Raw genomic sequence first — 55,620 nt, forward strand, 5'->3', positions numbered from 1 at the left:
CGCACGGCGCGGGCGGCGTCGACGTCGGGGATGACGAGCGCGAACTCCTCGCCGCCGTAGCGGGCGCAGAACGCCTCGGGTGGAAGTCCTTGCTGCAAAAGCTCGGCCACCTCGCGGAGCACCCGGTCGCCGACCAGATGCCCGAACGTGTCATTGACGTCCTTGAACAGGTCCAAGTCCACCAAAGCGATGGCCACACCGGGCGGGCCGCGGTGGTCGACGGCCGGGCCGTGCAGCCACTGATCGAGGTAGCGGCGGTTGTAACTGGACGTCAAAGTGTCGCGCAGGCTGCCCGCCCTGGCGAGATCCAAAGCGGAACTGAGGTGGTGGTACGCGCGGCGCCAATCACCCTGCGTGGCAAGGACTCGCGCGATCGACTCATGCAAGGTGAGCAGATCGGTGGTCGGCGCGCCCGGTGGGAGCGCGGCCTCGTCGTCGGCTGCCACGCTCACCTCCGCCACGAATTGGTTTTCGTCGTATAGGAGGGATGTCTTGAGGTATGAGTACGGGCCAAAGCGAATATCGCTCAAGAGGACGACGGTTCGGCGCCATTGTCACGCACCGGAGTTCCGTTCTGTAAGGACGAAAAGGGCTCGGCGTCTTTGAGCTGCGAAAACTGATCTTTCGCCCAGTAACTCACGTCAGTCACATCGTCATTCAGCAACAGTGCGTAATCATTCCAGCTCAGCCAGCGCCAGTCGCCGACCTCGTCCGGATGCGGTTCCGGATCTTCGTCGACCCAGGCGACGAACACCGGGCAGAACTCGTTCTCGACCACGCCTTCGAACGGCGGCGTCGAGTAGCGATACGCCGGAAGGACGCACCTGAGCCCGTTCAGCCGGGGCAAGCCGAGCTCGAAGGCGGCCCGGCGCCGGACGGCCTCCTCGATCGGTTCACCCGGTGCGGGATGCCCGCAGACACTGTTGGTCCACACCCGGGGCCACACCTTCTTGGTGGCGGCGCGGCTGGTGATCAGGAGGGCCTGGTCGCTGCTGCGCAGCAGATAGCAGGAGAACGCCAGATGCAGGCGGGTGTGCTCGTGGTGGGCGGCCAGCTTGGGCGCGGTTTCACCGGTCGGCTCGCCGTCCTCGGTGACGTAGACGATGCGTTCGGTGTCCACTTCGGTCATGTTGTTCATCCGCCCCACTGAACCAGCAGGCTCGCTGTAACCGGTACCGCGACCAGAGTTACCCCTGTTAGTGGGATGAAAGGTGCTCCACGAGCAAAGAAGTGACGGCCTCGGGCGCCTCCTCCACCACCCAGTGGGAGACGTCCTCGATCATCTCGAAGCGGTACGAGCCGGTGACCCGGTTCGCGGTGTCGAGCGCGGCCGTCGAGCCGAAGGCGGCGTCCTCGGTGCTCCAGATGTAGAGCGTCGGCACCTCGATCGGGCCGATCTTCCCGCCGGGGCGGCCGGCGCGGTACCAGTTGAGCGCGGCGGTCAGCGCGCCCGGCTCGGACAGGCGCTGGACGTACTCGTCGACCTTGCTCGGCGGCACCTTCCAGTCGAACATACGGCGCAGGGCGTCGGCGTTGTTCTCGAGCATCCGCCGCTCGGTGACCCGGGTCTGCCGCCATTCGGTCATGTACGCCGACCGGAGATGCTGGTCCTCGTCGGTCTTCATGGCCTCCGCCAGCGCCGCCGGATGCGGCGTCGAAATCACCGCGAGACTGCGGAGCCTGCCGGGATGCGCGTCGGCCGTCCACCACGCGACAGCGCCGCCCCAATCGTGTCCGACGAGGTCGAATTCGTTCCACCCCAAGCGATCCGCGATCGCGATGACGTCGCCGACGAGGTCGTCGATCCCGTACTCGGACGCCTGTTCCGGCCGGACGTCCGGCGAGTAACCGCGCTGATCCGGGGCCACCGCGCGATAGCCGAGCACGCCGAGCGTTGCGACCTGGTGCTCCCATTCGACCGCGGCCTCGGGAAAGCCGTGCAGCAGCAGGACAGGGCGGCCGTCTTCGGGGCCGGCCGCGATGGCGTCGAAGGAACCGGCCGCGGTGGGGATGCTCAGCTGCTCGATCACGACGCCGACTTTACGGGTCTCCGGTTTCCGGCAGGCGGCAAGGGATTGACGACGAGTGTTCCTTGATCGTCTAATGGGCGCGCTGCCGATCTTCGGCCGCACTGGGGAAACTGGGGTGTCACATGTCGAACAGTTGGAGGCGCCGGCTCGCTGTCGGCGCCGCTTCCGTCGCGCTCGTGGGCGGAATCGGTATCACCGCGGCGAATGTCGCGGTCGCGCAGGAGGCACCGGTTTCGGTGCTCGGGGTCTGCGACGGCAACCCGGGTTGTCATCTCGGGCCGTACCCGACCTACGAGGCGTGTCTCGTCGAGCAGAGCAACATGGCCCGGTATTACACGATCACCATGCGGTGCTTCGAGGTCGACCACGACCAGTGGAAGTTCGCCTACAAGACCAGGGGAACCTGAGTCGTGAACGAGACGCTCCCGCCGCCCGGCGGGAGCGTTTTCGTTTCAGCCGCCCGAATGCATGTCCTCGGTCTCGGGGACGCAGTCGTCGTCCGGGTCGTCGAGCCAGCCGTGCGGCAGCGTGACCTTGCCCGGCGAGCCCTGCCGCCCGCGCGGACCGGTGGCGGCGCTGGGGAACGGGGCGTCGTGGTCGAGCTTGGCGATGAGATCGTCGAGCTCGTCCATGCTGGACAGCATCGCGAAACCGCGTCGCAGCTCGGAACCGACCGGGAACCCCATGAAGTACCACGCCATGTGCTTGCGGATGTCGCGCATGGCCTTGTCGTGGCCGTCGTGCTCGACGAGCAGTTCGGTGTGGCGGCGCAGCACCTTCGCGACCTCGCCGAGATTCGGCGGCGTCGGCTGTGGGCGCCCGGCGAAGGCCGCTTCGAGCTCGCCGAACAGCCAGGGCCTGCCCAGGCAACCGCGCCCGACCACGACACCGTCGCAGCCGGTCTCGTCGACCATGCGCAACGCGTCCTCGGCGGAGAAGATGTCGCCGTTGCCGAGCACCGGAATGCTGGTGACCGCTTCCTTGAGGGCCGCGATCTTCGTCCAGTCGGCCTGGCCGGAGTAGCGCTGCGCGGCCGTGCGCGCGTGCAGGCTGACCGCCGCCGCGCCCTCCGCCTCGGCGATCCGCCCGGCGTCGAGGTACGTGAGGTGGTCGTCGTCGATACCCACCCGGAACTTGACCGTGAACGGCACCCCCGCCTCGGCCGCGGCCTTCGCCGACTCGCGCACGATGTCGGCGAAGAGCTTGCGCTTGAACGGCAACGCCGCGCCGCCGCCCTTACGGGTCACCTTCGCCACCGGACAGCCGAAGTTGCTGTCGATGTGGTCGGCGAGCCCTTCTCCGGTGATGATGCGGACGGCCTCGGCCATGGTTTTGGGGTCGACCCCGTAAAGCTGCATGGACCTGGGCTTTTCGTTCTCGCCGAAGGTCATCATGTGCATGGTGCCGGGGTGGCGTTCGACCACCGCGCGGGCGGTGATCATCTCGCAGACGTAGATGCCGGCGCCGTACTCCTGGCACAGCTGCCGGAAGGCGACGTTGGTGATGCCCGCCATGGGAGCGAGCACGACCGGCGGATCGACCTCGTAGGGGCCGATCTTCAGGCTGGGCTTGCTCAGGGTGGCTGTCACGTCCTCCATTGTCGCCTGTGGTGTCTGTCACGTGCAGGTGGGCTGGGTTCCGCCGCCGATCTCCTCGCCGGGAGGGGCGATCACCGTCCATCTCATCTGCCCGTCGGGGTAGGTCCCGTCGATGTAGGTCAAGCGGCTGGCCACGACCGCACCCGTGTGTTTCGGTGATCTCAGCTCGATCCGCAGGCGGTGGAAGCGGGCCGTGTCGCTCTCGACGGTCACGTCTTCGTCCCTCCATACGGTCAGTTCGGGAAAAGTGAGGTCGTCGAACCGCATCGATCGAACGCCTTCGAAGTAGAGCTCGACAGGCTCGTTCTCTGGCCTGAACCCGGATCGGAGGAACAACTCCGAGTGTCCGACTCCGTATCGCCACAGTTGGAAGGTGCGCGACGTGCTGAGGAGCGTTTCGCCGGGGTTCATCCGGCCAGTATGGAGAAACTTCCGGTACCCCGTGGCCGACATTCGGCTCCCTGCGTGGACCGTGTGGATTTTGGGACGTCAGATGTCCCGAAATCCACACAGTGGTCGACTATCCGCAAGGCCATGCGTAAGGCCGGGTCCCGGTATTCCTCGGGTGCACCTGGCCTTGCGACTCGCGCGGCGCCCGCGGCGTTATGAGTGATCCGTGGGGACCATCGGCCGACCAGCGACACCGCGTCTTGTCAGGACGACTTCGCCAACTGGCTGACTCGCTGGAAGGACATGCCGAGCACCTCACCCGCTTCGCGTTGTGAAACGCCAAGGGCGAGCAGTTCTTGAACCGCCGCACGGTGTTCTGCGGCCGCTTCGGCTTGCTTGCGTTGAGCCTCTTCGCGCAGGACCTCGGCGCGGGCTTGATGGTCCTTCACCGAACTCGGCAGGTGCACGTCAAGATGCAGGTCGTACTCGTCGTCCTTGACGCCGTCCATGATTTCGATGAGCTCGTTGGCCATCGTCACGACGTCCTTGTAACGGAGAGCCTGGGTGGAGCGGTCGATCTCGCGGACGCGGATGAGCCAGAACTTGCCATCGCGAGTGACTTCTGCGTGATAGGTCTTCACTTCTTCCACCATCCCTTCCCGAGGACGCCCTCGCACTCCTTGAAGATGTCGATGGCGAAGATCTCGCCCAGTTCGGTATGGCGCGGAATGGGCACCACCACGCCGTTCAAGGTGTAGATGGTGTGGTTGGCGCCTTCCCGTTCCAAGATCCATGCCGCGCGTTGCCGCCTGGCGGCGACAGCGATCTTCTTGATGACCTCTCGTCTTCTCGCAGCGTATGTCTAGGCAGGGGTAGACGCAAGCGTCAAGGGCGGGCTAGACATCTCCCGAGATGGGATGGAAAAGGGTGTCTCTTTGCGGCCGCGCATCGCGGTAGGCCTATGGAGGCGGGCTGGTTCCTTGTGAGAACGCCGACCGCCTGCGGGGCGCTCCGCGTGTGGGCCCGATCGCGATGATCTTGCAGGTCGCGACCACATCGTCATCACGATTGAGTAGTGCTACGGATCCCCCAGGGGCGTGCAGGCCGCATGCTGATCGCCATGACCACCGATGGGGATGTGCTCCTCAGGCTCGCCGGGGAGATCGACGACCTTGGGGCCCGCCTCGCGCGGGTCGGCACGGAGCTGCGGACCGTCCAGTCCGCGGCGGAACCGAAGCACGAAGAGGCGCCTGACCAGGCCGAGCAGCAGGCACCGAAGACCGAACAGGCCCAGGCTCAACCGCAGGTGCCCGAGCAGCCGCAAGCCGAGCAGCCCGCACCCCAGGTGCCGCCTCAGGCCCAGCAGCCCCCGCAACCGCAGGTCCCGCAGCAGCCGTACCCCCACCCCCAATATCAGCACCCCCAGCACGCCCACTACCAGCAGCAATACCAGCAGGCCCAGTACGCGCAGTGGCAGCAACAGCAGCAGTACCGCCAGCAGTATCAGCAGCCGTACCGCCCGTACCAGCCCGCCCCGAAGGTGTCCCTCGCCGAGAAGCTCGGCAAGGAAGGCGCGGGCAGCAGGCTGCTGGCCTGGATCGGCGGCGCGGTCACGCTGCTCGGCATCGTGCTGTTCCTCGTGCTCGCGATCCAGCGTGGCTGGTTCGGCCCGTTGCCGCGAGTGATCGGCGGCGCCGTGCTCGGCGCCGCGCTGGTCGGCATCGGCCTGAGGCTGCACCGCACGCCGGCGGGCCGCACGGGTGCGTTCGCGCTCGCCGCCACCGGTATCGGCGCGCTGTACCTCGACGCCATCGCCGCGACGACGATGTACGAGTACCTCCCGGCCTACGCCGGTCTCGCGCTCGGGCTGCTGATCGCGGTCGGCGGGTTGCTGCTGGCCGTGCGGTGGAAGTCGTCGCTGCTCGCGACGGCCGTCGTGCTCGGCTGTGTGGTCTGCGCGCCGATCATCACGCAGGGTTTCACCGCGCAACTGGTCGCGTTCCTGCTCGTCGTCCAGGTCGCTTCGACGCCGGTGCAGCTACGCCAGTCGTGGCCGTCGGTCGCGGTCGCGGCGGGGATCCCGCCGCTGGTCGCGTCGGTCTTCAGCACGGCGTTCACCGGTTTCGGCGGCAGCACGGCCAACACCGCCGCCGCGCTGGCCGTGGGAGGCGTGGGACTCGCGCTTGCCTTGATCGTCACCGCCAAGCGGCCGGGTGACGCCGCCGCGCTCGTCCTGCTCGCCTTCGCCCCCGCGCCTTCGCTGCTCGCCGCCTTGTTCCTGCCGAAGACCCCGGCCGTACTGGTCACGGCGTCGGTCGCGCTGGTGCTGCTCGCGGTGTGGGCCGTCGGGAAGTGGCTCGACGGCTGGACGGGTGAGCTCGCCGGCGCCGCCGGGCTCGTCGCGGCCTTGCAGACGACGATGACGCTGTTCGACGGCAGTGCCCAGTCGGCGATCCTCATCGGCGAAGGGGTCCTGCTGGCGCTTGTGGCGCTGTGGACGAAGAAGCACGTCGCCCTCTTCGGCGGCCTCGGCTTCGCCGTCATCGGCGGCATGATCGCGCTGGTCTTCGACGTCCCGCCGACGCTCTTCTTCCTGATCCGCAACCGCCCGGACGCCGACCTCGCCGCCGCCCTGCTGGTGGCCCTCGCCATCCTGGCCGTCTCGATCACGCTTCCGTGGGTCGCGCACCGGCTCGGGCTGTTCAAGGCCGCGGCGGAGAACGTGGTGCCGTGGCTCTTCGCCGGGGTCTGCGGGCTCTACGGCGCGGGCGCGCTGGTGCTGTGCGGCGCGATGCTGGCCGTCCCCGGCCGCTCGGGTTTCCTGGTCGGCCACGTGGTGATCACGGTGTCCTGGACGGTCGCCGCCCTGGTGCTGCTGGTCCGCGGCATCTCCGCGGTCAACCTGCGGGTGATCGGCTTCGTGCTGGTCGGCGCGGCGGTGCTGAAGCTGGTGCTGTTCGACCTCGCCGCGCTGGACGGCCTGGCCAGGGTCGCCGCCTTCCTCATCGCCGGGCTGGTGCTGCTCGGCGCCGGGACGCGGTACGCGAAACTCGTCGCCTCCCGCTGAGCGGACGAGGAAGAAATGCCGCCGGGTCGTGGTTGGTCGGTTCATGACCTACCAACCCGACCCACGGCTCGCCGAGCGGGCGAAGGAGAACGTCGCCTGGCTGACCACGATCAGCCCCAAGGGCCGCCCTTCGCCCCGCCCGGTGTGGTTCGTGCTCGACGGTGACGACATCATCGTCTTCAGCCAGCCGGACACGGCGAAGACCCGCCACATCGAAGGCAACCCGGAGGTCAGCCTCCACTTCAACAGCGACGAGCACGGGGGCTCGATCCTGGTGATCGGCGGCAAGGCCGAGATCCTGCCGGACGGTCTCGCGTCGGAGCAGCCCGGCTTCCTCGACAAGTACGAGAAGCACTACCCGGCGATCGACTACGACGTCCCGAAATTCGACCGGGAGTACAACGTCCGGATCAGGATCCGGCCCGAACGCACCTGGGGCTTCTAGAAACCGACGGTCACGCAGGCCAGCCGGGCCCCCGCGGTCCCGGCGTGGCCGGGGTGGGTGTGGGTATGCGTTTCGTGGATCACGATGGAGTTCGCGCGCCGGTCGGTGAACGTCCAGTCCACTTTGGACACGGCGGCGCCGCGGCCGGTGGCGTCGGTGGTGAGGTCGAGCCAGATCTCGTTGCGGGGGTTGGCGTAGGCCGGGTCCACTGACGGCTTCACCGGGTCTTCGACGTTCTGGTAGTGCGGCCCGGCGAGGTCGCCGGTGGCGCCGCACGGCTTCGTGTGGGCGTGGGCGCCGTATTCACGGTTGGGCAGCAGGCCGGTCACCAGGATCGCGGTCGAGGTGCCGTGGGCCTTGGACGTCAACCCGAAGACGTGCGCGCGGGCGCCGGGCGGCACCAGTTCGGGTTTGTAACTCGTGAGACCGCTCTTGGCGGTGATCACGTGGACCCGGGAGCCGGGGACGGCGGTGGCCGGCCCGGCGCCGGCGGTCAGGGCCAGTGCGGCCGCGGACAGGACGAGCGAGAGTGCGGGGACGGGGCGCATGCCCCTTGCCTAGTCCGCACGAATCGGACACGCCAGGGTGGTCACTCGGTCGGGCGATCATTCTCGAACTATGGGCAGGAAATGTGAGTAGCAACCCTCCGGATCGCACCTGGCTGGTCGCGGTCGCCGCCGCCCTTTGGGGCACCGACGGCCTTTTGCGCCTCCCACTCGCCGAGGCGCTCCCGGCGGCGACGGTCGTTTTCTGGGAGCACCTGCTGGTCGTGCTCGTGCTGAGCCCCCTCATCCCCGGCGCCATCCGGGCGCTGCGCCGGACCGGCCCGCGGGAATGGCTGGCCGTGCTCGCCATCGGCGGCGGGTCCTCCGCGCTCGCGACGGCGATGTTCACCGCCGCCTTCAAGCTGGGCGACCCCGTGACGCCGTTGGTGCTGCAGAAGCTCCAGCCGGTGTTCGCCGTGCTGGCGGCGTATTTCGTGCTCCGCGAGCGGGTCCGCCCGGGGTACGCCTTGTTCGCGATCCCGGCGCTGCTCGGTGCCTGGCTGCTGGCCTTCAAGGATCCGCTGAACATCCAGGTCGCCGCGGCGAAGGCGGCCTTGCTGGCGATCGGCGCGGCCGCGTTGTGGGCGGCGGGCACGGTGCTCGGACGGTTGCTGTCCACCGAGCTGGCGCCGAAGGAGGTCACCACGCTGCGCTTCACGGTCGGGCTGCCGGTCTCGGCGGGAATCGTGGCGTACCAGGGCGGCCAGTTCGCCGTGGGCTGGGACAACGCGCTTGGGCTCGGCCTGCTGGCGCTGGTCCCGGGCCTGCTCGCGCTGAGCCTGTACTACCTGGGCCTGCGGTCGACCCCGGCCGCCAGGGCGACGCTCGCGGAGCTGGCGTTCCCCGTCACGGCGGCCGTTATCGGCGTATTGTGCTTGAACGCCGATTTGTCGGGTACTCAGTGGCTGGGCCTCGCCGTGGTGGTGGTGTCAGTGACTTCGCTCGGCTGGCATGAAAAGGTCAGGCGTCAACCGATGGTCTTGGAGCCGCTGAATGGTCGAGCACACCGGCGAGACGAAGAACGAACGCCTGACCCGCAACGTCAGTGAGCTCCTGCAGGAGCTGCGGGTCGCGCAGGCCGGTGTCCAGATCCTCTTCGGTTTCCTGCTCACGGTGGTGTTCACCGACGAGTTCCACCAGGCGAGCGGGTTCGAGAAATCCGTCCATCTGACGGCGGTCCTGCTCACGGTCTGCTCGACGGTCCTGCTGACTGCGCCCGCCGCGTGGCACCGGCTGCTGTTCCGCACCGGGAACCGTGAGCGGATCCTCACCGTCGGCAACCGTTCCGTTCTGGTCGGGCTCGCCTGCCTCGCGGCCGCCATCACCACGACCGTCGCGCTCATCGCGAAGGTCGTCTTCGGCCCGATCGCGATGACGATCCTCGGCGTGGTGTCGGGGGTGCTGTTCGTCGTCATGTGGTTCGTCGTGCCGAAGCAGATCGACCGCAACGGCGACTGATCAGCGGCCGGTCCGCACCGGGGTGCTTCCGGGCAGGCCGAACGCGGCGGCCGAAACGCTCCGAGGGTCGTCCGGGCTCGCGCCGTCGAGCACCCGGCGGGCCCCGACCCACGAGAACATCTCCTTGACCGAAGGCGAGTAGCCCGCCCCGTCCACCGCGACCTTCCGGTCGAGCACCCGGTACCCGCCGGGAGTGCGTTCGACGCGGTAGACCATCGGCTGACGGCGGAATCCGCCGCGCGTGACGAGCCCGTCGCCTTCTTTCGCGACCTCGTCGCAGCTCGCGACCAGGCCGATCTTGACCCGTTCGCCGTCCGGCCGGGTCTCGATCACCTTCTGCGTGCACACCCAGCGGATTCCCGCCTCCCGGGCGCCGGCGAGCGAGCGCAGATGTTCGTCGATCGGCGGCAGTGCCTCGCGGGCGACGGCGTCGTCCACCGACGGCATCTCGTCCACGATCCACCAGCCTGCCGCGGCCACCACCACACCGACCCCGGCGAGCACGGGCCAGCGTTTGACGTTCCCCATGGGACGAAGCTACCGAGCGGGGCAAGTGTTCATCCGCGGTTCGGGACGCGTTGCCTCCGCGACCGTAGGTTGCGGCCGTGAACGACTCATCCAGACGGACCTTCCTGCGCGGCGCGGGCCTGCTCGGCGCCGGTGCGGCGGTCTCCGCGTTACCCGCGCTAGGTGCTCCCGCGGCTTCGGCGACCTTCGGCCATCACGGCCCGGATTTCGAAGACGGCCGCTTCACCCTCGCGGTGCTGCCCGACACCCAGTACCTCTTCGACGCCGACCGCGGTGACCCCGCGCCGTTGGACGCCACGCTGCGGTACGTCACCGGCGGCGACGAGAACATCGTCTTCCTGGCGCACCTCGGTGACCTCACCGAGAACGGGCAGCCCGGCGAGTTCGAGCAGATCAGCCGCTCGTTCCAGCACCTGGACCGGCGGCGGTTCCCGTACAGCACGCTGGCGGGCAACCACGACGTCAAGTCCTCGACCGACGACCAGCGCGGCCGCACGCCGTACCTGGACGCGTTCGGGCCGCACCGGCAGCGCGGTTCGCGGACCTTCCGCGGCGCGAGCCCGGACGGCTACAACAGCCACCACGTCTTCCGCGCCGGTGGCCGCGAGTGGCTGCTGCTCGCGCTCGACTGGCGGCCGTCGGCGGGCGGGCTGGAGTGGGCGCGGTCGGTGCTCGCGCGGAATCCGCGGCTCCCGGCCATTCTGACCATCCATGAATTGGTATGGGCCGACGAGGCGGGACAGGCCCAATTCTCGGAGTTCGGGCAGAAGGTGTGGGACGAACTGGTCGCCGGGAACGACCAGATCTTCCTGACGCTCAACGGGCACTACTGGCCACCCGGGCGCATGGTGAAGCAGAACAACGCGGGCCACGACGTCCATCTGCACATCACGAACTACCAGGACCGCTACTACGGCGGCAGCGCGATGATCCGGCTCTACCGCTTCGACCTCGCGCGGAACGTGATCGACGTCCGCACCGTCTCGCCGTGGCTCGCGGACCAGGCGCCGCGGCTGAACGAGCTGCAACGGCAGGAGATCGAACGCACCGGCCCGGCCGACTACTTCAGCCTGGAGATCGACTTCGAGTCGAGGTTCGCCGGGTTCGCGCCGGTCCCGGTCCCGCCCGCGCGGCCGGCCGAACGGCAGCTGATCCGCGGAACCGTGGCCTACTGGCGGTTCGAAGGCCGTGACGGGGCGCCCGTGGATGGTGTCCGTGATCTTTCCGGCCGGGGCAACGACCTGGTCCGGGTGACCCTGCCCGGCAGCGCGCCCGAGGCGCTGCGGTTCTCCGGCGAGTTCTCCGGGCGGCAGCCGTCGAGGTCGAGCCTCCGGTTCGACGGCGGCAAGAAACCGGCTCGCGGCGGCTATCTGCGCACCGCGGACTCCGCGCCGATGAACGCGGAGACGTTCGCGCGCGGCTACACCGTCGAGGCGTTCGTCAAGCTGCCCGCGGATTTCAAGGACGGGAAGCACGCCTGGGCCGCGATCTTCGGCAGGCAGGGTTCCGGTGGCAAGGCGGGTAAGACCGGCGACGATCCCGGCGAGCCCTCGGCCACACTGTCCCTTTCGGACGGTGCGGCGTTCCAGTGGGCGGTGTTCCCGGTGAACCAGAACGGGATCTCCACCTGCTGGGGGCACGAGCTGAAGCTGGAGGAGTGGATCCACGTCGCGGCGGTCAACGACGGCAGGCGGACGACGCTCTACGTCGACGGCTGCCCGGTGCTGCGGAACCCGAAGACGCCGGCCGCGGGGATCGCGAACCCCGGTGGCTCGTGGCTGATCGGCGCCTACGCCTACGACTCGATCGTCGAGCAGGCGTTCCACGGCTGGCTCGGCGACGTCCGGGTGGTGGGGCGCGCGCTGGACCCCCGCGAGTTCATGCTCGGCTGAGTGGATCGTGCGCGGTAATGGCGGATGTTCGTTCCCATTATCGCGCACGATCGTTCACCCGGGAATGCCGGGGTCTCTTGACAAGCGGTGGACAATAAAAAATCGACGCCCGAATCAAATGCTTGATTCGATGCGCCGAATGTGTCGACAGTCTATCCGCTGTGAGGGGAACTTGTCAAATCAGGGGTACGACGAGGAATTGCGATCCGAACGGCAGTACGTGGCGTCGCTCTACCGGCGACTGGACGCCGAACGCGCACGAGTGAAGGAGGCGTACGCCGGTGCGCTGAGGGGAGAAGGCTTCGCCCTTGCCGACCGTGAGGTCTCGGTCGGGGCCAAGGCGCGCGAGATGGCCAGGCTGAAGATCGCCGACGAGGGTCTTTGTTTCGGCCGGTTGGACGCCCTTTCGGGAGAACGGTCGTACGTCGGCCGGATCGGTCTTTTCGACGAAGAGAACGACTACGAACCTTTGGTGCTCGATTGGCGGGCGCCGGCGTCGCGCGCGTTTTACTGCGCGACGGGCGCGTCACCGGAAGGAATGGCGCGGCGCCGTCAATTCCGCACCCTCGGCCGCGACGTCCGCGACTTCGCCGACGAGGTCTTCGGCCGTCTGGAATCGGCGGGTGAACGCGGCGACGCGGCGCTGCTGGCCGCGGTCAACGCGCCGCGCGGCGAGGGGATGCGGGACATCGTCGCGACGATCCAGGCCGAACAGGACGAGATCATCCGGCTGGCGCACCCGGGCGTCGTCGTCGTGGAGGGCGGTCCGGGCACGGGGAAGACGGCGGTGGCGCTGCACCGGGTGGCGTACCTGCTGTACACGAAACGGGAACGCATGGAACGGCGCGGCGTGCTCGTGGTCGGGCCCAGCAGCGGATTCCTCGACCACATCGGCCGTGTCCTGCCGTCGCTCGGCGAGACCAGCGTGGTCTTCGCGACGCCGGGTGACCTCGTGGCCGGTCTGCGCACCGAACGCGAGGATCCGCCCGCGGTCCAGCGGCTCAAGGGCTCGCTGGCGATCCTGGACGTGCTCGCGGCGGCGGTGGCGGACCGGCAGGAGCTGCCCTCCGACGCCGAACCGATCGAGCTCGACGACGTCACCGTGCCGCTGGACGCCGGGGTCGCGGCCGCGGCGCGCGAGCTGGCCAGGGAAAGCGGCCTGCTGCACAACGAGGCGAAGGCCGTCTTCGAGCAAGAGGTGATCACCGCGCTCGCCACCCGCGCGGTCGACCGGCTCGGCGCGGGGTGGCTGCCGTCGGACGACGAGCACACGCGCCCGGAGATGCTGAAGAACGCCCGGCGTGATCTCGAAGCCAGCGAGCAGCTCCGCGCGGTGCTCGACCGCCTTTGGCCGTCGCTGACGCCGCAACGGCTGCTCGCCGACCTCTACGCCTCGCCGGAGCGGTTGCGGGCGGCCGGCGCCGACCCGGCGCTGTTCCGTGCGGACGCGGACGCGTGGACGGTCTCCGACGTGCCGTTGCTGGACGAGGCCGTCGAATTGCTCGGCCGGGACCGCACGGCCGAGCGCCGGGCGGAGGAACGGCGGCGGCGGGCACGGAAGGAGTACGCCGAGCGGGTGCTGGAGATCGTCGAGGTCGAGGAGGACCACGACGACTACGAGTTCGCGCTGCGGCCGACGGACGTGCTGATGGCCGAGGAACTGGCCGACCGGTTCGCCGAGCGCGACGAGCGGGATCTGGCCGAACGCGCCGCCGCCGACCGGGAATGGACCTACGGCCACGTCGTGGTCGACGAAGCACAGGAACTGTCCGAAATGGACTGGCGGGTGCTGATGCGGCGCTGTCCCAGCCGGTCGTTCACCGTCGTCGGGGATCTCGCGCAACGGCGGTCGCCGTCGGGTGCCCGGTCCTGGGACTCGATGCTCTCCCGGTACGTCGCCGATCGCTGGGTGTACCGGAAGCTGACCGTCAACTACCGGACGCCGTCGGAGATCATGGCGGTGGCCGCTTCGCTGCTGGCGAGTTTCGCGCCGGGCGCCGTTCCGCCGGAATCGGTGCGTTCGTGCGGTGTCCGGCCGTGGGCGCGTCGAGTGTCCGAAGTGGACATGGAGGACGCCATCGCCGCGTTCACCCGCGAAGAGTCGGGTCGCGAGGGAACCTCGGTCGTCATCGGGCCGCCCGGAGTGCCCGGCGCGATCGCCCCGTCGGCGACCAAGGGGCTGGAGTACGACGCCGTGCTGGTGGTGGAACCGGAGCGGATCCTCGCGGACGGCCCGAGCGGCGAGGCGGAACTGTACGTCGCGCTGACGCGGGCGACGCAGCGGCTCGGGGTCCTGTACACCGGGACGCTGCCGAAAGTCCTCCGCGGTCTCGATTCCGGGCGGCGGACTCCCGACGTGTTCCTGCGCTGCGTCTGACCCATGCCATGAAAGGTCCCTTCCCAGCGTGATCCGTGAGGAAGGGACCTTTCATGGCGCGGGACGTGCCGTCATCGGGTCAGGTTGCCCCAGGCGTATGTCTGTTTCGCGAGTTTCAGGTAGACCAAGGTCTCCGTGCTGACGACACCCGGGATGGGCCGGATGTCGTCGTTCAGCACACTCAAGAGGTGTTCGTCGTCCCGGCAGGCGACCTCGGCGAGCAGGTCGTAGCCTCCTGCGGTCAGCACGACGTAGTGGACGTCCGGCAATCCGGAGAGCTGGTCGGAGACCGCCCGCGGATCGCCTTGGACCCTGATCCCGACCATCGCCTGACGGCCGAGCCCGACGTTCGCCGGATCCGTGACCGCGACGATCTGCATCGTCTCGTCCCGCAGCAGCCGCTGGACGCGCTGCCGCACGGCGCCCTCCGACAGCCCGACGGCCTTGGCCAAGGCCGTGAACGAGGCCCGCCCGTCGACTTGCAGTAGAGCGATCAGAGTGCGATCGGTATTGTCCAAACCTCTAGGCGTGCGCTGCTCCATCTGCGCGCGTGGTTCGTCACCCATGCCGTCCCTCCCTTTGTTTCGGCATGCGATTCTTGTCGCGCAGCGTATCGATCAATGTCCAGAATGCTACCGCCGTTAAGTTGTTTGTCGCGATTCTCTTTCTCTGCCCCTTCGGGCAAAGGATTCTGTCGCGTGACAGGCCGGGTGCCGAGGATTTCGGACGGCGCCTCAGCCGAGATCGCGTTCGAGCAGGTCCTCCTCGGTTTCCCGGCGGACGAGCAGCGTCGCCCTACCTCGGGAAACGCCGACCACCGGTGGCCTGCCGACGAGGTTGTAATTCGACGCGAGCGAGTGGTGGTACGCCCCGGTGCAGGGGACGGCGAGCAGATCGCCGGGGTGGACGTCGTCGGGGAGCGAGAGCCCGTCGGCGAGGACGTCACCCGATTCGCAGTGCCGTCCGACCACCGTCATCGGCCGCCTGGCCGCACGGCTGCGCCTGCCGATCAGGCGAGCGGTGTACGTCGCGCCGTAGAGCGCGGGCCGGGCGTTGTCGCTCATCCCGCCGTCGACGGCGACGAAGGTGCGCGAGCCGCGTTTCACCGCGCAGACCCGGTACACGGTGATGCCAGCCGGGCCCACGATGGCGCGGCCCGGTTCGATCGTCAGTTTCGGCAGGGGGAAGCCGTGCGAGGAGCATTCGTAGGCGAGCGCGACCCGCAGACGGCGCACGTAACCGTCGATGTCGAAACCCGGGTCGCCGGGCAGATAACGCACGGCGTGCCCGCCGCCGAGATCCAGTTCGCGCAGGGTGACACCGTGGGTCTCGCGGAGCGCGACGAGCACGCCGATCATCTTGCGGGCGGCCAGTTCGTAGAAATCCACCCGCGACACCTGGGAGCCGATGTGGCAGTGCAGCCCGGCCAGCCGGAGCCCCGGCTGCGCGAGCACCGCGGAGACGGCCCGGCCGAGGTTGTCGCGGACCCCTTCGCGCAACGAGAAGCCGAACTTCTGTCCTTCGGTGCCGGTGGTGATCGCCGCGTGCGTGCCCGCCGCGACGTCGGGGGTCACGCGGATCAGCACCTGCTGCGCGCCGGTGGCCAGCGCGCCGAGCTGCTCGATCTCGTCGAGCGAGTCCACCACGATCCGGCGGACGCCGTAGGACAACGCCGCCTTGAGGTCTTCGGGGGTTTTCGCGTTGCCGTGCAACAGGATCCGCTCGGCGGGGAAGCCGATCGCCCGCGCAACCGCGATCTCGCCCGCCGAGCAGGTGTCGAGGGAAAGCCCTTCCTCGGCGACCCAGCGCAGGACCGCGCGGGTGCACAGCGCCTTGCTCGCGTACGCCACCTCGGCGTCCGGCAGGGCCTTGCGGTAGGCGCGGGCGTTCTGGCGGACTTCGTCCTCGTCGAGCAGATACGCCGGTGTCCCGAACCTCGCGGCGAGGTGGGACACCGGCGCGCCGGCGAACAGCAGTTCCCCGCCGGGCCCGAGCCGGGTGCTCCGTGGCCACACCCCGGGTTCGAGGTGGTCGGCGGCCTCGCAGCCGAGGCTGGGCAGGAGCTCGGTGAGCGTCACGGTTACCTCCGCGTCGATCGGTCAGTGCCTTGTCAGCACAACTCCGATCGACCCGGCCGGGCCGTTCCGGCAACGTCTCCCTGACGCTTCGCGAGACCTCGCTGACGCCTTGTTAACGCGCGGGTAACCCCGGTCACGCTCCGGCTGCGAGCTAGCGGACCGGCTCCGGCACGGTGTCGAGCGCCCGCACCATGTGCACGGCCAGCGCGAACGCCTTCTCGTTGTCGAGGTCGGTGTGTTCGTTGACGATCTTCTTCACGGTGTCCACCCGGATCTCGTAGCGGGAGACGGGGACGGTGTCGGCGTTCATGGTGATCCTCTATTCGGTTGTTTCGGGTTTCGTGGCGCAGGTGCAGCCGCGGCTGAAGCCGCCGGCCGCGGTCGCGGTGCAGAAGCGGCGGGCGATCGCGTCGTGCGCGGACATCGGATGCGGGCAGCTCGGGCACCGGTCGCCGGCGGCGGGCTCGGTCACGACCTCGCCGAGGGAACGGACGGAGGAGGTCATCGCGCACCCACCGGTCGAGCACGCAGCGGCGCCCCGACCTCGTGCAGATGCCGGAGCACGTAGCCGTACGACGCCGCCCAGCCGCACTGCGCGTAGTCGATGCCGTGCTTCGCGCAGAACTCCCGCACGATCACCTGCGCGTGCTTGAGGTTCGGCCGCGCCATGCTCGGGAAGAGGTGGTGCTCGATCTGATAGTTGAGCCCGCCGAGCGCGAAGTCCACCACCGGGCCGCCGCGCACGTTGCGCGAGGTGAGCACCTGCTTGCGCAGGAAGTCGAGCTTGTGCCCGGCCGACAGCGTCGGCATGCCCTTGTGGTTCGGGGCGAACGAGCAGCCCATGTACACGCCCCAAAGGCACTGGTGCACGGCGATGAAGACGAAACCGACACCGGGCGAGAGGACGACGAACACCGCGGTCAGGTACGCGGCGACGTGGGCCAGCATCAGCGCCGCTTCGAGCTTCCGCCGCTTGAACCCGCGCTGGAACATCGCCGTCACGCTCGAAACGTGCAGGTTCAGGCCTTCCAGCAAGAGCAGCGGGAAGAACAGGAACGCCTGGTATTTCGCCATCCAGCGCAGGAAACCACGCCGTTCGGCGCCCTGTGCCTTGGTGAAGATGAGCGCGGCGAGGTTGACGTCCGGGTCCTCGTCCTCGTGGTTGGGGTTGGCGTGGTGGCGGGTGTGCGTGCCGATCCACCAGCCGTAGCTCAGCCCGGTCAGTCCACCGTGGACGAAACCGGTGACGTCGTTCGCCCTGCGGCCGCGGAAGATCTGCTTGTGTCCGGCGTCGTGGCCGATGAAGGACAGCTGCGTGAACATCATCGCGAAGAACGCGGCGAGGAACAGCTGCCACCAAGAATCCCCGAGGTGTGCGAAGGCGACCCAGCCGCCCGCGAAAGCGAGCAGGTTCAAGGAGATCTTCACCGCGTAGAACTTTCGGCGCCGGTCGAGGAGGCCGGCGTCTTTGACCAATTTGGACAGTTCGGCGAAATCGCTGCCCTGCCGCGTCTGGGTGGAGGTCATGGTGGATCACACCGTTCCGGTTCTCGTGAAAGTGGGCAATCCAGCAACGGGGTTCACAACACCGAAGGGGGCTGGTGCGGCCGAGAAGAGGCACTGGTACCACAACACGCCACGGACGCTCCGTGGTCTTCCTTCAGCGTCGCACGACGGCGGTCCGGAAGCAATTCACCAAAGCCGCACGATCTGGCGTACAGTCGAAGACATCGAGGGAAATTTCCCCCGGTTCCGTCCGGTCGCGAGAATCGATCGGAGACAGGAGCACCGGCCAGACATCGTTCTTCGCGCTCATGGTCCCACCGGCCTCGCCGGTGAGCAGCCGCCCGCCGCGCAACAGCGCGCCCCGAGGCGCCCATCCGGGCCACGCCGCGATCGTCGATGGCCACGACCTCTGACCTGTCACCGTGTCCGCACCCGCCCCAGTGGGTGCGGACACGGTCAGAAAAACGTCAGCGCCGCGCGGACCCGCTCTCGTTCCGCGCCGGTCAGCGCGCGGCTCGGCGGGCGGACGTCGGCGCGGCACAAACCCAGCTGTGCCAACGCTTCCTTCACCACGCTCACGTTGTTGGCGTTGCCGTCCGCGGCCCGTAACTCCTCGAACGGCCGGACGCGTTCCCAGCAGGCCATCGCGCCGCGGAAGTCGCCGTCGCGCAGCGCGCGGAACATCTCCAGCGAGAGCGACGGCGCGACGTTCACCAAACCCGACGTGAACCCCGTCGCGCCGACGGCGAAATAGCCCGGCGCCGACAGCTCCGCCAGCCCGGCGATCCATGTGAAGCGATCGATCCCCGCGTCCCGCGCCACCGACGCGAACCGCACCGGATCCGGCACCGCGTACTTCACCCCGATGACGTTCTCCGCCGCGTCGGCGAGCCTCGCCAGCCGCTCGCCGTCGATTCGTGCGTCGCGCACGTACGGCACGACACCCAGCTCCGGGACCGCTGCCGCGATGGCGCGGTGGTACTCGACCCAGCCCTCCGCCGAGACGTACGGATGCACCGGCTGATGGATCATGACCAGATCCGCGCCCGCCTCACCGGCGTGCCGCGCCGCGGCGATCGCCGTCCGGACGTCGTGCCCCACTCCGGCGACCACGCTCGCCCGGCCCGCCGCGGCCTTGACCGTCAGCTCGAGGCAGAGCCGGGTCTCGGCCTCGTCCAGCGCGTAGAACTCGCCGGTGTTCCCGTTGGGTGTCACGACGCCGGCCCCGCCGTCGATCACCCTGTCCACCAGTTTCGCGTAGGCGCCCGGATCGACGGCGCCGTCGGCGTCGAACGGCGTCACCGGGATGGCCACGACCCCGGACAGCCGCCGTTTCCGCTCGTCGAAGCGCGAAGAGGAGATCACTGGCATGCCCTATCTGATATATGATGTGACACTCGACGGTACCACGGGTGACGCCTCGGACGGTTGTCCCGGAGATCGGGACAACCGTCCGAGGCAACCGGGAGGGCCGGTTTGCACGTGCTTCAGGTATGCGAAGACGGCGGCTCTGGGGGACCCCGGCGAAACTGGTGCTGTTCGGCCTGGTGCTCGTGTTCCTGAACGCCTCGTGGGGCCCGCCGGCGTTGGGCGACGCGTTCACGTTCCGCCTCGGCGCCTGGACGGTGCTGCCGGACGAAGATCTGCGCCTCGCCTATCTGGCGGTGCTGGACGAGCGGTGCCCGCACGGGGAGAGGTGTGTTTCACCGGGGCGCGCGATCGTGACGATGTCCTACGCCCGGCCGTCGGCCGGCCCGGCGGTGTCTTTCACGATGGACGCGGATCAAGGCCGAGGGGGTCACTTTCGGCGGCTACCGGGTCGACTACGCGGATCTCTCGCCCAGCGCCCAATTTCTCACCTTGCGCCTCGGCCGATAGTCCGTTCAGGACCGTTCGGCGAGGAAGGTTTCCAGCTGCTCGACGACGAACGCGTGGTCCTCGGCCTGCGGCAGGCCCGAGACGCCGACGGTGCCGACCGGGCCCACGCCCTCGACGATCACCGGGAACACGCCGCCGTGCGCGGCGTAGAGATCCGGGTCGAGCCGGGAATCGGCTTCGAACGTCGTGCCCTTCGCGCGGAACCGCTCGCCGACGAGGAACGAGCTGTGCCCGTACCGGTCGACGACGCGGCTCTTGCGGTCGATCCACGCGTCGTTGTCGGCCGAGGTGCCCGGCAGCGCCGCGTGGAACAGCCGCTGCCCGCCGCGGCGCACGGAGACCGTCACCGGGAGGGCGCGGTCCCGTGCCGCCGCGAGCAGGTGGGTGCCCAGCTCCAGCGCGGTCTCGTTGTCGAACCGGCGGAAGACCAGGCGCTCCTCCTGCGTGGCCAGGACGGCCAGGGTGTCATCGCTCATGGCACCCATTAAATCAACGCTGTTGTGTAATGGCTAGCGAAGGGCGTCCAGCGCGAAAGCGGCGTACATCGCGACGCCGTTGGCCATCGCGTCCTCGTCGAAGACCACGCGGTTCGAGTGGTTCGCCTCGACCGTGGCCAGGTCGGCGTCGGGCGGGCAGGCGCCGAGGAACGCGAAGGCGCCCGGAACCCGCTGCAGGACGTAGGAGAAGTCCTCCGCGCCCATCACCGGGTTCTCCATGACCTCGGAGTTGCGGGCGCCGAGGACCTCGGCCGCCAGGTCCAGCACGCGCGCCGCGACCTGCGGGTCGTTCACCGTGACCGGGTAGCCGGGGAGGACTTCGGCGCTCACACGGACGCCGTGGGCCGCGCCGACCGCCTCGCACACCTTCGGCAGCTCCTCGCGGACGAACGCCTGCGTCCGCTCGGACAGCGTGCGGATCGTGCCCTCCAGGAACGCCGTCTCGGGGATGATGTTCGTCGTCGTCCCGGCCTCGATCCGGGTGACCGAGACCACCGCGGGCTCGAACACGCTGACCTTGCGGGTCACCATCGTCTGCAGCGCGCTCACCATCGCGGCCGCCGCCGGCACCGGGTCGATCGCCTGGTGCGGCGCCGAGCCGTGCCCGCCCCGGCCGGTGACGGTGACGTGGAAGCTGTTCGCCGACGCCATGATCGGCCCCGGCCGGGTCTGCACGATGCCCGACGCGACCTGGGTGAAGATGTGCAGGCCGAACGCCTTCTCGACGCGTTCGCCCGAGGCGTCGAGCACGCCCTCGTGGATCATGTGGCGCGCGCCGTGCTCGCCCTCCTCACCGGGCTGGAACATGAACACCACCGACCCGGCCAGCTCGTCGACGTGCTCGGACAGCAGCCGCGCGGCCGACGCCAGCATCGCGACGTGGGTGTCGTGCCCGCAGGCGTGCATCGCGCCGTCGTCCTCGGAGGCGAAGTCGAGGCCGGTGTCCTCGTGCAGCGGCAGCGCGTCCATGTCGCCGCGCAGCAGGATCGCCGGGCCCGGCTTCCCGCCGCGGAGGACGGCGGTCAGCGAGGTGGTCGATTTGCCCTCGATGATCTCGAGCGGCAGGCCGTCGAGGGCCGCCTTGATCGAGGCCTGGGTTTTCGGCAGGTGGAGCCCGATCTCCGGATTCCGGTGGATCTCCCGGCGGAGCTCTACGGTTTTCGTCTGGAGCGCGCGGGCTTCCTCTAGCAATCCGGCGAAGCGGGCGTCGGGGAGGGTGGGCAGGTCGGTGGGTCCGGTCATGTCTCGATAGTGGCGCATGCGGCGCTTCGGGCGCACCGTGCGTGCGTTCCGAATGCGGGCGGAATACGGTGTGCGCATGGCGGTGCAAGAGCCGATCACGGGGTTCGCGGTGGCCGTGGTGCGGGAGGACGGTCGGTGGCGGTGCAGTTCCCTTGATCCGGGGGCGCTCGGCGAGCTCGACGCTGCAATCACCGAGCTCGGCAAACTGCGTTCGACAGGGGCCGCGTTCGGGCTGCTGGCGGTCGACGACGAGTTCTTCGTGATCGTCCGGCCGAGCCCGAGAGGCCCCTCCCTGCTGCTGTCCGACGCCGCCGCGGCGCTCGACTACGACATCGCCGCGGACGTCCTCGACGTGCTGAGAGTCGACCCGCCGGACGAGGACGACGACGCGGTCTGGCCGGAAGGCGACCTGGAGATCCTGTCCGACCTCGGACTCCCCGGGGCCGAACTGCAGGTGATCGTCGGCGAGGTCGACCTCTATCCGGACGAACAACTCCAGATGGTCGCGCAGCGGTGCGGATTCGCCGCCGAGTTCACGAAGATCCTGGACGAGATCTGAGCCCCGCAGCCTCCGCCGCCGACATCGCCGCCGTCCGGGCGGCGATCGTCGCGGCGCGAGGTGCTGGCGACGACGTGCCGATCGGCGCCGTCGTGCTGTCGCCGGACGGGACCCCGCTCGCCTCCGCGCGCAACGCCCGCGAAGAACTCGGGGACCCGACGGCGCACGCGGAGATCCTCGCCCTGCGGGCCGCGTCCGAGATCTACGGCGACGGCTGGCGGCTGGAGGGCTGCACGCTCGCCGTGACGCTGGAGCCGTGCACGATGTGCGCCGGCGCGCTGGTGATGGCCCGGGTCGCGAAGGTCGTCTTCGGCGCTTGGGAGCCCAAGACCGGGGCCGTGGGTTCGCTGTGGGACGTCGTCCGCGACCGGCGGCTCAGCCACCGCGCGGAGGTCGTCGGCGGCGTGCTGGAGGCCGAATGCGCGGCCCTGCTCGAAGAGTTCTTCCACGGGCAACGGGGTAACCGCACCGGGTGACAGATGTGTCGGATCCCGTGGCCCGGGTAACCCGGAGACAGGCGGTCGCAAACGGCGGCCGCAGTCGAAGGAGGAACATCCGCCATGAGCGTTTTCGACAAGGCGAAGGACAAGGCCGAGCAGGCCATCGGCGCCGCCAAGGAGAAGCTCGGCGAGAAGACCGGCAACTCCGACCTCGCGAACTCCGGCCGGGCCGACCAGACCGAAGGCCAGGTCAAGGAGACCGGGCACGACCTGCGTGACCGCGCGGAAGGCGGCGTGCAGGACCTCAAGGACAAGTTCAACAAGTAGTCCCGGACGCAGAAGAGCCGGTCTCCGTGGAGACCGGCTCTTCGCTGCGGTGGCGGTGGGATTTGAACCCACGGACGGGTATTAACCGTCACACGATTTCGAGTCGTGCTCCTTCGGCCGCTCGGACACGCCACCGCCGAGAACAATACCGGAGGGCGTTGGAGGGCCTTCAGGGGGTCAGGGAAGCTGTGCGGTGATCTCGTCGATCGCGGCCGTCTGGTTCTCCACGATCTCCTGTGCCAGCGCTTTCGTCTCGGCGTGCTCGCCCGAAGACAGCACGGTCTTGGCCATCGCGACGCCGTTGCGCAGGTGTTCGGCCATCAGCGGGAGCCACACCTTGTCGAACTCGGCGCCGGACAGGTTCTGCAGCGAGGCGACCTGCCCTTCGGTGATCATCCCCGGCATCGCGTGCCCGGCGTGCCCCGCCGCGGGCAGGACGGCCGCGTTCCAGGACTGCAGCCAGCCGGTCATCGTCCGGACCTCCGCCGACTCGGCCTTGACGATCTTGGCGGCGGTGGCCTTCACGAACTCCGAGGCCGACCGGTCCGAGGCCAGGTTCGCGACCTGGATCGACTGCTGGTGGTGCGGGACCATCTGCTGGGAGAAGGTGACGTCGGCCTGGTTGGCGCCCGGTGTCGCCGGTGCGGCGCCCGTGGCCGTCGAACAGCCCGCGAGCACCCACACGACCAGGCCGAACAGTGCCATCGGCAGTCGCCGTCGCATCGATACCTCCGTAGTCAGGGGAAAACCGGCCCCTCCGCCCGGTGATACGGCTGTGACCTTCCGGCGGTTCAAAATCGGATTAGCCTTGGCCGGCATGACGGATCCGAAGACAGTGGTGACCGGTTTCCTTCAGGCACTCGAAGAGTTCGACATCGATCGGGCGCTCGGCTTCGTGGCGATCGACATCGTCTATCAGAACGTCCCGCTGCCTCCCGCCCGCGGCCTTTCCGCGGTGGAGAAGCAGTTGCGCACCATGGCCCGTTACGGCAGCGGGTTCGAGGCGCGCACCCACCACATCGCCGCCGACGGGCCGATCGTGCTGACCGAGCGCACCGACGTCCTGCGGCGTGGTTCGTGGGAGGCCGAGTTCTGGGTGTGCGGCACGTTCGAAGTGCGTGACGGCCGGATCGTGCTGTGGCGCGACTACTTCGACTGGACGACGTTCCTGGCCGCGAGCGCGAAGGGCGCCGGGAAGGCCGCGGTCGCCGGCGCGAAGTCGCTCATCGGGAAGTACAAGACGCGGCAGAACCTCGAACGCTGATCACGCGAGTTACGCCTCTGGTCACGCGAGTTACGCCTCTGGTCACGCGAGTGCGGAAATGACACACCGCCGGTGTACGGGCCCCGTCCTCCCCCGACGGGTCCCGTGCACCGGCGGTGCGCCCCCAGTTCCCCCTGCTCACCCTCCCCGGTGAGCGTCGAGAAGCCGTTCGCTCAGATCAGCCTCGCGTAGTACGGCGTCGAGCCGCGCGCCGCCGAAATGGGCCACCGGCCGTCCGCCGCGTTCCCGGTCGCGCAGATCGACGGCCAGTGCGATGCTCAGCAGCAGAACCAGTGCCGTACCGACGATGAGCCAGTTCATCGGACACCTCCTCCGGCGACGTGAGCCGAGAATTGTGTCCTCGCTCACGTCGCCAAAGGTAACTCCGGGAATGCCGGCTTGTACCCGGACTTGAGGTTCATTTAAGGCAGCGGAACCCCAATGGGCTATTTGCGCGGGGTTCCCGCGACATAAATGTCACCGTCGGCCACGGAGACGTCACGGGCACTGGAGGCGCCGGTCGCCAGAATGCGGGCCGGGTCCCGGAAACCGGTGATCACTTCGACACGCTGGACCGGTTTCGGTGTGGTGATCAAGGTTTCCGGCTTCCAGCCGCGGCCGTTCTCGAGCAAGAACGTTTCGATGCCCGGCTTTCCGTCGCGCGTTCCGTAAACGCGCCAGGTGCCGCCATTGAGCTGTTCGATCTCGCGCATTCGGAGCCCGTTCGCGACTTCGCGCACTTCCCAGTTCCGGCCGTTCCACGCGCCCGCGAAATCGCGCGGCGAGCCCGCGGCGTCGAACTGGAACCAGGTGACGAACGGTTTGCCGTCGCGCTGGGTGCCGACCTGCAGGATGTAGTCCGGCGACTTGAGCCCGCCGGGGAGTTCGAGCGGCGTTTCGACGACCTTGAGATACCGCTCCTGTTCGGCGTCGTCGACCTGCGTGCCGAGGTCGTGGCCCGCGGCGGAGAAGAAACGCAGGGTGCGGACGTCGAACGACAGGTAGTAGACGTTCCGGTGGTAGACGTCGTGCTTGTGCTGGCCGGGCCCACCGCCCGCGAGCGTGTAGACGAACTGGATCCGCCCGGACGACGGCAGGTACCGAAGCTGCCCCACGTAGATCTCGTCCATGTGGTCGGCCCGGCCCAGCGAGCCGAACGCCCACGGCTTCCCGGTCAGCCGCACGGAGTTCTTCCACGTCTTCCCGTGGTCACGGGAAACGAGGTACTTCATCGGGCGGAAGTCGGAGTCCGCCGCCGGATCCAGTTCCTTCGTGGTCTCCCGGTAGAACAGGAACAGCGTGCCGTCGACGGTCTTCACCGGCATCGGGTAGCTCGCCGCGGCACCCTCGGGGACCTCGACGTCGGTCCAGGTGCCGTCGAGGGAATGCGCGAGCGGCGCGCGGCTGAGCACGGTCCGCTTGTTGTGCATCCCGCGGAAGATCAGCAGATGCCCGTCGCCGGCCAGCAGCATCGTGGGGTAGTTGTGCGGATCGGACTCGCCGTCGGCGATCTTCCTCGGCGCCGTCCAGACGCCGGTCCGATGGTCGTAGGCCTGGACGTAGGTGTCCGCGGCCTTGCCGGACCACGAGATGAAGGTCTTGCGCGCGACCGGATCGAAGATCCCGCCCGCGTTCGGCCGCCGGTCGGTGCGCGATGCGACCGTGCTCGCCGGGGTCATCACTTCGAACGCTGCCTTTTCCGGTGGCTTGGCGGCCGCCGGGGGAACGGGGATCACGAGACTGGCCGCGACGATCGCGCAAAGCAGTCTGCGCATGAAGACGCCTCCTGGTGCGTAACAGGCGGCGGAGCTCGATCTTCGCACGCGAGGGTCCGAACGGGCTAGCGGTGACGAATCGTTGTCTTGTCGTCTTCCTCATTTCACTTGTTCGGGGGAGTATGCCTCGACCGATCTTGTGAAAAGGGGACTCAGCGTGACCATTTCCCGTCGTGCCGCCCGGAGACGGGCCCTGACCGTGGCCCTTGCCTCCGGCCTGGTCGTGAGCGGCATCACCGCTCCGGCCGCGCTCGCCGCGCCCAGCGCCGACGCCGTGATCGCCGAGGTCTACGGCGGTGGCGGCAACTCGGGCGCCACGCTGACCAACGACTTCGTCGAACTCGCCAACCGCGGCGCGGCCGCCGTGAGCCTCGACGGCTTCAGCGTCCAGTACGCGCCCGCGTCGGGGAACAGCTGGCAGGTCACGCCGCTGACCGGCAGTGTCGCCGCGGGCGCGCGGTATCTCATCGCGCAGGCGAAGGGCTCGGGCGGCACCGTCGCGCTGCCGACGCCGGACGCCACCGGTTCGCTGGCGTTGTCCGCGACCGCGGGCACCATCGCGCTCGTCCAGGGCACCACGGCGCTGACCTGCAAGACGGCCGCCGACTGCGCGGCCGACACCCGGATCAAGGACCTGGTCGGCTTCGGCGCGGCCGCCGTCATCCGCGAGGGATCCACGGCGCCGGCACCGTCCAACACCGCCTCCGTCGCCAGGGGGACGACGCTCGCGGACACCGACGACAACGCCGCCGACTTCACCTCCGGCGCGCCCACCCCGACCAACGCCAAGGGTGAGACGCCGGGCGAGACCGGCCCGCCGCCGGTCGACGCGAAGATCCACGAAATCCAGGGCACCACCCGGATCTCGCCGTTCAAGGACCGGAAGGTCGCCGGGGTCACCGGCGTCGTGACCGCGATCCGGAGCTTCGGTTCGGCGCGCGGGTTCTGGCTCACCGACACCGCTCCCGACGCCGACCCGCGCACCAGCGAGGGCCTGTTCGTCTTCACCGGCTCGACGACGCCCGCCGTGGCCGTCGGCGACGCGGTGACCGCGGGCGGCACCGTGCGCGAGTTCTACCCGGACGCCTCCGCGACCTCGCCGTACCAGTCGCTCACCGAGCTGACGAGTGCACAGTGGACGGTCCAGTCGAGCGGGAACGCTTTGCCCGCACCGACCGTCGTCTCACCGGACACGGTCCCGGACACCGTCGCCCCCGCGCCGGGCGGCAGCATCGAACCGTTGCCGCTGGAGCCGGCGAAGTACTCGCTGGACTTCTGGGAGACGCACGAGAGCGAGATCGTCAGCGTCTCCGACGCCCGCGTCGTCGGCCCGACGTCGTCGTACAACGAGCTTTACGTGACCACCAAGCCGAAGCAGAACCCGAGCGTCCGTGGCGGCGCGGTGTACCTGGACTACGACCGGCTCAACACCGGCGTGCTCAAGGTCGCGTCGCTGATCCCGTTCGCCCAGCAGCCGTTCCCGAAGGTCAACACCGGCGACGTGCTCACCGGCGAGACGTCCGGCCCGGTCGAATACAGCAACTTCGGCGGCTACACGCTGTTCGCGACGAAGCTCGGCGCCGCCAAGGACAACGGGTTGCAGCGCGAGAGCACCCGCGCGCAGCGCAGCGGCGAGCTCGCCGTGGCGACCTACAACGTCGAGAACCTGTCCGCTTTGGACAGTGCGGAGAAGTTCGGCGAGCTGGCCAAGGCCGTCGTCGGCAACCTGGCGAAGCCGGACATCCTGAACCTGGAGGAGATCCAGGACAACAACGGGCCGGCGAACGACGGCACCGTGGCGGCCGACCAGACGTTGCAGAAGTTCGTCGACGCGATCGTCGCCGTCGGCGGCCCGCGTTACGAGTGGCGCCAGATCGACCCGGAGAACGGCAAGGACGGCGGCCAGCCCGGCGGCAACATCCGCGTCGGCTTCCTGTTCAACCCGGCGCGGGTGTCCTTTGTGGACCGGCCGGGTGGTACCGCGACCACGCCCGTCGACGTGGTCAAGGAACGCGGCAAGACCCACCTGACCGTCTCGCCCGGACGGGTCGAGCCCGGGAACGAGGCGTGGGAAGCCAGCCGCAAACCCCTGGTCGGCGAGTTCGTCTTCAAGGGCCGCACCGTGTTCGTCATCGCGAACCACTTCAACTCCAAGGGCGGCGATCAGCCGACCCACGGCCGCAACCAGCCGCCGGTCCGGAGTTCCGAGGTGCAGCGGGCCAAGCAGGCGACCGTGCTCCGTGGCTTCATCGACAAGCTGCTCGCGTCGGACAAGAACGCGAACATCGTCGTGGCGGGCGACCTGAACGACTACCCGTTCTCGCCCGCCGTCGAGACGCTGACCGCCGGTGGCGCGCTGAAGGACCTCATCGCGACGCTGCCCGAGAACGAGCGGTACAGCTACGTTTTCGAGGGCCAGTCGCAGGTGCTGGACCACATCCTGGCGTCGAGGGCGCCGCGCGGTCTCGACTACGACGTCGTCCACCTGAACGCCGAGTTCGCGAAGCAGGCGAGCGACCACGACCCGCAGGTGCTCCGGTTCCGGCCGAGCGCGGGCAACCCCGTCCAGGACGCCTTCCACGATCTGGCGGACTACCTGGAGAAGGTGCTCGGTCCCTACCTGCCGAAGCCGTAACTTTCCCGCGTGAAGGCCCCCTTCCCTCGGCTCAGCCGAGGGAAGGGGGCCTTCACGCGTGTTACGCCCCCACCCACGCGAGTTGCGCCCTCAATCACGCGAGTTCCGCCCTCAATCACGCGTGTTACGTCCCCGATCACGCGAGTTACGTCCCCGATCACGCGAGTTCCGCCCTCGAACACCCGTGTCGTCCGCCCAATCACGCGTGTCGTCCCTCCAAACACGTGTGTCGTCCGTTGGATCACGTGTGTCGTCCATCCAGTCACGAGTCCCTCCAACGAGTACGCGTGGTTGGAGGTGCAATTCTCGTGATTGAAGGCGTAACTCGCGTGATTGGAGGCGTAACTCACGTGATCAGGCGGCGCACACGCGTGATTGGAGGGCGAACTCGCGTGATTGGAGGGACGACACGCGGGAGGTCAGGAGCGTTTGGCGCGCCACCCAAGGGAAAGCACCGCCTGCACCAGCTCCTGGTAACTGGGCTTGACCTCTTCCAGGTACTTCTCCAGGTAGCCGGGCCGCGCGGTCGGCACCGGGCGCGGGGCCTCGTCGTCGGGCAGCCACGAGAGGCCTTCGACGTTGTGCTGCGCCATCTTCCACCAGCGCGTGCACCGGTCGACGGCGCGCTGCTCGCGTTCGGCGGCGTCCGCGACGGCCTGGTGCGCCTCGGCGAGGCGTGCCTCCAGCTCGTCCGCGCGGCCGATCTCCCAGTTGCGCAGGTTCTCCGCCGAAGCGCGCGCGAGGCCGACGATCTCCTTGTACCGCATGGCCGCGGTGATGCCGTCATCCATCGAGAAGCCCTTCCGGACGCTGGAACGGGATGATCACCTCAGGGGCACCGTGGGTGGTGCGGTCGAAGAACAGCGCCCGCCCCGGCCGTGGTGACCAGTGCACGACCTGGCCGGCGGCGAACGGCGACAATTCGTTGCCCTGGACGTCCAACGCCGCCCAGGTCCCGATGTCGTCCGTGCCCGCGAAACCGAGCGTGTCCTTCAGCCGCGCGATGCTGCGCCACCAGCCGATGGTGTGGACGCCGTGCGTCGGGCCCTGCTTCAGCAAGACCCGCAGCTGATCCAGGCCGCTCTTGAGCTGTCCGGGCGCCTTCGCCTCCAGCGCGGGGATCGACGCGTCGACGCCGTACAGCAGCAGCACCCGCGCTTTGTCCAAAGAGGACAGATTCTCCGCGATATCGATTACCCGGGCGGGCAGATCGTCGACAAGGGTGGCCTCGTGTCCGTCCGCGCGCAAGCGTTCGACCAGTTCCGCTACGGCGGGGACGGACGCCTCGATGGGGCACGAGAGCACGAACTCCACCGACCCGCAGTGATACTGGCGGGCGAGCGAGCGGGCGGCGGAGTCCATGATGGACAGTGCTTCCGCGGTCGCCGCGCCGAGGACGGCGACGTTACGTCCCGGCGCCTTCGGCAGCTCGACCCCGCAGGCGGCCTCGTCGACGTCGATGGACTGGCCGAGCAGTGCCCGCGGCCGGTCCGTCGGCTTCAGATCCGCGAACGCCGGAAACTGTTCCAGCACCGGGGAATGTGCCCCGTCGAACAGCCGTGGCCGCTTGAAAGACTCCGAGTATCGCTCCCAGAGCCGGTGCTGCAGCTTGTTGAAGACGTCCTTGGTGCTCGCGTCCGGCACGTGGGCGAGCTGGTTTCCGTGCGCCACCCCGGAATCGTGGTTGATCACCGCGTGCCACTTGGGCGCCGAGACCGCCGCGTTGTTGGTCTCGGCCAGCACGCGCCGCGCCTTCGGCATCGCGATCCGCAGCGTGCACTGCTCGAACACCGCCGGTTTGCCCCAGAAGGCCTCGATCCCGGCGACGTCCTGGCTCGCCAGCACCAGGTGGATGCCCTGAGACCGGCCCCGCCGGGCGATGTCCTCCAGCAGCTGGGTCGCGGTCGCGGTCACGCCGTCGCGGCCGGCGAACAGGTACTGGAATTCGTCGATCACCGCGACGATCCGCGGCCAGTGCCCGCCGGGATCCTGTTCGCGCAGGTCCGAGAGGTTGGTGACCTCGTGCAGTTTCGCCGCGGCGGACCGGCGGCGCAGCTCGTCGGCGAGGAACCGCAGCAGGGCCAGGCCGAACTCGCGGTCGGTGTTGACGTTGACCCCGATGAGTTTGGCGTGCGGCAGCCAGCTGGCGTCCCGCCGCCCCGGCGCGAGCCCGGCGAACGACACGCCCTCCTTGAAGTCCAGCAGGTACAGCGCGAGCTCGTCCGGCGAGTACCGCGCCGCGAGGCTGCCGAGCAGCGAGTACAGGAAGTTCGTCTTCCCCGAACCGCTCGGCCCGCCGATGAGCACGTGCGGGCTGGCGTCGCCGATGACGACCTCCACCGGCTCGCCCTCGAAGAACCCGACCGGCGCCCGCAGTTCGCGCGCCGAGCTCTCCTTGCCCAGTTCGGTCGGCAGGAGGTCGGCGAACGCGCGCGGCCCGCCCTGTTTGGCGATCAGCGCCTCGGCGATCCGCCCGGCGGCGCGGATGACCTGCCCGGACGGCATCGGCGGATCGAGATCGACGACGAGGTCCGGGCCGGTCATGCTGCTCTTCGCGTGCCGTTCGTCGTACAGGCTCAGCGATTCGACCGAAGTCGACAGCATGGTCGGCACGTCGATCAGGATCAGGCAGATCCCGGCCGCGAGTGCCCCGGTGGCGACCCGTTTCAGTTCGCGGGCGCGCTCCGGTTCGAGGGTCTCGCCGTTGCCGTAGAGCACCGCGACGCGGAACGGTTCGACTCGCTGGCCGCTCGCCCGTCGGATCTCCCGCAGCGACGTGTGTCCGGCCTGCATCCCGGTCGCGTGGATGCGGCGGATGTGGCCCGCCAGCTCGTCGAGGAGGTCTTCGAGCCGCCCCGGGTCGTACAACGTGAGCGCGCTCGTGCGGCTCAACGGATACAGGTCGGGCAGGATCGCGGTCAGCTGGCCGACGTCCCACAGGTGGACGCGCACCGCGCCGGGCTCGAACGTGCTCAGGATCCGCATCAGCAGGTTCTGCACGATGCCGTCCACCGCGGCCCTGGTCTTGGGCGCCGACGTGATGGACAGATGCGACTCGTCGAGCAGGGGTACCGCGACGTCGAACGTGCGCGGGACGTCCTTGCCCGAAACGGTCGCCGAACCGACGCGCCACAGCCCCGGCGCGGTGATGCCGGGATTCCCGCCGACGCGGCCGAGCCAGTTGCCCGGCGGCTGGCTCGCGGGCCCCGGCGCGTTGTGCGCGACGAGCTCGCGCAACGCGTTCGGGCCCGCTTCCCAGTCCGCGTAGAACTGGCCGCGCACGCTGCCGAGCAGGCCGAACACCTCGTTCGCGGCGGGATGCCGGGACCATTCGGCGTACTGGTCCGAGGTGGAGTTGTTCATCCCCACCCGGACTATGTGCTGCTCCAGTTCGAGTTTGGCCAGCTCCGCCTCGGCGGACTGGCGGGCGCCGGCGGCGGCGCCGAGGACGAGGCCGATCTGGTGCCGGACCCGCTCGAGCGCCGTAACGACGCGATTGCGCTGTTCACTCGCTTTGCTGCCCATACCGGCTCGCCGATCTCAGAGGCGGGATTGGTAACCGCTGACCAGGTCGTCAGCGGCGGAAAGGCGCGTCAGGAGGTTTTCCATTCCCTCGTCGGCCTGCGCCAGCTGCGGCGGCACCCATGGCACGGCTTGGGCCTGGGGTTCCACGATGGCGCGCCGGGACTCTTCGAGCAGGCTCCTGGCCCGCTCCGCGTGAGCGCGTCCGTCGGCGAGGCCGGTTTGGACGGCCGTCAGCAGCTGGTGCAGCTCCTCGAGGTACATGTCAGAGACGGGTCGAGTACGACTCGGCCGACGAGATGCCCGCCTGGATGGTGCTCTGCATGCCGGTGATGCCCTGCAGGGCCTCGGCGAGAAGCCCGTGCGCCTGGCTCACCTCGTGCTGGGTGCTGCCCTGGGTGGCCTGGGAAAGCGAAAGCTGGGCTTCTTCGAGAGACTGCGCTGCCTGCTGAAGTGCGGCGATACTCGCGGATGCCTTCTCGTTCGCGAGCGCGATACCAGCGCGGATCTCTTCGACTCCGGCCATTTTGGCGGACTCCTTGGGACGTCGGGGGCTGGAACGACCACTATTAAACTTAGCGTGATCAACTGACTCTGTTAAGTGAAGGTCCTGCTAAGTAATCAACAAGGCCCCGGACGTCGGAACGTCCGGGGCCTTGCTGACGGCGGAGGATACAGGATTCGAACCTGCGAGGGCGTGAACCCAACACGCTTTCCAAGCGTGCGCCTTAGGCCGCTCGGCCAATCCTCCGTGGGGAACGATACCGGATGCCCTTTCGTCCCCTCGAAGGCGGGTCTGACCTGCGGCCGCGGCTTCGAGGACTCAGGCCGGAGCAGGTGCGAGAACGTCGGCCACGACGCAGGTGATGTTGTCCGGTCCGCCGCCCTCGTTGGCCAGGTCGATCAGCCTCGGGACGGTCTCCGCGGGATCTTGGAAGGCCCCCAGGACGTCTTTGATAACGGTTTCGACAACCGTTGCCGTTAACCCGTCCGAGCACAGCAGGAGACGGTCTCCGGGCGCGGCGTCGAAGGTCCAGATGTCCGCTTCGCCGCTGCCGGTGCTCAACAGCGCCTTCATCAACAGCGAGCCGCGAGGGTGTCCCTCGACCTCCGAAGGGTCGATGCGCCCGTCGTCCGCGAGGGCCTGCGCGAGCGTGTGGTCGCGGGTGAAGCGCTGAAGCGTGCCGCCGCGCAGCAGGTAGCCCTTCGAGTCGCCGATGTGGGCGGCCGTGAAGTGGGAGCCGTCGAACAGCAGCATGGTCAGGGTGGTGCCCATGCCTCGCGTCTCGGGCTCCTGCTCGGCCGTCGCGGCGAGCCGGTCGTCGATGGCGCGAAGGCCGCCGGAGAGCACCTCGACCAGGTCGACGTCCGCGAGGTCGAAACCGTGGAGGTCCTTGTCGAGCCGGGACAGGACGCCCACAGCCTCGGCGCTGGCCACCTCGCCGTGCGGCTGGCCGCCGATACCGTCGGCGACGGCCAGCATCCTGGCGCTGGCGTAGACCGAGTCCTGGTTGACCTGGCGGCGCCGCCCGACGTCCGAGCCGGCGGCGTACCGAAGGGTGTACCTCATGGGACCCAGTAAAGCAGTTGTGTACTGAGTTCACAAACAAAGGGCTGGAATAGTCCGCTGTCGGTTACGATGCGGCGATGGAGGAGCAAGCCACCGTCACCGCGGCGGACATCGCGCGCATCGCCGGCGTCGGCCGCGCCGCCGTCAGCAACTGGCGCCGACGTTACGGCGATTTTCCGCCACCCGTCGGCGGGACGGCGTCGAGCCCCTTCTTTTCCCTGGTCGCCGTCGAAAAGTGGCTGCGTGAGCGGGGGAAACCGGTCGAGATCTCGCTCGGCGACCGGATCTGGCAGCGGCTGCGGAACCTCGGCGACGATCTGGCGCTCGGCGACCGGGTCGGCCGGGTGGGGTCGTACCTGTCGCGGCGGCACACGTGGACCTTGTCGCCGCGGTACGACGACGCCGAACTGCTCGAACTGCTGGACCGCTTCGCCGCCGAGCGGGGCGCGCGCGATGCCTTCGAGTTCCTGTGCGAGCGCTACGTCGAGGCGCACTCACGCCAGCTGTCCGTCACACCGGAACCGGTGGCGGCGTTGGTGTCCCGGCTCATCGGCCCCGCGCCCGGCGTGGTGCTCGACCCGGCGTGCGGGCTCGGGACACTGCTGCTCGCCTCCGGCGGGACCCGGCTGCTCGGCCAGACCGGCGATCCGGCGACCTCGTGCATCGCGGCGCACCGGCTGCTGCTCGCGGGCGCGGACATGGAGATGTACGGGGCGGACGCCCTGTCGATGGACTCCTTCGAGGGGGTTCTCGCGGACGCCGTCGTCTGTGACCCGCCGTTCAACGAACGGGAATGGGGCTACGACGAACTCGTCGGCGACCCGCGCTGGGTGTACGGCCAGCCGCCGCGCGGCGAACCGGAACTGGCCTGGGTGCAGCACTGTCTCGCGCACGTGAAACCCGGCGGGCTGGTCGCGATCCGCATGCCGCCCGCCGCCGCCGGACGCCGCACCGGGCGGCGGATCCGCGGGAACCTGTTGCGGGCCGGGGCCTTGCGCGCCGTGGTCACGGTCGGCGGCGCGGATCTGTGGCTGCTGCGGCGGCCGGAACCCGGGGAGCGGCCACCGTCCCGGCTGCTGCTGGCGACCGATCCGTCCACAGTGGAGGAACATCTGCGTGGTGCCGACGTGCCTGGCACCGTCCGGATCATCGATCTGCTCGACGAGGAGATCGACCTTTCCCCCGCGCGGTACCAGGATCGGGACGAACACGCGGGTGAGGCCTTTCTCGAAGTCCGCAGGTATTTCGAGGGGATCCGGCCGGAACTGCCGTCGCTGGCGGTGTCCGACGAGAAGCCCTCGTTCGTCACGATCGGCGAGCTGCTGAAGTCCGGCGTGCTGACCGTGCCGGAATCGGTGGCGGAGGGGGACGTGGTCGCTTCGCCCTCCGTTCCCGCTTATGTCCACAGTGGAGAGATGGTCGAGACCGAGCCGACGATGTCGAAGTACCGCACCGATCCCGAACGCCTGGACGCCGCCTTCCTCGCCGGATGCCTGCGCGCGGCGGGGCAGATCGCGCCGACCTCTTCGACCAGGATCGACCTCAAGCGCACCCGGATCCCGCGCCTGCCGATCGAGGCGCAGCGCGCACACGGCGAGGCGTTCACCCGGCTCGCCGCCTTCGAGGCCGCGCTCCGTGAGGCGGCGGAATCGGGCCTGGAGCTGGTGAGGCTAGGCTTGACGGGACTGACGGAAGGTCAACTGAGGCCGGGGAACTAGGTGCTGATCGCGGACCGTTACGAACTCGACGAGCTGCCGCTCGGCCGGGGTGGGATGGGCGCGGTCTACGCCGGCCACGACCGGCATCTCGGCCGCCGCGTGGCGGTGAAGTTCCTCGGGCTTCCCGGCGGTCCGGACGCCGAGCTCGAACAACGGTTCATCCGTGAGGCGCGGATCCTCGCGACCCTGGAACACGCGGGCGCGCCGACGCTCTACGACTTCGGCACCTACGACGAGCGGTTGTACCAGGTCATGCAGTTCATCGAAGGCGTGACCGTCGCCGACCTCGCCGCCGAACACGGTCCGCTACCGGTGCCGTGGGCGGCCGCGATCGCCGCGCAGGCGTGCGCCGTGCTGTCCGCCGCGCACGCGCTGTCCATCTGCCATCGCGATCTCAAACCCACCAACCTGATGCTGTGCCCCGACGGCAGCGTGAAGGTGCTCGACTTCGGGCTCGCGATGCTGCGCGAGACCGACGTCGCCCAGTTCACCCGCGCCGGGCAGATCCTCGGCACCCCCGCCTACATGGCGCCCGAGCAGATCCAGCGCGGGATCGCCGGGCCACGCAGCGATCTGTACGCGCTGGGCTGCGTCCTGCACGAAATGCTGACCGGCAGGCAGCTGTTCACCGGGCCGACGGCGTACGCGGTGTTCGAGAAACAGGTCAAGGAGAGTCCGGCCGAAGTGGACGGTGTCCCGCGTGGACTGAACGACCTGCTCGCGGATCTGCTGGAGAAGGACCCGGAACGGCGCCCCGCCGACGCGAACGAACTGTTCGGCAGGCTGGCCGGGTTCGCGCGGGACCTCCCGCCGCTGCCCGGATATCTGGACGAAGGCGCCAATCCGGGCCGGATGTACGCGCGGGTCGTCGGCCGCGTGCCCTGAGACGCGATCGTGACCATCCGATCAACAACCCCGGACGGGTGAGCTCCGTCTTTACCCATGTCGGACGGACTACGGACAACGGGGGTGCGGGTCGTGAAGAAGATCCTGGTGGGGGTGACCGCACTGGCCACCGCGCTGGTGCTGACCGCGTGTTCCGGCAACACCGGTGGCGGCGCGCCCGGTGGCGGTGGCGTCGCTCAGGGCGGGTCCACGACCACGTCGGCGCCGTCTGTGTCGTCTCAGACACCGTCGACCTCGTCCGCGACGCCGACACCGACGCCGAGCAGCAGCAGCTCCACGCCGAAGCCGACGTCCTCGAAGCCCAAGCCGAAACCCACGCCGAAGCCGACGCCCAAGCCCGCCCCGAACGCCGCCGACGTACCGTGCAAGGCCGCGCTGGCCTCGCCGGGTGTGAGCGCTTGCGTCGACCTCTCGGCGCTGAAGACGTGGCTGCTGCAGGACGGCAAGGTCATCTACGGCCCGGTCAAGCAGCTGCCCGGCAAGAAGGGCTACGCCACGCCGATGGGTGTCTTCCACGTTTCGGCCAAGGTCAAGAACTACCACTCGAAGCAGTTCGACGCGCCGATGCCGAACTCCGTGTTCTTCCTGCCGGGTATCGCGTTCCACACCGGCAGCCTCACGGTGTACTCGCACGGCTGCATCCACCTGTCCGCGGCGGCTTCGCAGAAGTACTTCACGTTGCTGCAGAAGGGCGGCGTCGTACAGGTCGTGCCCTGATCGCTGCACCGCGTGACGATCATTGCGGTTCGATTGCTTTGAGATAAATGAAAGCTCCCGACGGCAATGACTTCCCCGCTTCCGGCGACGTGCCATGACACGCCGGAAGCAGGGAAGCGCAGATGATCAGAAGCCGGGCACTAGTTCGCCTGTTCGCCGTACTGTCGGTTTCAATCCTGCTTCTCCCGGGATGGGTGGGCGCGCCGGAAGCGGCGGCAGCGCCCACCTTGCCGTCGGGTTTCGTGCTGCGTGATCAGCCGAGCGGTCAAGCCGCCTTCGATCTGACCGATTTCGCTTATCTGCCCGACGGTTCGGTGCTCAGTATCGGCAAGAGCGGCAAGGTCGCCTGGGTGCCCGCCACCGGGCAGGCGCGGACGATCGCGAACCTTCCCGTCCACGACGACGGGGACCTCGGCCTCGTCGGCTTGGCCGTCGCCCCGGATTTCGCCACCTCGCGCCAGATCTACCTCACGTGGTCGTTCGACACGAGCGGCGGCGCGTTCATCATGCGGGTGGCGCGCTGGACGGTGACCGGCACCGACGTCCCCACGGGGCTCGCGAACGAACGGGTGCTCGTCGACCTTCCCGGGTTCCACGACGTCCACGGCATCAGCGGGCTCGTCGCGGCGCCCGACGGGACCTTGTGGATTTCCATCGGTGACGCCGCCGACTTCACCCGCGTGGATCCCGGCGCGCTTCGCTCACTCGACCTCGATCAGCTTTACGGCAAGATCCTGCATGTCACCCCGGACGGCGCCGGCGTCCCCGGCAACCCGTACTACTCCGCCGCGGCGCCGAATGCCAATCGCTCCAAGGTCTTCGCCGGCGGTTTCCGCAGCCCGTTCCGGTTCTCCCTGGACCCGCGGCTCGGCCTTCCGGTCGTCGGGGACGTCGGCTGGAACACCTGGGAAGAGGTGGACGTCGTGCGGCCGGGGGCGAACCACGCTTGGCCCTGCTGGGAAGGAAACGCCCCCACGCCGGGATATTCCGGGCTCGCCGGTTGCGCGGGGGTGGTCAACACGGCGCCGATCACCGCGTACCACCACGGTTCCGGTGCCGACGAAGGGAACAGCGTCACCGCGGGGATCGTCTACAGTGGATCGTCCTATCCGGACGAATACCACGGCACGTTCTTCTTCGGGGACTACGTCACGCAGAAGATCTGGACGATGACCTACGACAGCCAGGGCAGGCTCGTCCGCGCGCCCGAGCGGCCGCCGAAGTTCACCGGCGTCGGCGGCCCGGTCGAGTTCGCGGCCGCGGCCAACGGGGACATCGTCTTCGCCGACATCCACACCGGGAACCTGCGTCGGCTCAGCTATCCGGGGACGAACGCCGAACCGGTGGCGGTGGCGGCGTCGAGCACCGAACCGTCGACGCGGACGGTGACCTTCGACGGTGCCGGTTCCTACGATTTCGACGGCGATCCGCTGACGTACCACTGGGATTTCGGTGACGGCACGAGCCAGACCGGTGTCCGTGTGACCCACGCCTACGGCGCCGGGGTCGAACGGGCGTCCGCGCGTCTCACCGTCACCGATCGGCTCGGCGCGTCCGCGAGCACCGACGTCGTCGTGGTGCCCGGAAACCATTCGCCGGAACCGGTGCTGACGGATCCCGGTTCGCGGACGTTCGCCGTCGGGGAACCGGTCGTCGTCGAGGCGACGGCCACCGACGCCGAGGACGGCGCGCTGCCGGTCTCGTGGAGCACGCTGATCCGCCATTGCCCGGAGGAATCGACCTGCCACGCGCATCCCGGCTCGCCGGGTGGCGGACCGGTTTTCACCGTGCCCTTCACCGATCACCAGGATTCCCGGGTCGAGATCACCGCGACGGTGACTGACAGCGCCGGCATGACGGCGAGCAGGACCTACGTCGCCATGCCGCGCGAACACCGGTTGTCCCTGGCCGCCAGTGTCCCGGCGGCGGTGAGCATCCCGGCGGAAGGCGGGGTCAACACCGCGATGGTGACCGAGGGTGCGACGTTCGAGGTCGTGGCGGACGAGATCGCCGCCGACGGCGTTTCGAAGTTCGCGAACTGGTCCGACGGGAGGACCACGCGCACGGTGACCGTCACCGTCCCGGCGGGCGACCTGACCCTGACCGCGAACTACCTCACCCCGATCGACCAGCGCTACCAGGCGGAACCCGCGCTGCGGCAACGACTCGGCGCGCCCGCCGGGCCGGAGGTCGCCGACGGGCCCGTGCGCTACCGGCCGTACGCGAACGGCAGGCTCTACTGGAGCGCCGAGACCGGAGTGAAGCAGATTGAGGGCGAAATCCTGGCGCGGTATCTCGCGCTGGGCGGGCATCGGACGTTCGGGCCGCCGGCGACGGACGAGACCGCCACGCCGGACGGAGTCGGCCGGTACAACCACTTCCCGTACCGGCCGGGCCCGGGGCCGTCGTCGATCTACTGGACCCCGTCGACCGGCGCGCACGCGGTTTACGGGCGGATCCGGGTCAAATGGGCCGCGCTCGGGTGGGAGCACGGGCCGATGGGATACCCGACGACCGACGAAATGGGCACTCCGGACGGTGTCGGCCGCTTCAACCATTTCAGCAAGAACGCGTCGATCTACTACACCCTGCAGACGGACGCGCGTGCGGTCTGGGGTCGTATCCGGGTCAAGTGGGCGGCGCTCGGCTGGGAGCACGGGCCGATGGGGTACCCGACCACCGATGAGTCAGGCACACCCGACGGTGTGGGGCGGTACAACCACTTCACCAAGGGCAGTTCCATCTACTGGACGCCGTCGACCGACGCGCACGGGATCTACGGGGCGATCCGGCAGCGCTGGGCGGCGCTCGGCTGGGAGCACGGGCCGATGGGATACCCGACCACCGACGAGTCAGGCACACCCGACGGTGTGGGCCGCTTCAACCACTTCACCAAGGGTGGCTCGATCTATTGGACGCCGTCGACCGGCGCGCACGGGGTCTACGGGGCGATCCGGCAGCGCTGGGCCGCGCTCGGCTGGGAGCGGTCGTACCTGCGCTACCCGACGACGGACGAGTTCGGCATCCCCATCGGACGGCAGAACAGCTTCCAGGGCGGTTACGTCACCTGGAACCGGAGCACGGGCCAGGTGATCGACCGGCGGTGGTGATTACGGTTCAATCAAGCCACTCGAAAGAGTGAAATGCGCAGGTGGGCCCGGTCGATTGGACGTTCGACTGGGGAAAGGGGCCCACCCATGCCTTCGAGATTCCGTGCGCTCTGTCAAGCCGTCGCGGTGGTGCTGCTGGCGACCGTGCTGGTGCCGTCGACGTCCACTCCGGCGGCCGCGGCGCCGCTGTTGCCGTCCGGCTTCGTCCTGCGTGACCAGCAGAGCGGGCAGGCGCCGTACGACCTGACCGACTTCGCCTACCTGCCCGACGGCTCGATCCTGACCACTGGCAAGGCGGGCAAGGTCGCTTGGGTGTCCACCACCGGCCGGATCAGGGAAATCGCGAACCTGACCGACGTCCGGACCGCCAGTGACCTGGGCTTGACCGGCATCGCGATCGCGCCCGACTTCGCGACTTCGCGCAAGATCTACACGGCGCGCGCGGTGAATCAGGCCGGTGGCGGGTTCGTCCTGCGGGCGTCGAGCTGGACGGTGTCCGGCGCCGCGGAACCGACCGGGTTGACCGGCGAGAAGATCCTGATCGAAGGCCCCGGAAACACCGACGTCCACGGCATCACCGGTGTCGTCGCCGCCCCCGACGGCACGGTGTGGGTCTCGATCGGCGACAGCGCCCGCTTCCAGGGCGCGGCGGATCCGTTCGCGCTCAACGTGTACGACCTCGACACGATCTACGGCAAGATCTTCCACGTCACCTCCGACGGTGCCGGTGTACCGGACAACCCCTACTACGCCGCCGCGAACCCGGATTCCGTGCGCTCCAAGGTTTTCGCGACCGGTTTCCGCAGCCCGTTCCGGTTCAGCATCGACGCGAGCACCGGTCTCCCGGTGGTCGGTGACGTCGGCTGGGGCACGTGGGAAGAGGTCGGCTTCGTCCAGAAGGGCGCGAACCACGGTTGGCCGTGCTTCGAGGGGAACCAGCGGACCGACGGTTACTCCGCCATGCCGCAATGCGCTTCGGCCGTGAACACCCCGCCGATGCTGGCGATCCCGCACGGCCAGGGCCCCGACAACGGCAACAGCGTCACCGGCGGCATTGTCTACAATGGAGAGTCGTATCCCGAGGAATACCTTGGTGCGTACTTCTTCGGCGACTACGCCACGCAGAAGCTGTGGACGGCGAAGTACGACACGCAGGGCCGCGTCGTCCGTCCGCCGGAGACGCCGCCGAAGTTCAGCGGTATCGGCGGGCCGGTCAAGTTCGCGGCCGCGGCCAACGGCGACATCGTCTACGCCGACATCTACACCGGCCTGCTGCGGCGGCTCAGCTACACCACCGGGAACAAGGCGCCGATCGCGGTCGCCACTTCCGAGACGAACCCCGGAACCCGCACGGTCTCCTTCGACGGCAGCGGTTCGTACGACTTCGACGGCGACCGGCTGACCTACGAATGGGACTTCGGCGACGGCACCACCGGCACCGGGGAGAAGGTCAGCCACACCTACGCGGCCGGGACCGAGAGGTTCACCGCCGAACTGACGGTGAAGGACGGCTTGCAGGCGTCGGGGAGCACGAACATCGCCGTGGCGCCCGGGAACCACTCGCCGAAGCTGACCATGACCGATCCCGGCGGCAGCCTGTTCGCGGTCGGCGAGGAGGTCGAGGTCGGCGCGACCGTCATCGACGTCGAGGACGGCGATCTGCCGGTCACCTGGACCACCCTGGTCCGGCACTGCCCGGAGAACGCGGTCTGCCACGCGCATCCGGCCGAAAGCGGCACCGGCCCCGCGTTCGCCATGCCGTTCACCGATCACACGGACTCCAACCTGGAGTTCACCGCGTCGGCGACCGACAGCGCCGGGGTCACGGTCTTGAAGACCTACGTGGCGAAGCCTCGCGAGCACCGGCTCACTCTCACCGGCAACGTCGCCGCGGCGCTCGGCATCACCGCGGAAGGCGGGGCGGCGTCGGCGATGGTGGCCGAAGGCGCGACCGTGGAGATCCAGGCGGCCGAGGTCGCTTCGGACGGCGCGTCGACCTTCACCGGCTGGTCCACCGGGGCCGCCGCCCGGCTCACCACCATCACCATGGGCGCCGCCGACCAGACGATCACGGCGAACTACAGCACCCCGATCGACAGGCGCTACCGCGACGAACCCGCGCTGGCGCAACGGCTCGGCGCGCCGACCGCGCCCGAGGCCGTCGACGGGACGGTCCGCTTCCGCACCTACGAGCGCGGACGGCTGTACTGGTCGAAGGACACGGGCGTGCGGCAGATCGAGGGCGAGATCCTCAAGATGTACCTCGCCGCCGGCGGGCACGTGAAGTTCGGCCCGCCCGCGACCGACGAACAGTCCACTCCGGACGGTGTCGGCCGGTACAACCACTTCCCGGTCTGGCCCGGCGTCATGCAGGCGTCGATCTACTACACCGTCGGAACCGGCGCGCACGCGGTCTACGGCATGATCCGGCGGAAGTGGGCGGCGCTCGGCTGGGAGCACGGTCCGATGGGATATCCGGCCACCGACGAAATGGGTACGCCGGACGGTGTCGCGCGCTACAACCATTTCAGCAAGAACGCGTCGATCTACTACACCCTGCAGACGGACGCGCGTGCGGTCTGGGGTCGTATCCGGGTCAAGTGGGCGGCGCTCGGCTGGGAGCACGGGCCGATGGGGTACCCGACCACCGACGAGACCCCCACGCCGGACGGCGTCGGCCGCTACAACCACTTCACCAAGGGCGGCTCCATCTACTGGACTCCGTCGACCGACGCACAGGGGGTCTACGGGGCGATCCGGCAGCGCTGGGCCGCGCTCGGCTGGGAGCATTCGTACCTGCGCTACCCGACCAGCGACGAGTTCTCCGTCTCCGGTGGACGGCGGAACAACTTCCAGGGCGGCTACGTGTTCTGGAACGGCACCACCGGCGCGGTGACCGACCGCCGCTGGTGATCCGCGCGTGAAGGCCCCTTCACTCGGCTGGGGCCTTCACGCGCTTCGGGGTCTCAGCGGAGCAGATCGGCGGGGGTGGTTCCGGTCGAGGCGAGCGGCAGGCCGAGCGCGACGCGTTCGGTGAGCCAGGCGCTCGGCCGGTAGCGCTGGTCGCCGGTGCTCGCGACGAGCCCGCGCAGGACCCGCAACACGAGCTCCGCGCCCGTTTCGTCGCCCCAGGTCAGCGGTCCGCGCGGGTAGCCGAGGCCGAGCCGGACGGCGGTGTCGATGTCCTCCGGCGTCGCGAGCCGCTGCCCGGCGATGAAGCAGGCGGTGTTGACGATCGACGCCAGCAGTCGCTGCGCGATCGGCGCGGGACCGTCGCGGACCACGGTCACCGGCAGGCCGGTCGCGGCGAGTGCGCCCCAGGCGGTGCGGCCGGCGGCCGGGTCGAGCGCGGGGTGGACCGAAAGTGTCAGGCGTTTCCTGTAGCCGCCGAGCGGGTCGACGCCGACGACCCGCTCCGCCGGGAGGCCCGCCGCGCGCGCGGCGTCCACAGTGGACGAACCGATCGGGCTGACGATCAGGACGGTGTCCGGGTAGGCGGAGTGCACGACCTGGATCCCGGCCGAAGAGAGCAGCGTGCCGAGCCGTTCGTCGTCGACCCACACCGGTGTGGCCGGGGCCTCCGGCGCGGCCGGTTCCGGCTCGACCTGCTGCTGTCCGTCGACATAGGAGTAGAAGCCTTCGCCGTTCTTGCGGCCGAACAACCCGGCGGCGACGCGGGGGCGCGTCAGCCACGACGGCCGCAGCCGCGGTTCGCCGTGGAAACCGCTCCAGATGCTTTCGAGCACCGCGTGCGAGACGTCGAGGCCGGTTAGGTCGAGCAGTTCGAACGGGCCGAGTTTCAGGCCGAGCACGTCACGGGCGATGCGGTCCACCTCGGCCGGGCTCGCGATCCCTTCGGCGAGGATCTGCAGCGCCTCCGTGCCCAGTCCGCGGCCGGCGTGGTTGACGAGGAAGCCCGGCGCGTCGCGGGCGAGGACGGGTTCGTGTCCCCAGCCGCGGACGAGTTCGGTCACGGCGGGCGGCAGCCAGGCGGCGGTCCGCGCGCCGGGCACGACCTCGACCAGCCGCATCAGCGGGACCGGGTTGAAGAAGTGGAGGCCCAGCAAGCGGCCGGGATCGGTCAGCGCGGCCCCGATCTCGGTCACCGAGAGCGAGCTGGTGTTGGTGGCGAACACCGTGTCCGGCCCGCACACGCGCTCCAGTTCGGCGAACAGCGTGCGTTTGATCTCCAGGTCCTCGCGCACCGCCTCGACGACCAGGTCGACGCCGTCGGCGGGGGCCAGCGGGCCCTCGGCCGCGATCAGCCTGCCCCTGGCCGACTCGGCGGCTTCCTCGCTGATCTTGCCCTTCGAAGCGAGCTTGCCGAGCATCGCGCCGACGTGCTCGATGGCCTCGCCGACCGCGTCGGGCCGGGCGTCGGCGAGCTCGACCTCGAGCCCCGCCGTCACGGCGAGCTGGACGATGCCCCGGCCCATCACCCCGGTTCCGATGACCCGGATCCTGCCGACCTGCTCCGCCCACTTCTCCACCGCGAGCCGCCTTTCCCTCGAAGTCGTTCCAGGCGTGACGCTAGCCGCCACGCCGATATCTCGCCCGGAAGGGTGATCCGTGCCCTGCTCGGCGTAAGGCCGCCTGCCCGGCGCGGTCTCCTCCGCGAAAACCGAGTGTTCCGCGCCCCACCCCGAAGGGAAAGCTCCCATGGCCACCGTCCCCGCCGCCGCAGCCGTCCGGACCACGCCGTTGCTCCTCGTCGCCGTCCTCTTCGGCGCCGTCGCCGCTTTCCTGGCGAGCCAGGCGTTGTGGTCGCTCACCGCGCTGGCCGTCGTGGTCGCCGCCGCCGTCCTCGCGGGCGGGGTGTGGCTGACCGGCCGGAAGGCGAGCGCCGAACTCTAAGATCGCCGGGTGACGGCGAAACGCTTGACGCGGGAAGAAAGCCGCGAGCAGACCAGGCAGCGCCTGCTCGAGGCGGCCGCCGAGCTGTTCTCCGAACGCGGGGTCAACGGCACGTCCGTCGAGCAGATCGCCGAACGGGCCGGATTCACCCGAGGTGCGTTCTACGGCAACTTCGACGGCAAGCACGAGCTGGTCGTCGAGCTGCTGCGCCGCCGGACCCAGCGCGAGGCCGAGGAGGTCTCGGCGCTGCGAGAGGGCGTCGGCTCCTTCGCCGAGATGATGGACCGGCTGCGCGCGTGGAACGTTGAGCGCGCCGAACACCTCGCCGGCTGGCTGACGCTGCGCACCGAGCTGGCGCTGTACGCGCTGCGGAATCCCGACGCGCGCCCGCTGGTCGGGGAAGGCGAGAAGTCGACAAGGGCGCTGCTGGAGACCTCGGTCCGGACGGAACTCGCCGCGCGCGGCGTCGAACCGCCCGCCGACCCGGCCTTTCTCGCGCTGATCCTGCACGCGCTCGAGGACGGTCTCCTGTTGCAGCGTTTCCTCAGCCCGGAGGGGACCGGCGACGAGGACGTGGTGGACGCCGTCCAGCTGCTGATGCGATCGTGGACCGCGCTCAGCCGGTCATCTTGATCCCGGTGAACTCGGCCATCTGCCGGATCCCGTGCGCGAAGAAGTCGTCCGCCGGATCCACCGAGCCGACGTACTGACCGAACAGCTCGAAGTTGATCATCCCGAACAGCTGCGTCCAGGCCATGATCAGCCGGGAGGCGGTCTCCGGGGCCAGGTTGATCTTGAGGATCCCGGTGAGGGCGTCGAGCTGGTGGTGTAGCGCGACGGGTATGTCGCCGACCTCCGTCTCGATTCGGAGGTTCGCGTCCCGCAGGACGGCGACCAGTGCGAACGCCACCCGGCCGGCGGGGGCGACGGTGTCCTGCGGGGCTTGGTAGCCGGGGATCGGTGAGCCGTAGATCAGCGCGTACTCGTGCGGGTGCGCCTTCGCCCAGGCACGGACCGCGTGCCAGATCGACTCCCAGCGCTCCAGCGAGGTCTTCTTCGGGTCGTCGGCCGCCTCCGCGGCTTCGCCGACGGCGTTGTAGGCGTCGACGATCAGGGCGGTCAGCAGCTCTTCGCGGCTGGAGAAGTACCGGTAGAGCGCGGAGGAGACCATGCCCAGCTCCCGCGCCACCGCGCGGAGCGAGAGGCCGAGCGCGCCGACTTCGGCGAGCTGGCGGCGGGCTTCGTCCTTGATCTCGCGGGTGAGCTCGGCGCGGGCGCGTTCGCGCGCGGTCTGGGTGGCGGCCATGCTCTCACCATAGAGCATCGCACCAAAAAGAGAGCACTGCTCTTGACATGATGCACCGCTCCGGTGTTCACTGCTCTTAACAGAGAGCACTGCTCTCGCAGACTTAGAGGAGACGAGATGACCACCGCCGCTTCCGCCGCCATCACCGCTTCCGGCAACGCTTCCGACAACGCCGCCCGCTACCTCAAGCCGGCCAAGGCGACCAGCGCGTTCAACGAATTCGTGCTCAAGCTGACGAGGCTCGGCGTCAGCGTCCTGGGGAGCCGGGTGCTCTCGGTCCGCGGTCGCAAGAGTGGCGAACTGCGCTCGGTCCCGGTCAACCTGCTGAAGCTGGACGGCGAGCGCTACCTGGTCGCGCCGCGTGGTGTCACGCAGTGGGTGCGCAACCTGCGCGTCGCCGGTGAAGGCGAGCTCAGCGTCGGTCGCCGCACCGAGACGTTCACCTACACCGAACTCGCCGACGCCGAGAAGCCCGAAATCCTGCGCGCCTACCTCAAGCGCTGGAAGTTCGAGGTCGGTGTTTTCTTCGACGGTGTCGACGCGAAGGCGTCCGACGAGAAACTGCTGGAGATCGCGCCCGGCTACCCGATCTTCAAACTCGCCTGACCCCGCGACCCACGCCCACCCACCCACGGCACGCCCCACCCACCCTCTTAAGCACGCACGCGAGTCACGCCCACTCGCGCAAGTCACGCCTCCACTCACGTGAGTCACGCCCCCAGCCACGCGAGTCACGCCCCACTCGCGCAAGTCACGCCTCCACTCACGCGAGTCACGCCCCAGTCACGTGAGTCACGCCCCCAATCACGCGAGTTACGCCCCCAGCCACGCGAGTTACGCCTTCAAACACGCGAGTCGCGGCCCCAATCACGTGAGTTACGCCTTCAAACACGTGGGTTACGTCTCCGATCACGGGAGTCACGGCTCCGATCACCTGCGTCGCGTCTTCAATTCTGCGCCGACCGCCCGCCGCCGACGCGTGCCCAGCCAGCCGACTCGCGTGATTGACAGGACGGCTCGCGTGACTGGATGGCCGACACGCGTGATCAGACGGACGGCTCGCGTGATCAGACGGACGGCTCGCGTGACTGGAGGGCGAACTCGCGTGATCGGAGCCGTAACTCGGGTGATTGAGGGCGTAACTCGCGTGATCGGAGGCGGAAGTCGCGTGATTGGGGGCGTAACTCGCGTGGTTGGAGGTGGAAGTCGCGTGATTGGGGGCGTAACTCGTGTGATCAGAAGGACGGCACAGCCGTGATCGGCCGAGCAAGCGTGTCGTCCCGCTGAACACGCGAGTCGTCCGTCCAATCACGCGTGTCGTCCCGCTGAGCACGTGTGTCGGCCATCCAGGCTCGGGGGTCGGTGGGCTGGGCAAGGTGACGGCGGGGCGGCGGCCAGAGGAGCCCGGAAGGCCGGAAGCGGAGAGGAGGGAAGCGGAGGAGAGGAGGGGGAGCGGAGAGGAGGGGGAGAGAGGGAGCGGAGAGGAGAGGGGTCAGTCGTCGGTGGGTGCCCGCCGCGGGCGGCGGGCGGTGGCGGCCACCAGCACCACCCCGATCAGGAACGCGACCAGCCCGATCAGGAACCACAGCTTCTGCCCGGTCATGAAGCTGCCGGTCAGCACGCCGGCGCCCTGGAGCACCCAGACGCCACCGACCAGCAGGAAGACCAGCCCCACCGTGAGCGTGACCCAGCGTTTCATCCACAGCTCCCCGCCTCGACGTGCCCTGCGGTGATTCTGGCACCGGGCGCCCCGTCCGGCGAACCGATCACCGTCCGCCGACGAGACCGTTCCGGTAGGCGTAGACGACGGCGTGCACCCTGTCCCGCAGCCCGAGCTTCGCCAGGATCCGGGACACGTGGGTCTTCACCGTCTCTTCGCCCACGTGCAGATGCGCGGCGATCTCCGCGTTGCTGGAGGCGTCGGCCACGAGCAGGAGGACTTCGCGTTCGCGTGACGTGAGCCGTTCGAGTTCCGCCGGTTCGGCGGCCGCGGGTTCGATGCTGGTGGCGAAGGTCGACACCAGCCGCCGGGTCACCGTCGGATCGATCAGCGCGTCGCCGCGCGCGGCCACCCGCATGGCGGAGACGAGCTCTTCGGGGGCGAGGCTCTTCAGCAGGAACCCGCTCGCGCCCGCCCGAAGCGCGCGGTAGACGTACTCGTCCGAGTCGTAGGTCGTCAGCACGAGGACGCGGGTGTCGTTCCCCGGCGCGGACATGATCGCCTCGGTCGCGGCCAGACCGTCCAATTTGGGCATCCGGACGTCGAGCACGGCGACGTCCGGCCGCAGCGACGCCGCCTGTGCGACGGCGTCACGTCCATCCGCCGCCTCGCCGACGCATTCGAAGTCCGCCTGGGTGTCCAGTACCGCGCGCATCCCGGACCGGAACATCGCGTGGTCATCGGCGAGTAGTACCCGGATCACTGTGCCTCCAAAGGAAAACCGACGCGGACCCGCCAGTTCCGGCCGTCGTCGAGCGGTCCGCATTCCGCGTGCCCGCCGAACAACGCGACCCGTTGCCGGATACCGGCGAGACCGCGTTTCGTCGACTCGGCCGCGGTGTTCGCGCGGCCGATCTCGTTCGTGATCGTGAGGACCACCTCCGTCTGCCGGTAGGCGAGATCGATCTCGACGATCCCACCGGAGCCGTGCCGGAGCGCGTTCGTCAGCGCCTCCTGCGCGATGCGGTACAACGCGATGTCCACCGAACCGGGGAGTTCGCGCGGTCCGCCGTGGCTCGTCAGCCGCGCGGGCAGCCCGGCGGTGCGGAGGTTGTCGAGCAGCTCGTCGAGGTTGTCCAGCCCCGGTTGCCGCTGCGCGTCGCCGTTCTCCTTGCCGTGCAACAGGTCCAGCAGACGCCGCAGATCGGCCATCGCGGCCCGGCTCGACGATTCGACCGCCGAGAGCGATCGCCGGACGGCCGGTTCCCCTTCCGGCAGCCCGAGCCGCGCGGCGCCCGCGTGCACGCCGATCGCGCTGACGTGGTGGGAGATCACGTCGTGCAGGTCGCGGGCGATCGTCGTGCGTTCTTCGGCGACGGCCCGGCGGACCGCTTCGGCTTCGTGCTGCTGCCGTTGTTCCTCCGCTCGCTGGAGGTCGGCGATGTACGCGCGCCGCGCGGTCGTGTATCGGCCGACCATCCACGGGAGCAGCCCGCTCACACCGACGTCGATGAGCAGCAGCCGCCAATCCCGGTCGGCCCGGTCGACCGGGATGATGTTGCAGGCGAAGAGCCCGGCGAGCATCGCCGCCAGTGCCGCCAGCGCCGGTCTGGTCGAAAGCCAGGCACCCGCGCGGTAACCGGCGATCAGCACGCCCGCGTTGGTGGCCTGCAGGTAATGGTCGTACGGGTACAGCAGGAGCGGCGCGGCGGTGAGCAGCGCGCCGTGCGCGGCCGACACCCAGCCGGAATACCGCGAAGGCCCGGCGAGCGCGACGTTCGCCAGGATTCCGCCCAGCAGCACCACCCACGCCGTCCAGCCGAGTGAGAGCGGCGGGCCCGCGATGAGGAACAGCCCGGCGTCGGCGACCAGGCAGACGGCCGCGACCGCCCAGGCCTGTCTCGCCAGCGAACCACTGATGTCCCGCACGCGCTCAACTCTGCCCTATTTCGCTGGACAGGGGTTCCTAAGATCGAAAGCCATGGGGACCGCGAAGACGCCCGTGCTCTGGACGACCGGAGCGCCAGGCGCCGGGAAATCCACCACGGCCTGGGGTTTGTACCGACGGATCGTGGAAGCGGGCGGCAACGTCGCGTACGTCGACATCGACCAGCTCGGGCTGATCGGGCCGCCGCCCGGCGGCGGGGACGCCGCGCACGCGATCAAGGCGGCCAATCTGCTGCGGGTGCTGGAAATCCTGCGTGCGCGGGGCGCCGCGCAGCTCGTCGTGTCCGGGGTGGTGGACCCGGCGAAGCCGTACATCGAGAGCCCTGGCTTCGACCTCACGCTCGTCCGCCTGACGTGTGATCGCGACGAACTCCGGAGCCGGTTCCTCGGCCGTGGCTCACCCGCGGCGGCCTTGCCCGCTCTCTTCGAGGTGGCGGACGCCTACGACAGCGCCGGTTTCGGCGAAGAGATGGACACGACCGGCCAGCATCCCGGCGAGACCGTCGAGGCGCTGTTCCATCGCTGCGTCGTGGACGCCGGAAGTGTCCGGCCGCCGGACCCCGGACAGCCGCAGCCCGGACCGGTGACCGTGGTGACCGGCCCGACGGCGGTCGGCAAGTCGACGGCCGCGTTCGCCGCGCTGCGTGACCTGTGGGAGCGCGATCTTCCCGTCGCGTACGTCGATCTCGCGCAACTCGGGTTCGCGCACCCCGGCCCGGATCCGTCGCTGGAAGCCGCACTCCTGTCGGCCGTCTGGCGTGGCTATCGCGACGCGGGCGCGAAGCAGCTGATCGTCGTGGCCCGCGAATTCCGCCCGGAGCACCGGCGGGTCTTCGACGCGGTCACCGTCGTCCACCTCGACGCGGACGAACCGTCGCTCACCGAGAGAGTCCGGCGCCGGGCCGAGGGCGAGTCCGCGTTGCTGGCGGGCGACGAACTCCGCGGCGCGCCACCCGGCGTACGGGACCGGGTGGCCGCGCGCGCGATCGCCGAGGCGGCCCGGATGCGCCGTTCCGGCGATCGCGTCGTCCTCGACACCTCCGGACAGGAACCCGCCGAAACGGCCGCCGCGTTGCTCGCCGTCGTGGCTCAGTAGCGCCGCTGGCCGTCCTGGCCCTGTCCGGGCGGCCCTCCGCGCTGGTTCTGCCCGGGTTTGGCGATAGTCGTCGCCGTCGCGGTGCTCCCGGTGACCTTGGCGTTCACCGTCACCGTCTCGCCGGTCTTCGGTTCACCGGTCTTCTTCGTCGACGCGTCGATCGTGTAGACCTGCTTGTAGCCGTCCTTGCTGGTCAGGCTGACGGACGTCGCGCTGATCTCGGTGATCTCCCCGGTCTGCGTCCGCTCGGTGCGGTAGCCGCCGTTGCCGTCGGACACGACGAAGTCGCCGTGCAGCGTGTCGCGCGGCATGCCCCCGTCGGGGCCGATGAGCACCCGGCCGCCGCCGGGGCCGCCCATCATCCCGCCCTGTTCGGTGCCGTTGGCGGCGGTTCCGGCCCAGATCGCGGCCCCGCCACCGGCGGCGATCACCACCGCCGCCCCGGCCGCGATCGCGGTCTTGCGGCCCGACCAGGTCTTCTTGGGCTCGCCTTCCGGGGCGGGCGCGCCCCATTCGGCGGGTTGGGTCGGTTCGGTCATCAGGTCGCCTCCGTGTACTCGGTTGCGGCCATGCTCGGCGCCGTCGCTGTGCGGGAGCTGTGCCACCGGTGGGCACGCGCTGTGATTCCTCCCCGGCAGGGTGATCGTTCACAGGAAACGCACAGGCGGCACACAGAGAAGCCTCATCGGCGCCGCCCACGATGGCACCATGACCAGTGTGAACGTCCCTTCGTCCGGTTCCGCGAAGGCCGGCCTGCGCCGTGCCGACGGCAGCCCCGTGCGGGTGCTGGTCGTCGACGACGAGGCGACCCTGTCCGAACTCGTGTCGATGGCGCTGCGCATGGAGGGCTGGGACATCCGCACCGCCGCGGACGGCACCGAGGCCGTCCGCGTCGCGCGGGAATTCCGGCCGGACGCGGTGGTGCTGGACGTCATGCTGCCGGATATGAGCGGGCTGGAGGTCTTGCGCCGCCTGCGTTCCGAGGTGCCGAACCTGCCGGTGCTGTTCCTGACCGCGAAGGACGCGGTGGAGGACCGGATCGCCGGGCTCACCGCGGGCGGCGACGACTACGTCACCAAACCGTTCAGCCTGGAGGAGGTCGCGTTGCGGCTGCGCGCGCTGCTGCGGCGCGCGGGCGGTGTCGCCGGGCCGAGCGGATCGATGCTGATCGTCGGTGACCTGACCCTGGACGAGGACAGCCGTGAAGTACACCGCGGCGGCGATCTGGTGCCACTGACCGCGACCGAGTTCGAACTGCTGCGTTATCTCATGCGCAATCCCAAACGCGTGCTGTCCAAGGCGCAGATCCTCGACCGCGTGTGGAGCTACGACTTCGGCGGCCAGGCCAACATCGTCGAGCTGTACATTTCCTATCTCCGCAAGAAGATCGACGCCGACAGGGAACCGATGATCCACACGATGCGCGGCGCCGGGTATGTCCTCAAACCCGCGGGGTAGGCGGCCGTGGTCCCTGCGGCGGCGGCTGATCGCGCAGGTCGCGGGGCTGCTCGCGCTCGTCTGCCTGGTGGTGGGCGTGGTGACCGAACTGGCGCTGCGGGACTTCCTGATCGACCAGCTCGACGCGCGGGTCGCCGAGACCAGCGAACGCGCCAGCCGTCCGCCGCCGCCGGGCCGTCCCGGCGGGGAACGGGTGCCAGAAGGCCTTCGCGCGTACGGGCAGAGCACCGGTTCGCTGTTCGTGAACATCCTCCCGGACGGGCGGGTGGTCGCGGCGGTGCTGCGGTCCAGCTACGACGCGAAGGTCGCGGACCCGTTCCCCCACGACCCGCTCGGCCCGGCCCAGCTCTCCGCCCTGCTGCGGTCGACACCGAGCGACCGGCCCACGGATGTGGACCTCGGGTCGCTCGGGGAGTACCGCGTGATCGCCAAACAGGCGGCCAACGGGGGTATCGCGATCACCGGGCTGCCTACGAAGGACGTCACGGACACGTTGTGGAACCTGGGTTTCATCTTCGGCGGGGTCGCCATCGTCGGCATCCTGCTGGCGGGCGCGCTCGGCGCGGTGACCGTGCGGCGCACCATGAAACCCCTCGACCGGCTGGCCGCCACCGCGACCAGGGTCGCCGAACTCCCGCTCGACCGCGGCGAGGTCGCCCTGTCCGAGCGAGTGTCCGAAGTGGACACCGATCCGCGGACCGAGGTCGGGAAGGTCGGGTTCGCGCTCAACCGCATGCTCGGCCACATCTCGAACGCGCTGTCCGCCCGCCAGGCCAGCGAAAGCCGGGTGCGCCGGTTCGTCGCGGACGCCAGCCACGAGCTCCGGACGCCGCTCGCGGCCATCCGCGGTTACGCGGAACTCACCCGGCGCTCCGGCTCCGAGGTGCCGCCGGACATCGCGTTCGCGATGGGCCGGGTCGAATCGGAATCGACCAGGATGACCGGTCTGGTCGAGGACCTGCTGCTGCTCGCCAGGCTCGACTCGGGACGTCCGGTGGTGCACCAGCCGGTCGATCTCTCCCGGCTGGTCGCGGACGCCGTCGCCGACGCGCATGTCGCCGGGCCGGAGCACAAATGGCTCCTGGAGGTCCCGCCGGAGCCGATCACCGTCCTCGGCGACGCGGATCAGCTGCACCAGGTGGTGATCAACCTGCTCGGCAACGCGCGCACGCACACCCCGGCGGGGACCGAGGTCACCACCTCTTTGTCCATAGTGGACTCGACGGTGACACTGTCCATTGTCGACGGTGGCCCGGGGATCCCGCCGGAGATCCTCCCGGAGGTCTTCGAACGTTTCGCCCGCGGCGACGATTCACGGTCGCGGGCCGCCGGTAGCACCGGACTCGGCCTGGCCATCGTCGCGGCCGTCGTCGCCGCGCACGGCGGGCAGGTCGGCGTCACCAGCCGCCCGGGGCGCACGGAGTTCCGGGTGGTGCTCAGGGCGTCCAGCCACTGTTAGCGCCGCACAGCACGACGCAGGGCAGCTCGCCCTCGGTCCGTCCCGCCAGCCACGCGGCGAACGGGACCGCGGCCGCCGGTTCGACGGCGAGGCGGAACTCGTCCCAGAGCCGGTCCCGCGCGGCGAGCAGTTCCGCGTCGCTGACCAGCACGGACGTCACGCGATCGCGGAGCACGACGAACGGGACGCTCCCGATCCTGGTCGCGCCCAGCGCGGACGCGGCCACCGAGTCGATCTCCACGTCCACCGGCTCGCCCGCCTCCAACGCCGCGCCGAGCGCGCGGCACCGCTCCGGTTCGACGGCGAACGTGGGCACCCCGGACAGTGACGTCCCGGCGACCAGGCCGCCACCGCCGACCGCGACCAAGAACGCGTCGACGTCCGGCGCGTCCTGGACCACCTCGGCCGCCACGGTGCCCTGACCGGCGACGACGGCGGGGTCGTCGTACGCGTGCAGATACCGCGTACCCGGCTCGGAAGCGGCTTCGAGCGCCTTCGCGGCCGCCTCCGCGTACGTCGCTCCGTGGCGGATCAGCTTGGCGCCGGCCGCTTCGATCCGTGCCGTCTTCGCCAGCGGAGCCGACTCCGGCACGTACACCGTCGCGGGCAGACCCAGCAGCGAAGCCGCCGTTGCCACGCCCAGCCCGTGGTTGCCGCCCGACGCCGTCAGCACCCGCTCCGGCAACGGACCACTCACCAGCGCGTTCACCGCGCCCCGCAGTTTGAACGATCCGCTCCGCTGCAGATGCTCCAGTTTGAGGATCAGCGGCCGCCCGTCGACCTCGGCGCGCAGCAGCGGCGTGTGTCGCACGAACGGGTGGACGGCCTCGGCGGCCTTGCGGACATCTGCCCAGGTCGGAGTGTTCATACCCCCCACTGTCCCCCATGCCGGGACGGGAGTGACTACACTGGTCCCCGGATCCCGCGCGGCGTCCATCTTGTGAACCTCCCCAGGGCCGGAAGGCAGCAAGGATAAGCAAGCTCTGACGGGTGCGCGGGATCCCCTTTTTTTCGGGGGCTAGAAGATCCCGAACAAGTCCTTGGGCGGCACAGGCGACGGCAGGGCTTCCGCGTCGGCGACCGGACGCGCCTTGCCCTGGAGCTGCCGCAGGTCGTCACCCGCGACGCAGCGCGCTGGGTACGCCGAGGAAGCGGCGCGGCGGGTCAGGTCCATGACCGGGAGTTCGACGCGGGAAGCGGCGACCACGATGTTCCCGAAGCGGCGGCCCCGGAGCACTCCTGGCTCGGCCAAGATCGCCAGGTGGGGGAACGAAGTCGCCAGTGTCGCCAGGAACCGGCGGAGGAACGGCAGGTTCGGCCCGTCGGAGACGTTGGCGACGTAGGTCCCGGCCGGGCGGAGGACCCGCGCGATCTCGCTCGTGAACTCCACGGTCGCGAGGCCGCCGGCCAGCACTCCGCGTTCGAAAGCGTCCACGATGACCAGGTCGGCCGAAGCGTCGTACCTGCCGGAGACGCCTTCGCGGCCGTCGCCGACGCGGACCTTCAACCCCTTCAGGCCCAGTTGCTCCCGGACGAGCGCCACGAGTTCGCCGTCGGCGTCGAAGACCAGCTGCCGCGAGCGCGGCCGTGCCGCGGCGATGTAGCGGGGGAGCGTGCAGGCCGCCCCGCCGACGTGAAGCACGTCGAGCGGGCCTTCGCCGAGACAGTCGACGACGTCGGCGATGCGGCGGATGTAGTCGAATTCGAGATCCTCGGGATCGTCGAGGTTGACATGCGACTGGGCGACGCCGTCGACCGAGATCAGC

General features: G+C 69.4%; 56 protein-coding genes, 2 tRNA genes and 1 other RNA gene (2 of these 59 cut by a window edge). 24 read left to right on the forward strand and 35 right to left on the reverse strand.

The window, feature by feature from the left end; translation table 11 throughout:
• The 3 genes from H4W30_RS09640 to H4W30_RS09650 form a co-directional block, all read right to left on the reverse strand.
• A protein-coding gene (locus H4W30_RS09640) for a GGDEF domain-containing protein (protein ID WP_192742571.1) crosses the window boundary here: on the reverse strand, positions 1–461 show its 5' portion. The gene continues 268 nt to the left of window position 1, outside the view; only the first 461 of its 729 coding nucleotides appear in the window; the start codon lies at positions 459–461; its stop codon lies beyond the left edge, outside the window.
• A gap of 65 nt (positions 462–526) precedes the next feature.
• Positions 527–1,138, reverse strand: coding sequence for an isopentenyl-diphosphate Delta-isomerase (idi, locus tag H4W30_RS09645; RefSeq protein WP_126737526.1), 612 nt, complete (start codon positions 1,136–1,138; stop codon positions 527–529).
• A gap of 58 nt (positions 1,139–1,196) precedes the next feature.
• The gene (locus H4W30_RS09650; RefSeq protein ID WP_192742572.1) at positions 1,197–2,030 is read right to left on the reverse strand and encodes an alpha/beta fold hydrolase; all 834 of its coding nucleotides are present in this window, start codon (positions 2,028–2,030) and stop codon (positions 1,197–1,199) included.
• 122 nt (positions 2,031–2,152) lie between these two features.
• Between H4W30_RS09650 and H4W30_RS09655 the strand changes: the two genes are divergently transcribed.
• A complete protein-coding gene (locus tag H4W30_RS09655) occupies positions 2,153–2,437 on the forward strand; it encodes a hypothetical protein (RefSeq protein WP_192742573.1) in 285 nt (94 codons plus the stop codon).
• A 45-nt stretch (positions 2,438–2,482) separates the two neighbouring features.
• Here the strand turns inward: H4W30_RS09655 and dusB are convergent, their stop codons facing one another.
• The 4 genes from dusB to H4W30_RS09675 all read right to left on the reverse strand — a co-directional run bounded on the left by dusB (position 2,483) and on the right by H4W30_RS09675 (position 4,805).
• Positions 2,483–3,628 (reverse strand): tRNA dihydrouridine synthase DusB, encoded by a 1,146-nt coding sequence (gene dusB / locus H4W30_RS09660; protein WP_192742574.1) that lies wholly within the window; start codon positions 3,626–3,628, stop codon positions 2,483–2,485.
• An 18-nt stretch (positions 3,629–3,646) separates the two neighbouring features.
• Positions 3,647–4,039, reverse strand: a complete 393-nt coding sequence (locus H4W30_RS09665; RefSeq protein ID WP_192742575.1) for a hypothetical protein — start codon at positions 4,037–4,039, stop codon at positions 3,647–3,649.
• Between the two features lie 242 nt (positions 4,040–4,281).
• Complete coding sequence (locus H4W30_RS09670) at positions 4,282–4,659, reverse strand: HicB family toxin-antitoxin system (RefSeq protein WP_192742576.1); 378 nt, start codon at positions 4,657–4,659, stop codon at positions 4,282–4,284.
• Entirely contained in the window at positions 4,656–4,805 is a 150-nt protein-coding gene (locus H4W30_RS09675) for a hypothetical protein (RefSeq protein ID WP_225949226.1), read from the reverse strand. The genes H4W30_RS09670 and H4W30_RS09675 overlap by 4 nt, the downstream gene beginning before the upstream one ends.
• A 321-nt stretch (positions 4,806–5,126) precedes the next feature.
• Between H4W30_RS09675 and H4W30_RS09680 the strand changes: the two genes are divergently transcribed.
• Together H4W30_RS09680 and H4W30_RS09685 are read left to right on the forward strand one after the other, a co-directional pair.
• On the forward strand, positions 5,127–7,085 hold the full coding sequence (locus H4W30_RS09680; protein WP_192742577.1) for a DUF2339 domain-containing protein: 1,959 nt from the start codon (positions 5,127–5,129) through the stop codon (positions 7,083–7,085).
• A gap of 43 nt (positions 7,086–7,128) precedes the next feature.
• Positions 7,129–7,530, forward strand: a complete 402-nt coding sequence (locus H4W30_RS09685; protein WP_192742578.1) for a TIGR03667 family PPOX class F420-dependent oxidoreductase — start codon at positions 7,129–7,131, stop codon at positions 7,528–7,530.
• Here H4W30_RS09685 and H4W30_RS09690 read toward each other — a convergent pair.
• Positions 7,527–8,078 (reverse strand): superoxide dismutase family protein, encoded by a 552-nt coding sequence (locus tag H4W30_RS09690; RefSeq protein ID WP_126737534.1) that lies wholly within the window; start codon positions 8,076–8,078, stop codon positions 7,527–7,529. The genes H4W30_RS09685 and H4W30_RS09690 overlap by 4 nt on opposite strands.
• Before the next feature lie 83 nt (positions 8,079–8,161).
• Between H4W30_RS09690 and H4W30_RS09695 the strand changes: the two genes are divergently transcribed.
• Positions 8,162–9,124, forward strand: a complete 963-nt coding sequence (locus tag H4W30_RS09695) for a DMT family transporter (RefSeq protein WP_126737535.1) — start codon at positions 8,162–8,164, stop codon at positions 9,122–9,124.
• Positions 9,069–9,533, forward strand: coding sequence for a DUF6328 family protein (locus H4W30_RS09700; protein ID WP_192742579.1), 465 nt, complete (start codon positions 9,069–9,071; stop codon positions 9,531–9,533). Before H4W30_RS09695 ends, H4W30_RS09700 begins: the two co-directional genes overlap by 56 nt.
• On the opposite strand, the gene H4W30_RS09705 is transcribed toward H4W30_RS09700, so the two are convergent.
• A complete protein-coding gene (locus H4W30_RS09705; RefSeq protein WP_192742580.1) occupies positions 9,534–10,061 on the reverse strand; it encodes a hypothetical protein in 528 nt (175 codons plus the stop codon).
• Between the two features lie 77 nt (positions 10,062–10,138).
• Between H4W30_RS09705 and H4W30_RS09710 the strand changes: the two genes are divergently transcribed.
• Complete coding sequence (locus H4W30_RS09710; protein WP_192742581.1) at positions 10,139–11,953, forward strand: LamG-like jellyroll fold domain-containing protein; 1,815 nt, start codon at positions 10,139–10,141, stop codon at positions 11,951–11,953.
• Positions 11,954–12,125: 172 nt separating this feature from the next.
• Positions 12,126–14,330, forward strand: coding sequence for an RNA polymerase recycling motor ATPase HelR (helR, locus tag H4W30_RS09715; protein ID WP_318780575.1), 2,205 nt, complete (start codon positions 12,126–12,128; stop codon positions 14,328–14,330).
• 71 nt (positions 14,331–14,401) lie between these two features.
• Here helR and H4W30_RS09720 read toward each other — a convergent pair whose 3' ends face one another.
• The 8 genes from H4W30_RS09720 to H4W30_RS09755 form a co-directional block, all read right to left on the reverse strand.
• Positions 14,402–14,896: an Lrp/AsnC family transcriptional regulator gene (locus H4W30_RS09720; protein ID WP_005167158.1), complete on the reverse strand. Its 495-nt coding sequence runs from the start codon at positions 14,894–14,896 to the stop codon at positions 14,402–14,404.
• Positions 14,897–15,064: 168 nt separating this feature from the next.
• Positions 15,065–16,408, reverse strand: a complete 1,344-nt coding sequence (gene lysA / locus H4W30_RS09725; protein WP_192742583.1) for a diaminopimelate decarboxylase — start codon at positions 16,406–16,408, stop codon at positions 15,065–15,067.
• 151 nt (positions 16,409–16,559) lie between these two features.
• Positions 16,560–16,718 carry a DUF6307 family protein gene (locus tag H4W30_RS09730; RefSeq protein ID WP_185927419.1) on the reverse strand — a complete coding sequence of 53 codons (159 nt, stop codon included), beginning with the start codon at positions 16,716–16,718 and terminating at the stop codon, positions 16,560–16,562.
• 9 nt (positions 16,719–16,727) lie between these two features.
• The gene (locus H4W30_RS09735; RefSeq protein WP_192742584.1) at positions 16,728–16,913 is read right to left on the reverse strand and encodes an RGCVC family protein; all 186 of its coding nucleotides are present in this window, start codon (positions 16,911–16,913) and stop codon (positions 16,728–16,730) included.
• The gene (locus tag H4W30_RS09740; RefSeq protein WP_192742585.1) at positions 16,910–17,935 is read right to left on the reverse strand and encodes a fatty acid desaturase family protein; all 1,026 of its coding nucleotides are present in this window, start codon (positions 17,933–17,935) and stop codon (positions 16,910–16,912) included. The genes H4W30_RS09735 and H4W30_RS09740 overlap by 4 nt, the downstream gene beginning before the upstream one ends.
• Before the next feature lie 435 nt (positions 17,936–18,370).
• A complete protein-coding gene (locus tag H4W30_RS09745) occupies positions 18,371–19,285 on the reverse strand; it encodes a dihydrodipicolinate synthase family protein (protein WP_192742586.1) in 915 nt (304 codons plus the stop codon).
• Positions 19,286–19,797: 512 nt separating this feature from the next.
• A complete protein-coding gene (locus H4W30_RS09750; protein WP_192742587.1) occupies positions 19,798–20,268 on the reverse strand; it encodes a heme-degrading domain-containing protein in 471 nt (156 codons plus the stop codon).
• Between the two features lie 33 nt (positions 20,269–20,301).
• Positions 20,302–21,531: a M20 metallopeptidase family protein gene (locus H4W30_RS09755; RefSeq protein ID WP_192742588.1), complete on the reverse strand. Its 1,230-nt coding sequence runs from the start codon at positions 21,529–21,531 to the stop codon at positions 20,302–20,304.
• Between the two features lie 76 nt (positions 21,532–21,607).
• Between H4W30_RS09755 and H4W30_RS09760 the strand changes: the two genes are divergently transcribed.
• From H4W30_RS09760 to H4W30_RS09770, 3 genes are all read left to right on the forward strand, one after another.
• Positions 21,608–22,090, forward strand: coding sequence for a tRNA adenosine deaminase-associated protein (locus H4W30_RS09760; RefSeq protein WP_197684721.1), 483 nt, complete (start codon positions 21,608–21,610; stop codon positions 22,088–22,090).
• Positions 22,091–22,113: 23 nt separating this feature from the next.
• On the forward strand, positions 22,114–22,566 hold the full coding sequence (locus H4W30_RS09765) for a nucleoside deaminase (protein WP_192742649.1): 453 nt from the start codon (positions 22,114–22,116) through the stop codon (positions 22,564–22,566).
• An 84-nt stretch (positions 22,567–22,650) separates the two neighbouring features.
• Positions 22,651–22,857 (forward strand): CsbD family protein, encoded by a 207-nt coding sequence (locus H4W30_RS09770; protein WP_126737547.1) that lies wholly within the window; start codon positions 22,651–22,653, stop codon positions 22,855–22,857.
• A 47-nt stretch (positions 22,858–22,904) separates the two neighbouring features.
• On the opposite strand, the gene H4W30_RS09775 is transcribed toward H4W30_RS09770, so the two are convergent.
• Together H4W30_RS09775 and H4W30_RS09780 are read right to left on the reverse strand one after the other, a co-directional pair.
• Positions 22,905–22,992, reverse strand: a tRNA-Ser gene (locus H4W30_RS09775).
• A 42-nt stretch (positions 22,993–23,034) separates the two neighbouring features.
• A complete protein-coding gene (locus tag H4W30_RS09780) occupies positions 23,035–23,580 on the reverse strand; it encodes a DUF305 domain-containing protein (RefSeq protein ID WP_192742589.1) in 546 nt (181 codons plus the stop codon).
• Positions 23,581–23,674: 94 nt separating this feature from the next.
• Between H4W30_RS09780 and H4W30_RS09785 the strand changes: the two genes are divergently transcribed.
• A complete protein-coding gene (locus H4W30_RS09785; RefSeq protein WP_192742590.1) occupies positions 23,675–24,121 on the forward strand; it encodes a limonene-1,2-epoxide hydrolase family protein in 447 nt (148 codons plus the stop codon).
• A gap of 138 nt (positions 24,122–24,259) precedes the next feature.
• Here H4W30_RS09785 and H4W30_RS09790 read toward each other — a convergent pair whose 3' ends face one another.
• Entirely contained in the window at positions 24,260–24,442 is a 183-nt protein-coding gene (locus tag H4W30_RS09790) for a hypothetical protein (protein WP_126737549.1), read from the reverse strand.
• Positions 24,443–24,567: 125 nt separating this feature from the next.
• Positions 24,568–25,896, reverse strand: coding sequence for a BNR-4 repeat-containing protein (locus H4W30_RS09795; RefSeq protein ID WP_192742591.1), 1,329 nt, complete (start codon positions 25,894–25,896; stop codon positions 24,568–24,570).
• Between the two features lie 157 nt (positions 25,897–26,053).
• Here H4W30_RS09795 and H4W30_RS09800 point away from each other — a divergent pair, with 157 nt between their 5' ends.
• Positions 26,054–28,531: an endonuclease/exonuclease/phosphatase family protein gene (locus H4W30_RS09800; RefSeq protein WP_318780576.1), complete on the forward strand. Its 2,478-nt coding sequence runs from the start codon at positions 26,054–26,056 to the stop codon at positions 28,529–28,531.
• Between the two features lie 419 nt (positions 28,532–28,950).
• On the opposite strand, the gene H4W30_RS09805 is transcribed toward H4W30_RS09800, so the two are convergent.
• The 6 genes from H4W30_RS09805 to H4W30_RS09830 form a co-directional block, all read right to left on the reverse strand.
• Positions 28,951–29,322: a hypothetical protein gene (locus tag H4W30_RS09805; RefSeq protein WP_126737551.1), complete on the reverse strand. Its 372-nt coding sequence runs from the start codon at positions 29,320–29,322 to the stop codon at positions 28,951–28,953.
• On the reverse strand, positions 29,315–32,056 hold the full coding sequence (locus H4W30_RS09810) for an FtsK/SpoIIIE domain-containing protein (protein ID WP_192742592.1): 2,742 nt from the start codon (positions 32,054–32,056) through the stop codon (positions 29,315–29,317). Before H4W30_RS09810 ends, H4W30_RS09805 begins: the two co-directional genes overlap by 8 nt.
• Before the next feature lie 15 nt (positions 32,057–32,071).
• The gene (locus H4W30_RS09815) at positions 32,072–32,317 is read right to left on the reverse strand and encodes a hypothetical protein (RefSeq protein ID WP_016337967.1); all 246 of its coding nucleotides are present in this window, start codon (positions 32,315–32,317) and stop codon (positions 32,072–32,074) included.
• A gap of 1 nt (position 32,318) precedes the next feature.
• On the reverse strand, positions 32,319–32,579 hold the full coding sequence (locus tag H4W30_RS09820) for a hypothetical protein (RefSeq protein WP_005167132.1): 261 nt from the start codon (positions 32,577–32,579) through the stop codon (positions 32,319–32,321).
• 140 nt (positions 32,580–32,719) lie between these two features.
• Positions 32,720–32,804: transfer RNA gene (locus tag H4W30_RS09825), tRNA-Ser, on the reverse strand.
• A gap of 72 nt (positions 32,805–32,876) precedes the next feature.
• Positions 32,877–33,623: a PP2C family protein-serine/threonine phosphatase gene (locus H4W30_RS09830; RefSeq protein WP_192742593.1), complete on the reverse strand. Its 747-nt coding sequence runs from the start codon at positions 33,621–33,623 to the stop codon at positions 32,877–32,879.
• Between the two features lie 77 nt (positions 33,624–33,700).
• Here H4W30_RS09830 and H4W30_RS09835 point away from each other — a divergent pair, with 77 nt between their 5' ends.
• From H4W30_RS09835 to H4W30_RS09855, 5 genes are all read left to right on the forward strand, one after another.
• Positions 33,701–35,341, forward strand: coding sequence for an N-6 DNA methylase (locus H4W30_RS09835; protein ID WP_192742594.1), 1,641 nt, complete (start codon positions 33,701–33,703; stop codon positions 35,339–35,341).
• The gene (locus H4W30_RS09840) at positions 35,342–36,226 is read left to right on the forward strand and encodes a serine/threonine-protein kinase (RefSeq protein WP_192742595.1); all 885 of its coding nucleotides are present in this window, start codon (positions 35,342–35,344) and stop codon (positions 36,224–36,226) included. It abuts the gene before it with no gap.
• A 93-nt stretch (positions 36,227–36,319) separates the two neighbouring features.
• Complete coding sequence (locus H4W30_RS09845; protein WP_192742596.1) at positions 36,320–36,964, forward strand: L,D-transpeptidase; 645 nt, start codon at positions 36,320–36,322, stop codon at positions 36,962–36,964.
• 122 nt (positions 36,965–37,086) lie between these two features.
• Positions 37,087–40,074 carry a PQQ-dependent sugar dehydrogenase gene (locus tag H4W30_RS09850; RefSeq protein ID WP_192742597.1) on the forward strand — a complete coding sequence of 996 codons (2,988 nt, stop codon included), beginning with the start codon at positions 37,087–37,089 and terminating at the stop codon, positions 40,072–40,074.
• An 87-nt stretch (positions 40,075–40,161) separates the two neighbouring features.
• Complete coding sequence (locus H4W30_RS09855) at positions 40,162–42,987, forward strand: PQQ-dependent sugar dehydrogenase (protein ID WP_192742598.1); 2,826 nt, start codon at positions 40,162–40,164, stop codon at positions 42,985–42,987.
• 53 nt (positions 42,988–43,040) lie between these two features.
• On the opposite strand, the gene H4W30_RS09860 is transcribed toward H4W30_RS09855, so the two are convergent.
• A complete protein-coding gene (locus tag H4W30_RS09860; RefSeq protein ID WP_192742599.1) occupies positions 43,041–44,564 on the reverse strand; it encodes a 3-hydroxyacyl-CoA dehydrogenase in 1,524 nt (507 codons plus the stop codon).
• A 169-nt stretch (positions 44,565–44,733) separates the two neighbouring features.
• Here H4W30_RS09860 and H4W30_RS09865 point away from each other — a divergent pair, with 169 nt between their 5' ends.
• Positions 44,734–44,928 (forward strand): hypothetical protein, encoded by a 195-nt coding sequence (locus H4W30_RS09865; RefSeq protein ID WP_192742600.1) that lies wholly within the window; start codon positions 44,734–44,736, stop codon positions 44,926–44,928.
• A gap of 9 nt (positions 44,929–44,937) precedes the next feature.
• Positions 44,938–45,561 (forward strand): TetR/AcrR family transcriptional regulator, encoded by a 624-nt coding sequence (locus tag H4W30_RS09870; protein WP_192742601.1) that lies wholly within the window; start codon positions 44,938–44,940, stop codon positions 45,559–45,561.
• On the opposite strand, the gene H4W30_RS09875 is transcribed toward H4W30_RS09870, so the two are convergent.
• The gene (locus H4W30_RS09875; RefSeq protein ID WP_192742602.1) at positions 45,545–46,234 is read right to left on the reverse strand and encodes a TetR/AcrR family transcriptional regulator; all 690 of its coding nucleotides are present in this window, start codon (positions 46,232–46,234) and stop codon (positions 45,545–45,547) included. The genes H4W30_RS09870 and H4W30_RS09875 overlap by 17 nt on opposite strands.
• 117 nt (positions 46,235–46,351) lie before the next feature.
• Between H4W30_RS09875 and H4W30_RS09880 the strand changes: the two genes are divergently transcribed.
• Positions 46,352–46,840: a nitroreductase/quinone reductase family protein gene (locus H4W30_RS09880; protein ID WP_192742603.1), complete on the forward strand. Its 489-nt coding sequence runs from the start codon at positions 46,352–46,354 to the stop codon at positions 46,838–46,840.
• Between the two features lie 886 nt (positions 46,841–47,726).
• On the opposite strand, the gene H4W30_RS09885 is transcribed toward H4W30_RS09880, so the two are convergent.
• The 3 genes from H4W30_RS09885 to H4W30_RS09895 form a co-directional block, all read right to left on the reverse strand.
• On the reverse strand, positions 47,727–47,933 hold the full coding sequence (locus tag H4W30_RS09885) for a hypothetical protein (RefSeq protein WP_126737250.1): 207 nt from the start codon (positions 47,931–47,933) through the stop codon (positions 47,727–47,729).
• A gap of 67 nt (positions 47,934–48,000) precedes the next feature.
• Entirely contained in the window at positions 48,001–48,657 is a 657-nt protein-coding gene (locus H4W30_RS09890) for a response regulator (protein WP_126737249.1), read from the reverse strand.
• The gene (locus H4W30_RS09895; protein ID WP_192742604.1) at positions 48,654–49,823 is read right to left on the reverse strand and encodes a sensor histidine kinase; all 1,170 of its coding nucleotides are present in this window, start codon (positions 49,821–49,823) and stop codon (positions 48,654–48,656) included. The genes H4W30_RS09890 and H4W30_RS09895 overlap by 4 nt, the downstream gene beginning before the upstream one ends.
• A gap of 52 nt (positions 49,824–49,875) precedes the next feature.
• Here H4W30_RS09895 and H4W30_RS09900 point away from each other — a divergent pair, with 52 nt between their 5' ends.
• Positions 49,876–50,937: a hypothetical protein gene (locus H4W30_RS09900; protein ID WP_192742605.1), complete on the forward strand. Its 1,062-nt coding sequence runs from the start codon at positions 49,876–49,878 to the stop codon at positions 50,935–50,937.
• Here H4W30_RS09900 and H4W30_RS09905 read toward each other — a convergent pair.
• A complete protein-coding gene (locus H4W30_RS09905; protein ID WP_192742606.1) occupies positions 50,931–51,476 on the reverse strand; it encodes a hypothetical protein in 546 nt (181 codons plus the stop codon). The two genes, H4W30_RS09900 and H4W30_RS09905, sit on opposite strands and share 7 nt — an antisense overlap.
• Positions 51,477–51,645: 169 nt before the next feature.
• Here H4W30_RS09905 and H4W30_RS09910 point away from each other — a divergent pair, with 169 nt between their 5' ends.
• A complete protein-coding gene (locus H4W30_RS09910; RefSeq protein WP_318780577.1) occupies positions 51,646–52,395 on the forward strand; it encodes a response regulator transcription factor in 750 nt (249 codons plus the stop codon).
• On the forward strand, positions 52,373–53,854 hold the full coding sequence (locus tag H4W30_RS09915; RefSeq protein ID WP_225949229.1) for a sensor histidine kinase: 1,482 nt from the start codon (positions 52,373–52,375) through the stop codon (positions 53,852–53,854). Before H4W30_RS09910 ends, H4W30_RS09915 begins: the two co-directional genes overlap by 23 nt.
• On the opposite strand, the gene H4W30_RS09920 is transcribed toward H4W30_RS09915, so the two are convergent.
• The gene (locus H4W30_RS09920) at positions 53,832–54,722 is read right to left on the reverse strand and encodes a serine/threonine dehydratase (protein WP_192742607.1); all 891 of its coding nucleotides are present in this window, start codon (positions 54,720–54,722) and stop codon (positions 53,832–53,834) included. The genes H4W30_RS09915 and H4W30_RS09920 overlap by 23 nt on opposite strands.
• Before the next feature lie 46 nt (positions 54,723–54,768).
• Here H4W30_RS09920 and ffs point away from each other — a divergent pair.
• Positions 54,769–54,863, forward strand: an RNA gene (ffs, locus tag H4W30_RS09925) — signal recognition particle sRNA small type.
• 9 nt (positions 54,864–54,872) lie between these two features.
• Here the strand turns inward: ffs and H4W30_RS09930 are convergent.
• Positions 54,873–55,620, reverse strand: the 3' portion of a protein-coding gene (locus H4W30_RS09930; protein WP_192742608.1) for a spermidine synthase. Its footprint extends 86 nt past the window's final position; only the last 748 of its 834 coding nucleotides appear in the window; the start codon falls outside the window, past its right edge; its stop codon occupies positions 54,873–54,875.

The organism is Amycolatopsis roodepoortensis (genome assembly GCF_014873915.1).
Classification (GTDB): Bacteria; Actinomycetota; Actinomycetes; order Mycobacteriales; family Pseudonocardiaceae; genus Amycolatopsis; species Amycolatopsis roodepoortensis.

Coding starts and splice junctions, on each gene's coding strand:
- H4W30_RS09790 (WP_126737549.1), bottom strand. CDS start 24,442: ATGAACTGGCTCATCGTCGGTACGGCACTGGTTCTGCTGCTGAGCATC.
- H4W30_RS09915 (WP_225949229.1), top strand. CDS start 52,373: ATGTCCTCAAACCCGCGGGGTAGGCGGCCGTGGTCCCTGCGGCGGCGG.
- H4W30_RS09680 (WP_192742577.1), top strand. CDS start 5,127: ATGCTGATCGCCATGACCACCGATGGGGATGTGCTCCTCAGGCTCGCC.
- H4W30_RS09685 (WP_192742578.1), top strand. CDS start 7,129: ATGACCTACCAACCCGACCCACGGCTCGCCGAGCGGGCGAAGGAGAAC.
- H4W30_RS09920 (WP_192742607.1), bottom strand. CDS start 54,722: ATGAACACTCCGACCTGGGCAGATGTCCGCAAGGCCGCCGAGGCCGTC.
- H4W30_RS09820 (WP_005167132.1), bottom strand. CDS start 32,579: ATGGCCGGAGTCGAAGAGATCCGCGCTGGTATCGCGCTCGCGAACGAG.
- H4W30_RS09755 (WP_192742588.1), bottom strand. CDS start 21,531: ATGACCGGACCCACCGACCTGCCCACCCTCCCCGACGCCCGCTTCGCC.
- H4W30_RS09885 (WP_126737250.1), bottom strand. CDS start 47,933: ATGAAACGCTGGGTCACGCTCACGGTGGGGCTGGTCTTCCTGCTGGTC.
- H4W30_RS09815 (WP_016337967.1), bottom strand. CDS start 32,317: ATGTACCTCGAGGAGCTGCACCAGCTGCTGACGGCCGTCCAAACCGGC.
- H4W30_RS09905 (WP_192742606.1), bottom strand. CDS start 51,476: ATGACCGAACCGACCCAACCCGCCGAATGGGGCGCGCCCGCCCCGGAA.
- H4W30_RS09900 (WP_192742605.1), top strand. CDS start 49,876: ATGGGGACCGCGAAGACGCCCGTGCTCTGGACGACCGGAGCGCCAGGC.
- H4W30_RS09795 (WP_192742591.1), bottom strand. CDS start 25,896: ATGCGCAGACTGCTTTGCGCGATCGTCGCGGCCAGTCTCGTGATCCCC.
- H4W30_RS09750 (WP_192742587.1), bottom strand. CDS start 20,268: ATGAGCGATGACACCCTGGCCGTCCTGGCCACGCAGGAGGAGCGCCTG.
- H4W30_RS09830 (WP_192742593.1), bottom strand. CDS start 33,623: ATGAGGTACACCCTTCGGTACGCCGCCGGCTCGGACGTCGGGCGGCGC.
- H4W30_RS09880 (WP_192742603.1), top strand. CDS start 46,352: ATGACCACCGCCGCTTCCGCCGCCATCACCGCTTCCGGCAACGCTTCC.
- H4W30_RS09865 (WP_192742600.1), top strand. CDS start 44,734: ATGGCCACCGTCCCCGCCGCCGCAGCCGTCCGGACCACGCCGTTGCTC.
- H4W30_RS09855 (WP_192742598.1), top strand. CDS start 40,162: ATGCCTTCGAGATTCCGTGCGCTCTGTCAAGCCGTCGCGGTGGTGCTG.
- H4W30_RS09835 (WP_192742594.1), top strand. CDS start 33,701: ATGGAGGAGCAAGCCACCGTCACCGCGGCGGACATCGCGCGCATCGCC.
- H4W30_RS09850 (WP_192742597.1), top strand. CDS start 37,087: ATGATCAGAAGCCGGGCACTAGTTCGCCTGTTCGCCGTACTGTCGGTT.
- H4W30_RS09785 (WP_192742590.1), top strand. CDS start 23,675: ATGACGGATCCGAAGACAGTGGTGACCGGTTTCCTTCAGGCACTCGAA.
- H4W30_RS09910 (WP_318780577.1), top strand. CDS start 51,646: ATGACCAGTGTGAACGTCCCTTCGTCCGGTTCCGCGAAGGCCGGCCTG.
- H4W30_RS09690 (WP_126737534.1), bottom strand. CDS start 8,078: ATGCGCCCCGTCCCCGCACTCTCGCTCGTCCTGTCCGCGGCCGCACTG.
- H4W30_RS09740 (WP_192742585.1), bottom strand. CDS start 17,935: ATGACCTCCACCCAGACGCGGCAGGGCAGCGATTTCGCCGAACTGTCC.
- idi (WP_126737526.1), bottom strand. CDS start 1,138: ATGAACAACATGACCGAAGTGGACACCGAACGCATCGTCTACGTCACC.
- H4W30_RS09730 (WP_185927419.1), bottom strand. CDS start 16,718: ATGAACGCCGACACCGTCCCCGTCTCCCGCTACGAGATCCGGGTGGAC.
- H4W30_RS09700 (WP_192742579.1), top strand. CDS start 9,069: ATGGTCGAGCACACCGGCGAGACGAAGAACGAACGCCTGACCCGCAAC.
- H4W30_RS09665 (WP_192742575.1), bottom strand. CDS start 4,039: ATGAACCCCGGCGAAACGCTCCTCAGCACGTCGCGCACCTTCCAACTG.
- dusB (WP_192742574.1), bottom strand. CDS start 3,628: ATGGAGGACGTGACAGCCACCCTGAGCAAGCCCAGCCTGAAGATCGGC.
- H4W30_RS09805 (WP_126737551.1), bottom strand. CDS start 29,322: ATGGATGACGGCATCACCGCGGCCATGCGGTACAAGGAGATCGTCGGC.
- H4W30_RS09810 (WP_192742592.1), bottom strand. CDS start 32,056: ATGGGCAGCAAAGCGAGTGAACAGCGCAATCGCGTCGTTACGGCGCTC.
- H4W30_RS09705 (WP_192742580.1), bottom strand. CDS start 10,061: ATGGGGAACGTCAAACGCTGGCCCGTGCTCGCCGGGGTCGGTGTGGTG.
- H4W30_RS09720 (WP_005167158.1), bottom strand. CDS start 14,896: ATGGGTGACGAACCACGCGCGCAGATGGAGCAGCGCACGCCTAGAGGT.
- H4W30_RS09745 (WP_192742586.1), bottom strand. CDS start 19,285: ATGCCAGTGATCTCCTCTTCGCGCTTCGACGAGCGGAAACGGCGGCTG.
- H4W30_RS09780 (WP_192742589.1), bottom strand. CDS start 23,580: ATGCGACGGCGACTGCCGATGGCACTGTTCGGCCTGGTCGTGTGGGTG.
- H4W30_RS09770 (WP_126737547.1), top strand. CDS start 22,651: ATGAGCGTTTTCGACAAGGCGAAGGACAAGGCCGAGCAGGCCATCGGC.
- H4W30_RS09735 (WP_192742584.1), bottom strand. CDS start 16,913: ATGACCTCCTCCGTCCGTTCCCTCGGCGAGGTCGTGACCGAGCCCGCC.
- H4W30_RS09760 (WP_197684721.1), top strand. CDS start 21,608: ATGGCGGTGCAAGAGCCGATCACGGGGTTCGCGGTGGCCGTGGTGCGG.
- H4W30_RS09655 (WP_192742573.1), top strand. CDS start 2,153: ATGTCGAACAGTTGGAGGCGCCGGCTCGCTGTCGGCGCCGCTTCCGTC.
- H4W30_RS09875 (WP_192742602.1), bottom strand. CDS start 46,234: ATGGCCGCCACCCAGACCGCGCGCGAACGCGCCCGCGCCGAGCTCACC.